This window comes from Mycobacterium sp. PTI7 (assembly GCF_056679845.1).
This window is the reverse complement of sequence record NZ_CM155252.1, coordinates 1,590,871-1,647,992: the sequence shown is the minus strand read 5'-3', so window position 1 is coordinate 1,647,992 and position 57,122 is coordinate 1,590,871. Positions and strand designations below refer to the sequence as shown.

The 57,122-nt window shown below is 69.2% G+C and carries 55 protein-coding genes (2 of these 55 only partly in view); 23 read left to right on the top strand and 32 right to left on the bottom strand.

The features are described from left to right. The 4 genes from lipL to mutA all read right to left on the bottom strand — a co-directional run. Positions 1-444, bottom strand: the 5' end (the start) of a protein-coding gene (gene lipL / locus AC1MEY_RS08050) for an esterase/beta-lactamase LipL (RefSeq protein ID WP_480230150.1). The gene continues 840 nt to the left of window position 1, outside the view; the window shows 444 of its 1,284 coding nt (coding positions 1-444); it begins with the start codon at positions 442-444; the stop codon falls past the left edge of the window. 115 nt (positions 445-559) lie between these two features. Beyond that, entirely contained in the window at positions 560-1,537 is a 978-nt protein-coding gene (gene meaB / locus AC1MEY_RS08045) for a methylmalonyl Co-A mutase-associated GTPase MeaB (RefSeq protein ID WP_480230149.1), read from the bottom strand. Between the two features lie 13 nt (positions 1,538-1,550). After that, the gene (scpA, locus tag AC1MEY_RS08040; protein ID WP_480230148.1) at positions 1,551-3,845 is read right to left on the bottom strand and encodes a methylmalonyl-CoA mutase; all 2,295 of its coding nucleotides are present in this window, start codon (positions 3,843-3,845) and stop codon (positions 1,551-1,553) included. Between the two features lies 1 nt (position 3,846). Beyond that, positions 3,847-5,733 carry a methylmalonyl-CoA mutase small subunit gene (gene mutA, locus AC1MEY_RS08035; protein WP_480230147.1) on the bottom strand — a complete coding sequence of 629 codons (1,887 nt, stop codon included), beginning with the start codon at positions 5,731-5,733 and terminating at the stop codon, positions 3,847-3,849. 148 nt (positions 5,734-5,881) lie between these two features. On the opposite strand from mutA, the gene AC1MEY_RS08030 reads away from it, so the two are divergent. Next, a complete protein-coding gene (locus AC1MEY_RS08030; protein ID WP_480230146.1) occupies positions 5,882-6,619 on the top strand; it encodes a TVP38/TMEM64 family protein in 738 nt (245 codons plus the stop codon). On the opposite strand, the gene AC1MEY_RS08025 is transcribed toward AC1MEY_RS08030, so the two are convergent. The 3 genes from AC1MEY_RS08025 to AC1MEY_RS08015 are packed head-to-tail and all read right to left on the bottom strand — an operon-like array spanning position 6,609 to position 8,607. Next, positions 6,609-6,968: a DoxX family protein gene (locus AC1MEY_RS08025; protein ID WP_480230145.1), complete on the bottom strand. Its 360-nt coding sequence runs from the start codon at positions 6,966-6,968 to the stop codon at positions 6,609-6,611. The genes AC1MEY_RS08030 and AC1MEY_RS08025 overlap by 11 nt on opposite strands. Next, the gene (locus AC1MEY_RS08020; protein ID WP_480230144.1) at positions 6,965-8,158 is read right to left on the bottom strand and encodes an SPFH domain-containing protein; all 1,194 of its coding nucleotides are present in this window, start codon (positions 8,156-8,158) and stop codon (positions 6,965-6,967) included. Before AC1MEY_RS08020 ends, AC1MEY_RS08025 begins: the two co-directional genes overlap by 4 nt. Positions 8,159-8,175: 17 nt before the next feature. Next, the gene (locus AC1MEY_RS08015; RefSeq protein ID WP_480230143.1) at positions 8,176-8,607 is read right to left on the bottom strand and encodes an NfeD family protein; all 432 of its coding nucleotides are present in this window, start codon (positions 8,605-8,607) and stop codon (positions 8,176-8,178) included. 58 nt (positions 8,608-8,665) lie between these two features. Between AC1MEY_RS08015 and AC1MEY_RS08010 the strand changes: the two genes are divergently transcribed. Next, complete coding sequence (locus AC1MEY_RS08010; protein ID WP_480230142.1) at positions 8,666-9,520, top strand: hypothetical protein; 855 nt, start codon at positions 8,666-8,668, stop codon at positions 9,518-9,520. Here AC1MEY_RS08010 and AC1MEY_RS08005 read toward each other — a convergent pair. The 9 genes from AC1MEY_RS08005 to AC1MEY_RS07965 form a co-directional block, all read right to left on the bottom strand. Next, positions 9,486-10,580 carry a ferrochelatase gene (locus tag AC1MEY_RS08005; RefSeq protein WP_480230141.1) on the bottom strand — a complete coding sequence of 365 codons (1,095 nt, stop codon included), beginning with the start codon at positions 10,578-10,580 and terminating at the stop codon, positions 9,486-9,488. The two genes, AC1MEY_RS08010 and AC1MEY_RS08005, sit on opposite strands and share 35 nt — an antisense overlap. Before the next feature lie 17 nt (positions 10,581-10,597). After that, positions 10,598-11,407 (bottom strand): NADH-dependent enoyl-ACP reductase InhA, encoded by an 810-nt coding sequence (gene inhA / locus AC1MEY_RS08000; protein WP_163798740.1) that lies wholly within the window; start codon positions 11,405-11,407, stop codon positions 10,598-10,600. 53 nt (positions 11,408-11,460) lie between these two features. After that, positions 11,461-12,177, bottom strand: coding sequence for a 3-oxoacyl-ACP reductase FabG1 (gene fabG1, locus AC1MEY_RS07995; RefSeq protein WP_480230140.1), 717 nt, complete (start codon positions 12,175-12,177; stop codon positions 11,461-11,463). A gap of 38 nt (positions 12,178-12,215) precedes the next feature. Next, entirely contained in the window at positions 12,216-13,223 is a 1,008-nt protein-coding gene (locus AC1MEY_RS07990; RefSeq protein WP_480230139.1) for a VWA domain-containing protein, read from the bottom strand. Positions 13,224-13,264: 41 nt separating this feature from the next. Continuing rightward, positions 13,265-14,203, bottom strand: coding sequence for a DUF58 domain-containing protein (locus AC1MEY_RS07985; RefSeq protein WP_480230138.1), 939 nt, complete (start codon positions 14,201-14,203; stop codon positions 13,265-13,267). Further along, positions 14,200-15,339, bottom strand: coding sequence for a chaperone MoxR1 (moxR1, locus tag AC1MEY_RS07980; protein ID WP_480230137.1), 1,140 nt, complete (start codon positions 15,337-15,339; stop codon positions 14,200-14,202). The genes AC1MEY_RS07985 and moxR1 overlap by 4 nt, the downstream gene beginning before the upstream one ends. Before the next feature lie 141 nt (positions 15,340-15,480). After that, positions 15,481-16,107, bottom strand: coding sequence for an NlpC/P60 family peptidoglycan endopeptidase RipB (ripB, locus tag AC1MEY_RS07975; RefSeq protein ID WP_480231359.1), 627 nt, complete (start codon positions 16,105-16,107; stop codon positions 15,481-15,483). 87 nt (positions 16,108-16,194) lie between these two features. Further along, on the bottom strand, positions 16,195-17,649 hold the full coding sequence (gene ripA / locus AC1MEY_RS07970) for an NlpC/P60 family peptidoglycan endopeptidase RipA (RefSeq protein WP_480230136.1): 1,455 nt from the start codon (positions 17,647-17,649) through the stop codon (positions 16,195-16,197). 235 nt (positions 17,650-17,884) lie between these two features. Next, positions 17,885-18,457, bottom strand: coding sequence for an Rv1476 family membrane protein (locus AC1MEY_RS07965; protein ID WP_480230135.1), 573 nt, complete (start codon positions 18,455-18,457; stop codon positions 17,885-17,887). A 168-nt stretch (positions 18,458-18,625) separates the two neighbouring features. Between AC1MEY_RS07965 and AC1MEY_RS07960 the strand changes: the two genes are divergently transcribed. Both AC1MEY_RS07960 and AC1MEY_RS07955 read left to right on the top strand, forming a co-directional pair. Then, complete coding sequence (locus tag AC1MEY_RS07960) at positions 18,626-21,433, top strand: aconitate hydratase (RefSeq protein WP_480231358.1); 2,808 nt, start codon at positions 18,626-18,628, stop codon at positions 21,431-21,433. 33 nt (positions 21,434-21,466) lie between these two features. Further along, the gene (locus tag AC1MEY_RS07955; RefSeq protein ID WP_480230134.1) at positions 21,467-22,030 is read left to right on the top strand and encodes a TetR/AcrR family transcriptional regulator; all 564 of its coding nucleotides are present in this window, start codon (positions 21,467-21,469) and stop codon (positions 22,028-22,030) included. Positions 22,031-22,042: 12 nt separating this feature from the next. Here the strand turns inward: AC1MEY_RS07955 and AC1MEY_RS07950 are convergent, their stop codons facing one another. The 5 genes from AC1MEY_RS07950 to AC1MEY_RS07930 form a co-directional block, all read right to left on the bottom strand. After that, positions 22,043-22,231: a helix-turn-helix domain-containing protein gene (locus AC1MEY_RS07950; RefSeq protein WP_480230133.1), complete on the bottom strand. Its 189-nt coding sequence runs from the start codon at positions 22,229-22,231 to the stop codon at positions 22,043-22,045. 110 nt (positions 22,232-22,341) lie between these two features. Next, entirely contained in the window at positions 22,342-23,970 is a 1,629-nt protein-coding gene (locus AC1MEY_RS07945) for an ABC-F family ATP-binding cassette domain-containing protein (protein ID WP_480230132.1), read from the bottom strand. 35 nt (positions 23,971-24,005) lie between these two features. Then, a complete protein-coding gene (locus AC1MEY_RS07940) occupies positions 24,006-24,836 on the bottom strand; it encodes an enoyl-CoA hydratase (protein ID WP_480230131.1) in 831 nt (276 codons plus the stop codon). Between the two features lie 36 nt (positions 24,837-24,872). Next, a complete protein-coding gene (gene trxA, locus AC1MEY_RS07935; protein ID WP_480230130.1) occupies positions 24,873-25,238 on the bottom strand; it encodes a thioredoxin in 366 nt (121 codons plus the stop codon). A gap of 153 nt (positions 25,239-25,391) precedes the next feature. After that, on the bottom strand, positions 25,392-26,048 hold the full coding sequence (locus AC1MEY_RS07930; RefSeq protein WP_480230129.1) for a hypothetical protein: 657 nt from the start codon (positions 26,046-26,048) through the stop codon (positions 25,392-25,394). A 233-nt stretch (positions 26,049-26,281) separates the two neighbouring features. On the opposite strand from AC1MEY_RS07930, the gene AC1MEY_RS07925 reads away from it, so the two are divergent. Next, on the top strand, positions 26,282-27,724 hold the full coding sequence (locus tag AC1MEY_RS07925; protein ID WP_480230128.1) for an HNH endonuclease signature motif containing protein: 1,443 nt from the start codon (positions 26,282-26,284) through the stop codon (positions 27,722-27,724). Between the two features lie 61 nt (positions 27,725-27,785). Here AC1MEY_RS07925 and AC1MEY_RS07920 read toward each other — a convergent pair whose 3' ends face one another. From AC1MEY_RS07920 to AC1MEY_RS07890, 7 genes are read right to left on the bottom strand one after another with little or no spacing between them, the layout of a single operon-like run. Next, positions 27,786-28,160, bottom strand: a complete 375-nt coding sequence (locus tag AC1MEY_RS07920; RefSeq protein ID WP_480230127.1) for a metal-sulfur cluster assembly factor — start codon at positions 28,158-28,160, stop codon at positions 27,786-27,788. Next, a complete protein-coding gene (gene sufU / locus AC1MEY_RS07915) occupies positions 28,157-28,636 on the bottom strand; it encodes a Fe-S cluster assembly sulfur transfer protein SufU (RefSeq protein WP_480230126.1) in 480 nt (159 codons plus the stop codon). Before sufU ends, AC1MEY_RS07920 begins: the two co-directional genes overlap by 4 nt. A 3-nt stretch (positions 28,637-28,639) precedes the next feature. Next, the gene (locus AC1MEY_RS07910; RefSeq protein ID WP_480231357.1) at positions 28,640-29,878 is read right to left on the bottom strand and encodes a cysteine desulfurase; all 1,239 of its coding nucleotides are present in this window, start codon (positions 29,876-29,878) and stop codon (positions 28,640-28,642) included. 25 nt (positions 29,879-29,903) lie between these two features. Then, positions 29,904-30,677: a Fe-S cluster assembly ATPase SufC gene (gene sufC, locus AC1MEY_RS07905; RefSeq protein ID WP_480230125.1), complete on the bottom strand. Its 774-nt coding sequence runs from the start codon at positions 30,675-30,677 to the stop codon at positions 29,904-29,906. Next, positions 30,677-31,879, bottom strand: a complete 1,203-nt coding sequence (sufD, locus tag AC1MEY_RS07900; protein ID WP_480230124.1) for a Fe-S cluster assembly protein SufD — start codon at positions 31,877-31,879, stop codon at positions 30,677-30,679. The genes sufC and sufD overlap by 1 nt, the downstream gene beginning before the upstream one ends. Next, the gene (gene sufB, locus AC1MEY_RS07895) at positions 31,879-33,312 is read right to left on the bottom strand and encodes a Fe-S cluster assembly protein SufB (RefSeq protein WP_480230123.1); all 1,434 of its coding nucleotides are present in this window, start codon (positions 33,310-33,312) and stop codon (positions 31,879-31,881) included. Before sufB ends, sufD begins: the two co-directional genes overlap by 1 nt. Then, positions 33,309-34,106, bottom strand: a complete 798-nt coding sequence (locus tag AC1MEY_RS07890) for a helix-turn-helix transcriptional regulator (protein ID WP_480230122.1) — start codon at positions 34,104-34,106, stop codon at positions 33,309-33,311. The genes sufB and AC1MEY_RS07890 overlap by 4 nt, the downstream gene beginning before the upstream one ends. Positions 34,107-34,216: 110 nt before the next feature. On the opposite strand from AC1MEY_RS07890, the gene mptB reads away from it, so the two are divergent. The 4 genes from mptB to AC1MEY_RS07870 are packed head-to-tail and all read left to right on the top strand — an operon-like array spanning position 34,217 to position 38,647. Continuing rightward, positions 34,217-35,902, top strand: coding sequence for a polyprenol phosphomannose-dependent alpha 1,6 mannosyltransferase MptB (gene mptB, locus AC1MEY_RS07885; RefSeq protein ID WP_480230121.1), 1,686 nt, complete (start codon positions 34,217-34,219; stop codon positions 35,900-35,902). Next, positions 35,899-36,831: an ABC transporter ATP-binding protein gene (locus AC1MEY_RS07880; RefSeq protein ID WP_480230120.1), complete on the top strand. Its 933-nt coding sequence runs from the start codon at positions 35,899-35,901 to the stop codon at positions 36,829-36,831. The genes mptB and AC1MEY_RS07880 overlap by 4 nt, the downstream gene beginning before the upstream one ends. After that, positions 36,828-37,601 (top strand): ABC transporter permease, encoded by a 774-nt coding sequence (locus tag AC1MEY_RS07875; RefSeq protein ID WP_480230119.1) that lies wholly within the window; start codon positions 36,828-36,830, stop codon positions 37,599-37,601. The genes AC1MEY_RS07880 and AC1MEY_RS07875 overlap by 4 nt, the downstream gene beginning before the upstream one ends. A 56-nt stretch (positions 37,602-37,657) precedes the next feature. Further along, on the top strand, positions 37,658-38,647 hold the full coding sequence (locus AC1MEY_RS07870; protein ID WP_480230118.1) for a COX15/CtaA family protein: 990 nt from the start codon (positions 37,658-37,660) through the stop codon (positions 38,645-38,647). On the opposite strand, the gene AC1MEY_RS07865 is transcribed toward AC1MEY_RS07870, so the two are convergent. Then, positions 38,564-39,502: an ATP-grasp domain-containing protein gene (locus AC1MEY_RS07865; protein ID WP_480230117.1), complete on the bottom strand. Its 939-nt coding sequence runs from the start codon at positions 39,500-39,502 to the stop codon at positions 38,564-38,566. The two genes, AC1MEY_RS07870 and AC1MEY_RS07865, sit on opposite strands and share 84 nt — an antisense overlap. 18 nt (positions 39,503-39,520) lie before the next feature. Here AC1MEY_RS07865 and AC1MEY_RS07860 point away from each other — a divergent pair, with 18 nt between their 5' ends. Further along, entirely contained in the window at positions 39,521-40,495 is a 975-nt protein-coding gene (locus AC1MEY_RS07860) for a quinone oxidoreductase family protein (protein WP_480230116.1), read from the top strand. On the opposite strand, the gene AC1MEY_RS07855 is transcribed toward AC1MEY_RS07860, so the two are convergent. Continuing rightward, positions 40,492-41,286 (bottom strand): DUF2510 domain-containing protein, encoded by a 795-nt coding sequence (locus tag AC1MEY_RS07855; RefSeq protein WP_480230115.1) that lies wholly within the window; start codon positions 41,284-41,286, stop codon positions 40,492-40,494. The genes AC1MEY_RS07860 and AC1MEY_RS07855 overlap by 4 nt on opposite strands. A 271-nt stretch (positions 41,287-41,557) precedes the next feature. Between AC1MEY_RS07855 and AC1MEY_RS07850 the strand changes: the two genes are divergently transcribed. From AC1MEY_RS07850 to arfB, 5 genes are all read left to right on the top strand, one after another. Continuing rightward, positions 41,558-42,226 (top strand): vWA domain-containing protein, encoded by a 669-nt coding sequence (locus tag AC1MEY_RS07850; protein WP_480230114.1) that lies wholly within the window; start codon positions 41,558-41,560, stop codon positions 42,224-42,226. Positions 42,227-42,382: 156 nt separating this feature from the next. Next, positions 42,383-43,321, top strand: a complete 939-nt coding sequence (locus AC1MEY_RS07845; RefSeq protein ID WP_480230113.1) for a protein phosphatase 2C domain-containing protein — start codon at positions 42,383-42,385, stop codon at positions 43,319-43,321. Next, a complete protein-coding gene (locus AC1MEY_RS07840; RefSeq protein WP_480230112.1) occupies positions 43,318-44,970 on the top strand; it encodes a hypothetical protein in 1,653 nt (550 codons plus the stop codon). The genes AC1MEY_RS07845 and AC1MEY_RS07840 overlap by 4 nt, the downstream gene beginning before the upstream one ends. Before the next feature lie 243 nt (positions 44,971-45,213). Beyond that, positions 45,214-45,957 carry a serine hydrolase gene (locus tag AC1MEY_RS07835; RefSeq protein WP_480230111.1) on the top strand — a complete coding sequence of 248 codons (744 nt, stop codon included), beginning with the start codon at positions 45,214-45,216 and terminating at the stop codon, positions 45,955-45,957. A 42-nt stretch (positions 45,958-45,999) separates the two neighbouring features. Next, positions 46,000-46,431 carry an alternative ribosome rescue aminoacyl-tRNA hydrolase ArfB gene (arfB, locus tag AC1MEY_RS07830; protein WP_480230110.1) on the top strand — a complete coding sequence of 144 codons (432 nt, stop codon included), beginning with the start codon at positions 46,000-46,002 and terminating at the stop codon, positions 46,429-46,431. Positions 46,432-46,439: 8 nt separating this feature from the next. On the opposite strand, the gene AC1MEY_RS07825 is transcribed toward arfB, so the two are convergent. After that, on the bottom strand, positions 46,440-47,360 hold the full coding sequence (locus AC1MEY_RS07825) for a heme o synthase (RefSeq protein WP_480230109.1): 921 nt from the start codon (positions 47,358-47,360) through the stop codon (positions 46,440-46,442). Between the two features lie 207 nt (positions 47,361-47,567). On the opposite strand from AC1MEY_RS07825, the gene tkt reads away from it, so the two are divergent. The 8 genes from tkt to pip are packed head-to-tail and all read left to right on the top strand — an operon-like array spanning position 47,568 to position 56,609. Beyond that, on the top strand, positions 47,568-49,661 hold the full coding sequence (gene tkt / locus AC1MEY_RS07820; RefSeq protein WP_480230108.1) for a transketolase: 2,094 nt from the start codon (positions 47,568-47,570) through the stop codon (positions 49,659-49,661). A gap of 22 nt (positions 49,662-49,683) precedes the next feature. After that, a complete protein-coding gene (gene tal, locus AC1MEY_RS07815) occupies positions 49,684-50,802 on the top strand; it encodes a transaldolase (RefSeq protein ID WP_480230107.1) in 1,119 nt (372 codons plus the stop codon). Positions 50,803-50,808: 6 nt separating this feature from the next. Then, entirely contained in the window at positions 50,809-52,356 is a 1,548-nt protein-coding gene (zwf, locus tag AC1MEY_RS07810) for a glucose-6-phosphate dehydrogenase (protein WP_480230106.1), read from the top strand. Next, positions 52,353-53,264, top strand: a complete 912-nt coding sequence (opcA, locus tag AC1MEY_RS07805; RefSeq protein WP_480230105.1) for a glucose-6-phosphate dehydrogenase assembly protein OpcA — start codon at positions 52,353-52,355, stop codon at positions 53,262-53,264. The genes zwf and opcA overlap by 4 nt, the downstream gene beginning before the upstream one ends. Further along, positions 53,257-53,997, top strand: coding sequence for a 6-phosphogluconolactonase (gene pgl / locus AC1MEY_RS07800; protein WP_480230104.1), 741 nt, complete (start codon positions 53,257-53,259; stop codon positions 53,995-53,997). Before opcA ends, pgl begins: the two co-directional genes overlap by 8 nt. A 20-nt stretch (positions 53,998-54,017) precedes the next feature. Further along, positions 54,018-54,395, top strand: coding sequence for an ATPase (locus AC1MEY_RS07795; RefSeq protein WP_480230103.1), 378 nt, complete (start codon positions 54,018-54,020; stop codon positions 54,393-54,395). A gap of 14 nt (positions 54,396-54,409) precedes the next feature. Next, positions 54,410-55,666 (top strand): cytochrome P450 family protein, encoded by a 1,257-nt coding sequence (locus tag AC1MEY_RS07790; RefSeq protein ID WP_480230102.1) that lies wholly within the window; start codon positions 54,410-54,412, stop codon positions 55,664-55,666. Positions 55,667-55,670: 4 nt separating this feature from the next. After that, positions 55,671-56,609 carry a prolyl aminopeptidase gene (gene pip, locus AC1MEY_RS07785; RefSeq protein WP_480230101.1) on the top strand — a complete coding sequence of 313 codons (939 nt, stop codon included), beginning with the start codon at positions 55,671-55,673 and terminating at the stop codon, positions 56,607-56,609. On the opposite strand, the gene ppc is transcribed toward pip, so the two are convergent. Further along, positions 56,606-57,122: the final stretch of a phosphoenolpyruvate carboxylase gene (gene ppc / locus AC1MEY_RS07780; protein ID WP_480230100.1), read on the bottom strand. It continues 2,291 nt past the right edge of the window; the window shows 517 of its 2,808 coding nt (coding positions 2,292-2,808); its start codon lies off the right edge, out of view; its stop codon occupies positions 56,606-56,608. The two genes, pip and ppc, sit on opposite strands and share 4 nt — an antisense overlap.

Sequence of the window (57,122 nt, the reverse complement as noted above, 5' to 3'; positions counted from 1 at the left end):
GTCGGCGCTGGTCACGCGGTTGAGGTGGGACAGCCCCGCGCGGTGCCGCATCAGCTCGCGGACCGTGACGCGCCCCTTGCCGTTCGCGCCGAACGCCCGCCAGTGCTCGGCGACGGGAGCGTCGTAGTCGATGAGACCGCGATCGGCCAGCCGGTGGATCACCGTCGAGGCCGCACCCTTGGTCGCGGAGAACACCATCGCGCCGGTGTCCGCGTTCCAGTGCCGCCTGCCGCGCCGGTCCTGCCAGCCGGTCCACACGTCGACCACCGGTTCGCCGTCGAGGTAGATGGCGAGGGCGCCGCCGCCGAGCCGGGGATGCGGGAAGAGCCGCGCGAAGGCGCTCACCGCACGCGCGAAGTTCGGGTCCGCAGCGCCCTGGACGCCGTGCGGAAGGACACCGTGCGAGAGCGCGGCGCTGCGCTCCCCGATTGTTGCCGAGGTCACATCTAGGACCATACCGAGGAACCGCCGGCAAAGGTCCGCCTCGTTACCGATCCGTGAGCGAAAGCGGCTGAATCGACACGGATCCCGTTGCCAGGATCGACCCGTGCGGAGGAAGTCAGGGTGCCGAGGCGTCGAGGATCCGCTGTGCCGCCAGCGCGGGGGTCAGCTCCCCGTCGCGCACCTGCCGCTCCACGTCGGCACGGATCGCCTTCACCTCGGGATGTGACAGCACGCGGTCGAGGACGGTGTCGCGCACCATCGACCACGTCCAGTCGACCTGCTGGGTCCGCCTTTTCCGGTCGAACTCCCCCGCCTCGGTGAGCACCCGGCGGTGCTCGAGGACGGTCTCCCACAGTTCCGCGAGCCCGTCACCGGTGAGCGCGCTCATCGTCAGCACCGGCGGACGCCACAGGCTCTCGCGAGGGTGGATCAGCCGGATGGCGCCCGCGAGTTCCCGTGCCGCGGAACGCGCCTCGATCGCGTGCGGGCCGTCGGCCTTGTTGACCGCGACCACGTCGGCGAGTTCGAGGATGCCCTTCTTGATGCCCTGCAGCTGATCGCCGGTGCGGGCCAGCGTCAGGAACACGAACGTGTCGACCATGTTGGCCACGGTCACCTCGGACTGGCCCACCCCCACCGTCTCGACCAGGATCACGTCGTACCCGGCGGCTTCGAGCAGCACGATGGTCTCGCGGGTGGCCCTCGCGACCCCGCCCAGAGTGCCGGACGTCGGCGACGGACGGATGTAGGCGTCCGGGTGCACCGCGAGACGGGCCATCCGCGTCTTGTCCCCCAGGATCGATCCGCCGGTCCTGGTCGACGACGGGTCGACGGCGACCACGGCGACGCGGTGTCCACGGTCGATCAGGTGCATGCCGAGCGCCTCGATGGTCGTCGACTTGCCCACGCCGGGGACGCCCGTGATGCCGACGTGCTGCGCCGCACCGGCGTCCGGGGTCAGCTCCAGCAGCAGCGCCTGCGCCCGGTCGCGGTGATCCGCCCTCGTCGACTCGACCAGGGTGATCGCACGCGCCAGCGCAGCACGGTCGCCGCCGCGAATGGACCGGGCGAGGTCGCGAACGCCGTCGCTCACGAGGGGGCCTTCGTCACCCGAGGTCGTGACCCAACCGCGTGGCGAGTTCCCGAAGCAGACCGATCGCGGCATCGGCGATCACGGTGCCCGGCGGGAAGATCGCCGCGGCGCCCGCCTCGTACAGGGCGTCGAAGTCGCCCGGCGGGATGACGCCGCCCACCACGACCATGATGTCGGGCCGACCGGCCTGCGCCAGGGCGTCGCGCAGTGCCGGCACCAGCGTCAGGTGACCCGCCGCCAGTGAGGACACCCCGACCACGTGGACGTCGTTGTCGACGGCCTGGCGTGCCACCTCGTCGGGGGTCGAGAACAGCGAGCCGACGTCGACGTCGAAGCCGATGTCGGCGAACGCGGTGGCGATCACCTTCTGCCCGCGGTCGTGCCCGTCCTGACCCATCTTGGCCACCAGGATGCGCGGCCGCCGACCGTCCGCCTCGGCGAACTTCTCGACCAGTTCCGTTGCAGCGCTGACGTTGCTCGCCTTACCCACCTCGTCCCGGTAGACCCCTGCGATGGTGCGGATCTCGGCCTGGTGGCGTCCGTACACCTTCTCGAGCGCGTCGGAGATCTCGCCCACCGTGGCCTTGGCGCGCGCCGCGTCGATCGCCAGCGCAAGCAGGTTGTCCGCCAGACCCTCCGCTCGGGAGGTACCGGAAACCGCTGCAGCCCTGGTCAACTCGGCCAGCGCCGCCTGGGTGGCGGCCTCGTCGCGGTCGGCGCGCAGCTGCTCGAGCTTCGCGATCTGCTCGGCGCGCACCCGGCCGTTCTCCACCTTGAGGACCTCGACCGCCTGATCCTCGTCGACCTGGTACTTGTTGATGCCGATCACGGTCTGCGTGCCGGAGTCGATGCGCGCCTGCGTGCGTGCGGCGGCCTCCTCGATGCGCAGCTTCGGGATGCCCTCGCCGATCGCCTGTGCCATGCCCCCGTGCTCGGCGACCTCCCGGATGTGCGCCCGCGCCTTCTCGGCCAGCTGGTGGGTGAGCGCCTCGACGTAGTACGAGCCGCCCCACGGGTCGATCGGACGGGTGGTGCCGGACTCCTGCTGCAGCAGCAGTTGGGTGTTGCGGGCGATGCGGGCCGAGAAGTCGGTCGGCAGCGCCAGCGCCTCGTCGAGTGCGTTGGTGTGCAGCGACTGCGTGTGCCCCTGCGTGGCGGCCATCGCCTCGATGCACGTGCGGGCGACGTTGTTGAACGGGTCCTGCGCGGTCAGCGACCATCCCGACGTCTGCGAGTGGGTGCGCAGCGACAGCGACTTCTCGCTCTTCGGCGCGAACTGCGCCACCAGCTCACTCCACAGCAGCCGGCCCGCGCGCAGCTTGGCGACCTCCATGAAGAAGTTCATCCCGATGCCCCAGAAGAAGGACAGTCGCGGCGCGAAGGAGTCGATGTCCAGCCCTGCCGCCAGACCCGCCTTGATGTACTCGACGCCGTCGGCGAGGGTGTACCCCAGCTCCAGATCGGCTGTCGCCCCGGCTTCCTGGATGTGGTAGCCGGAGATCGAGATCGAGTTGTACTTGGGCATCTTCACGCTGGTGTATCCGAAGATGTCCGAGATGATCCGCATCGACGCCTCGGGCGGATAGATGTAGGTGTTGCGGACCATGAACTCCTTGAGGATGTCGTTCTGGATGGTCCCCGCCAACTTCTCCGGCGGCACCCCCTGCTCCTCGGCGGCGGCCACGTACAGCGCCAGGATCGGCAGCACCGCACCGTTCATCGTCATCGACACCGACACCGTCGACAGGTCGATGCCGTCGAACAGCTGGCGCATGTCGAGGATCGAGTCGATCGCCACACCCGCCATCCCCACGTCGCCGGCCACCCGCGGATGGTCCGAGTCGTAGCCGCGGTGCGTGGCGAGGTCGAAGGCGACCGAGAGCCCCTTCTGCCCGGCGGCGAGGTTGCGTCGGTAGAACGCGTTGGACTCCGCCGCGGTGGAGAACCCGGCGTATTGCCGGATGGTCCACGGCTGATTCACGTACATGGTCGGGTACGGCCCGCGGACGAACGGCGGTGCGCCCGGGAAGCCGTCCAGCGGGTACCCGGCGTCGACCACGGCGTCGCGGTCGGCCGCGATGTACACCGGCTTGACGTCGATGCCCTCCGGCGTCGCCCAGTCGAGCTGCTCGGCGGCGTAGCCATGGGCCCGGGCCGCCGCGTCGACGTGGTCGCCGACCGCCGCGGGCGTCGCCGGCTCGCCGGTCTTTTCGCCGGCGAGCGGGACGTCGGCGAAGCTGCCGATCGTCGTGCCCGGGTTCGGTTCCAGCGCCGGAGCCGGTCCGCCGGCGACATCGGATGCGGTCATGTCAGGCCCCCAATCGGGTGAGCAGGGTCGACAGCGCCTCGACCGCGTCGATCTTGGCGGTCAGATAGTCGTCCGGCCTGTCCTCGGCGCCGGCGACGGCCTTCTCGGGTCCGGCGAGGTACACGTGCGAGACACCCGCGGCGCGGGCGGCCGCGACGACGGCCGACGCCTCCTCGGCGTAGCGGGCGTCGGTGCCGCAGAGCACGACCGCCGCGGGACCGCTCGCGTCGGCGACCGCCCGGGCCACGCCGTCGGCGGACAGCTGGCCGGGGTTGACGGTCTCGATGCCGCCGGACGCGAGCAGGTTGGCGGCGAACGTGGTGCGGACGTTGTGCTCGGCGAGCGGCCCGACCGGCAGCAGCAGCGCCGCGGGACGTGCGCCGTGGGCGGCGAGGTGCGCGTCGGAACGGTCGCGCAGCGCCTCGAAGTCGGCTCCGTAGCGGGCCACCGGGGATTGGGAATCGGTACGTGCGAGCGGGGCCTCGGCGAGGTTCGGGTACTCGTTGACCCCCGTCACCGCGGTCCGGCGGTGCGCGACGTCGGCGCGGCGGTGCTCGCGGACCTCGGCGATCCGTGCGGTCACGTGGTCGGCGGCCGCGACGAAGCCGCCCTCGGCCTCGATCTCGCGGAAGTGGGTCCACGCCTGCTCGGCGAGGCTGCGGGTCAGATCCTCGACGAACCAGGACCCGCCCGCGGGGTCGAGGACGCGTCCCACGTGCGACTCCTCGAGCAGCAGCAGCTGGGTGTTGCGGGCCATCCGGCGGGAGAACGTGGTCGCCACACCGGGCAGACCGCCCGGGATGGCGCTGTCGAAGGTCAGGACGCCGACGGTGTCGGCTCCCCCGACGCCCGCCGCGAACGCGGCCAGCGTCGTGCGCAGCATGTTCACCCACGGGTCGCGCTGGGTCATCATCGGCATCGACGTCACGGCGTGCAGGGTGGCGGCACCCGCATCGGGTGCGCCGACCACCTCGGCGACCCGGGCCCAGAGTTGGCGTGCCGCACGCAGTTTCGCGATCGTCGTGAACTGGTCGTCGTCCGCGGCGAACCGGAAGCTGATCTGGCGGATCGCGTCCTCGACGGCCATACCGCGCTCGGTGAGCACCCGCAGGTAGGCCACCCCGGCGGCGACCGACGCGGCCAGTTCCCAGGATGCGCTGGCCCCGAGGTCGTGGAACGTGGGTCCGTCGACCGTGATCGCGCGCACCCCGCCGCCGTGGTCGCCGAGCGTGGCGGCCATCGACGCCACGTCGTCGAGCGCGGGCGCGGGCCGTCCGGTCAGCGCGGCGGTCAGGGGGTCGGCACCCAGGTCGATCGACAACCGGGCGCGGCCGTCGTCGTCGAGGTCGGCGACCAGCGCCAGGATGGCCCGGGCGGCGGCGGTGTAATCCTCCGCGGCGTCCAGGATCACCGGCACCAGTTCGAGGAAGACGCCCTCGAGCAGGCGGTCGAGATCGGCGACGGCCACTCCGCTTCCCGTCGCCCCGACCCGCAGCACCAGGGCGCTGACGCCCTCGGTCAGCGCGCTGAGGACCGCACCGTTGCCTTCCGACACGGCCACCTGGCCCGGCAGCGGGAAGGTCTCGGCCACCTTCCACCCGGACTTGACGTCGCGCAGTGCGTCGCCGCCGCGGACGAACGGCCACCTGCCCGGCAGCGGCGGCTCGGGCTGCGAGTCGAGCATCGTGTAGAGCGGCCGGATGGGGAAGCCCTCGTAGGTGGTCGAGTCGAGGAGTGCTTCGGGCTCGGGTCCGAGGTCGGCGGGATCCGTCCGCCTGCTCTTGGCGAGGACGCCGGCGACCGCCGCACGCCACTGGTCGCGGTCGGACTCGGCGATGCCGAGACGCGAACTGGACACCTGTTCGGACACTGTTGACTCCCCTGTCATCGACCTTGATGCAGCGTGTGACTTGACAACTGTCCAACAGGCTAAATGATCGCCGTCACGGCGCGAACCGGCAGGCCCGAGGCTACTGACGGGTAGCTGCGTCGCGTCGTCTCGAGGGACGGCCCGCCGCCCCGTACTCTCGGGAGACGTGAAGGGGATAGTCAGCACGTTGCGTGCGGTGCGGGGCGCAATCGTGGCGTCCGTGGCGCAGGTTCCCCGCCGCAAGCTGGTGGCCATCGTGGCCGCCGTTGTGATTCTCGTCGCAGTCGCCTATCTGGTGCCGTTGCCCACCGCGGTGCAGATGCGCGACTGGGCCACGTCGGCCGGTCCCTGGTTCCCGCTGGTGTTCTTCCTCGCCCACGTGGTGGTCACGATCTTCCCGTTCCCGCGGACCGCGTTCACGCTGTCGGCGGGCCTGCTGTTCGGGCCGCTGCTGGGCGTCTCGCTCGCCGTCGTCGCGTCGACGGTCAGTGCGATCGTCGCGCTGCTCCTGGTCCGCGCCGCGGGCCTGCAGCTCAACCGGCTGGTGTCGCACCCGCGGGTCGAGATGGTCGACGCGCGGCTGCGGCAGCGCGGCTGGCCGACGGTGCTGTCGATGCGGATGATCCCCGCGGTGCCGTTCTCTGTGCTCAACTACGCCGCGGGCGCATCGGCCGTGCGACCCGTGCCGTTCGCGATCGCGTCGTTCGTCGGCCTGCTGCCCGGCACGGCGGCGATCGTCATCCTCGGCGACGCACTCACCGGCAACGTCAGCCCACTGCTCTTCCTGGTGTCCGCGGCCACCGCGAGCCTCGGCGTCGCAGGGCTGGTCTACGAGGTGCGCTCGCACCGCAGGAGCGAGCGTCCGGCGCCGGAAGCGCCGTCGCAGCCCGTCGTCACGCCCTGACCTGGGGACCCTTCGCCGTCATCGCCCCGTAGAGGCCCAGGAAGCCCGCGGCCGCGACGATGCCCGGACTCCAGTCCCTGGCACGGACGTGGAACGCGACCGCCAGCACGAAGTACACGGTCAGCATGAACGTCGTCAGCCGCGCGAGCCGGGGGAACCGGTACACCGACAGGAGCCCGATCGCCGACGCGGTCTTGACGTACGGGATCAGCCGCCGCAGTTCCGGTGCGAGGTTCACCCCGTCGAACGCCTCCTCGATCGGTGCGATCGGTATGGCGCACGCGACGGCGTCACCGGCCTGGACCGCGGCCAGCGCGGCGTAGGTCCGGGTCGACGGCCAGGCGCTCACTGCTCGGACGATCCGTGTCGCGGCGCCTGCGTCTGGGACTGCTGGGACAGCGGCAGGTACTGCGGCGGCGGCTCGACCACGCTCGCGACGGGCCTGCGGGCCTCCTCCTCGGCCTTTGCGACGGCGCGGGCGATCTCGGGGTCGGTCTGCGTGTCGAACCACGCGGCGACCTCGTCGGTGTCGTCTTCGGGCTTCGGCAGGTCGTGCTCGACGGGCGACGGGGTGTAGCGGAAGACGCCGTCCGCGCCGGGCGCGCCGAGCATCTTGGTGAACCCCTCGAGCGCCGAACCGAAGTCACTGGGGACCAGCCACACCTTGTTGGCCTCGCCCTTGGCCATCTCCGGCAGGGTCTGTAGATATTGGTAGGCCAGCATCTCGGGGGTCGGCCGGCCGGCCTTGATCGCGGCGAAGGTCTTCTCGATCGCCTTCGCCTCGCCCTGGGCCTTGAGATACGACGCGGCTCGTTCACCCTGGGCGCGCAGCATCCGGGATTGCCGGTCGGCCTCGGCGGCGAGGATCGCGGCCTGCTTGGCGCCCTCGGCGGACAGGATCTGTGCCTGCTTCTGGCCCTCGGCCTGCTTGATCGAGGCCTCCCGGTTGCCCTCGGCGGTCAGGATCATGGCGCGCTTCTCGCGGTCGGCCCGCATCTGCTTCTCCATGGAGTCCTGGATCGACGGGGGCGGATCGATGCTGCGCAGCTCGACGCGCGCCACCCGCAGTCCCCACCGTCCGGTCGCCTCGTCGAGGACGCCGCGGAGCTGGCCGTTGATCTGGTCGCGCGAGGTCAGCGCCTGCTCGAGCGTCATGCCGCCGACCACGTTGCGCAGCGTGGTGGTGGTGAGCTGTTCGACGCCCACGATGTAGTTGCTGATCGCGTAGACCGCGGCCTGGGGCTCGGTCACCTGGAAGTAGACGACGGTGTCGATGTTGACCGTCAGGTTGTCCTCGGTGATCACCGGCTGCGGCGGGAACGAGACCACCCGCTCGCGGAGGTCGACCCGCGCGCGGATCTTGTCGACGAACGGCAGCAGCAGGGTGAGTTGTCCCGACACCGTCTTGCTGTAGCGGCCGAGCCGTTCGATCACCGCCGCCTCGGCCTGTGGGATCACCTTGACCGACTTGGCCACGACGATGATGGCGAACAGGACGAGCACGGCGACCAGGACGAGCCCGGCGACTGCACCTTCCATTGCGGTTTCCCCTTACCTCAGACGGACTTGAAGACGACTGCGGTCGCGCCGTCGATGCGCACGACGGTCACGTGGTCACCGGGTTCGTAGACGTCGTCGTCGCTCAGTGGGCGCGCGGTCCAGACCTCCCCGTCGAGCTTGACCTGCCCCTCGTGGCGGGCCACCCGATCGAGCACGAGTGCGTTCTTGCCCTCGAGCGCCTTCGCGAAGTCCGGCAGACCCGTGCCCGCCGCGAATCGGCGCCGCAGCACGGGGCGGACGAGGACGAGCAGCAGGACCGACACCAGCAGGAACACGACGCCGTCGACCACGACGTTGTCGACCAGCAGGCTCGACCCGACTGCGGCGAGGGCGCCGCCGCTGAGCATCAGCAGGAACAGGTCGCCGGTGAGCGCCTCGGCACCGGCCAGACCGATGGCGGCGATCAGCCAGATCAACCAGACGGGCATGGTCACAGCCTACGCATGACCGCCGACACACGAGGCGAACTATTACACTGCGTCCATCATGTGGTGTCCCAGTGTCTCCCTCTCCGTGTGGGCCAATGCCTGGCTCGCCGGTGCCGCCGCGCCGGACGACGTGCTGGATGCGTTGTCCCTATGGGCGCCAAGGCATTCCGTGACCGCCTACGATTCCGTCGCCGCCGGCCGCACCGGCCTGCCGTGGCCGGACCTGACGGATGCCGGGGCCGTGTCGATGCTGCAGACGCTGCGCACCGCCGCAGGGCCCGCGACGGGTGAGCCCGCGATGTCCGTCGCGGTGCCGGTGCCGGGCGACGTCCGCGGCCTGCCCGCAGGCACCCAGTTCCAGATCGACGCGATCGACGCCGGTGAGGCGATCCTGGTGTCCCGGATCGGCGGTGACGCGGTCGGCCTGGTGCCCGAGTACGTCTACGCCGACGACCCCGACGTCGACGAGGATCCGGAGTACGCCGAGCCCACGGCACTGTCCTGGACGGTGTACTCGCTGCCGTCGGCACCCATGCCCGACCACCCGGACCTCGGCCACGCCGAACACGATCTGCGCTCGGCGGTGCGCGCCGCCGCCGACGCGCTCACCACGCTGCGTGCGGGGACCAGCATCGACGTCGACGATCCCCGGGGCATGGTCGAGCAGATCCTCGAGGCGGGTCGCCCGCACCGCGCACCCCACCACGCGCCCACCCGGGCGCTGCGGGTCCTCGAGCAGGCCGCGCACGTCGACGCGATCATCACCGTGAGCGCCGGGCTGATGCCGATCGGACTGCAGTCGTCCTCGGAGATGCAGTTGGCCAACGACGCGCTCCGCCCGCTCGGGGGCATCGTGCGGTCGGCGCGACTCGCAGCGGTCAGCGCGATCCTGTACTCGGCGTGGCAGGCCTGACCGCGGGCGTGATGTCCGCGACGCACCGCGGTGAGTCGATGCAGAGCTGACCGTTCAGGCTGAACGCGCAGCCCTGGACGGGATCCGGTCCGACGACCCGCGCGGGCGGAGCACCGGTCTCGACCTCCTCGATGAGGTCGGCGGCCAGCCGGGCGAAGCGGGGATCGGCATTGGGCGTGGTGGCGCGCGCCAGTAAGACGCCCTCGGCGTCGGCCTGCTCGCGCAGTTCGTTGTCGAGATCCCACACCACCTCGATGTGGTCGGCCACGAAGCCGATCGGGCAGACGACGACCGCCCTGACGCCCTGCGTGACGAGCTCCGAGAGATGGTCGCCCACATCGGGTTCCAGCCACGGCACCTGGGGCGGGCCGGACCGGGACTGCCACACCTGGTCGTAGGAGTCGAAGCCGGCGGCCGCGGCGACCAGTGAGGCGGCGTAGGTCACCTCGCGGCTGTAGAGGCGTGGTCCGTGCCGGTCGTCGGCGGCGGTCGGCACCGAGTGCGCGGTGAAGATCAGGCGTGCCCCGTCCCGCAGGTCGTCGGGCAGGCCTGCGGCGGCGGCGCGGACGCCGTCGGCGAACATCTCCACGAACAGCGGGTGGTCGAAGTAGTGCCGCATCTTGACCAGTTCGGGGGCGTCGTCCCCCACCGCTGCCCTGGCGCGGGCGATGTCCTCGTTGTACTGCGTGCAGCTCGAGTACCCGCCCCAGGCGGACGTCGCGAAGACCGCCGCGCGCCGGACGCCGTCGTCGCGCATGCGGGCGACGGTGTCCTCGACGTAGGGCTCCCAGTTGCGGTTGCCGAAGTAGATCGGCAGATCCCGTCCGCGAGCGTCGAGTTCGATCCGCAGCTGGTCGATGACCTCGCGGTTGATCCGGTTGATCGGCGAGACGCCGCCGAAGTGCAGGTAGTGCTCGGCGACGCCGTCGAGCCGCTCCGGCGGGATGTTCCGGCCGCGCGTGACGTTCTCGAGGAACGGCCTGACCTGCTCGGGGCCCTCGGGGCCGCCGAACGACAGCAGCAGCACGGCGTCGAACGGGCCCCGCGGGTCCTGGCCCACGCTCGGATCGTCCACCGCTAGAGCAGCTGCGTGTGGGCGCCGCCGTCGGCGTAGACGACGGTTCCCGTGGTGGCGGGCAGCCAGTCCGACATCAGCGCGCAGACGGTCCGGGCGACGGGCGTCGGATCCTTCATGTCCCAGCCGACGGGGGCACGCTGATCCCAGCCCTCCTCGAGCAGACGCATCTGGTCACCGGCCTCGGCGCCCAGTGCACCGCCGACGATCGCGCTCATCGCGAGGGTCCGGATCGGTCCTGCCGCAACGAGATTGGATCGCACGCCGTGGGGTCCCGCCTCACGCGCGACGAACCGGTTGACCGATTCGAGCGCACTCTTGGCGACGGTCATCCAGTTGTAGGCCGGCATGGCGCGGGTCGGGTCGAAGTCCATGCCGACGATGCTGCCGCCGCGGTTGAGCACGGGCAGCGTGGCCTTGGCCAGTGACGCGTACGAGTAGGCGGAGATGTGGATGCCCTTCGCGACGTCCTCGTAGGGCGCGTCGAAGAACGGGTTGACGCCCATCCCGGTCTGCGGCATGAAGCCGATCGAGTGCACCACGCCGTCGAGCTTGTTGCCCTCGCCGATCACCTCGGTGATGCGGCCCGCCAGCGAGTCGAGGTGCTCGGGGTTCTGCACGTCGAGTTCGAGCAGCGGCGCCGGATTCGGCAGCCGGTCGGCGATGCGCTGGATCAGCCGCAGCCGGTCGAAGCCGGTGAGCACGAGTTCGGCGCCGGCCTCCTGCGCGACCTTGGCGATGTGGAATGCGATCGAGGCGTCGGTGATGATGCCCGTGACGAGGATCCGCTTGCCCTCGAGTAGCCCTGCCATGTCTGTTCTCTCCTGTTGCCGTGAGTTGCCCGGGATTGCCTGTGAGCAGACGCTCAGTGACCCATGCCCATGCCGCCGTCGACCGGGATGACCGCACCGGCGATGTACCCGGCGTCCTCGGACGCCAGGAAGCTGACCGCCCCCGCGACGTCCTCGGCGGTGCCGACCCGCTTGGCGGGGATGAACTGCAGGGCACCCTCCTGGATCCGCTCGTCCAGCGAGCGGGTCATCTCGGTGTCGATGTAGCCGGGGGCCACCACGTTCGCGGTGACGCCCGCCTTGGACAGCTCGCGCGAGATCGAACGGGCCATGCCGATCAGACCGGCCTTGGCGGCCGCGTAGTTCGCCTGGTTGCCGATGCCCCACGTACCGGACACCGAGCCGATGAAGATGATCCTGCCGAAGCGCTTCTTCTGCATGCTGCGCGACGCGCGCTGCGCCACCCGGAACGCGCCGGTGAGGTTGGCGTCGATGACCTTCTCGAACCGCTCCTCGGTCATCCGGATCAGGAAGGCGTCCGCCGAGATGCCGGCGTTGGACACCACGACCTCGACGGGACCCTGGTGTTCCTCGACCTCGGTGAAGGCACGGTCGACGGCTGCGGAGTCGGTGACGTCGCACTCGACGCCGAACAGGCCCTCGGGGGCCCCGGAGCCGCGGTGCGTGACCGCGACCTTGTGTCCGTCGGCGGCCAGTCGCTGGGCGATGGCGAGCCCGATACCACGGTTGCCACCGGTGACGAGGACCGAGCGGGATACGAATTCCGGCATGCGGCTCAACCTATCGCCTCCGCCGCGTGCGCCCGAAATCAACCCGGCAGTCTGCGGTTGAGCAGCAGCGCGCCGAGTGCCGCCAGCGCCAGCACGAACGCCCCGAGGCGCAACCAGCCGACACTCGCGTCGCCCTTGATGGTCTCGTAGCCGATCTGCTCCTGCAGCGTGGTGAAGACTCCCTTGAGCTGCTCGAGGCTGGACGCGGTGTAGGCGCTGCCACCAGACAGTTCGGCGATCTTCTTGAGCATCGCGTCGTCGACCGGGACGGGCTGCTTCTGGTCGTTGATGTCGACGGTGCCGTACGGCGTGCCGAACGACACCGTGGAGACCGGCACGCCCTGGTCCTTGGCCGTCCGGGCGGCGGTGTACGCGCCCTTGGGGTTGTCGGGGTTCGACGGCACGGTCTCCTTGCCGTCCGACATCAGCACGATCCGCGCCGGGGGCGCCTCGTCGCCGCCGCCGATCACGGCGCCGACGGTCGCAATGGCTTGCAGCGCAGTGAAGATGCCCTCACCGGTCGCGGTGCGGTCGGCGAGCTGCAGCTTGTCGATCGCGGCCTTCGACGACTCGCGGTTGGTGGTCGGCGCCACCAGCACCGTCGCGGTGCCGGCGTAGGCGATGAGCCCGAGATTGATTCCAGGCGTGAGTTGATCGGCGAACTGCTTGGCCGCCTCCTGCGCGGCGATCAGGCGGCTCGGGGCGACGTCGGTGGCGCGCATCGACTGCGAGACGTCGATCACCAGCATCACGACCGCGCGGTTGCGCGGGATCCGCACGTCGTGGGTGGGCCCGGCCATCGCGACGGTGAACAGCACCATCGACGTCACCAGCAGGATCGCGGGCAGGTGCCGCCACCGCGTCGAGCGCTTGGGCGCGATGCTCTCGAGCAGCTCCATGTTGGCGAAGCGCAGCATCCGCTTCTGGCGCGCCAGCTGCACCACGACGTACAGCCCGATCACGGCGAGCACCACCAGCAGGAACAGCAGGTACCACGCGTGTTCGAAGCCCGACAGGCTCATCGGTCCGAGCAACGGCAAAGTCATGTACGGCTTGTCATTTCAGTCTCGTCGCGCGCTGATTCGATCTACCTGAACGCCAGTCGCCGGTTCGCGACGAACCGGACGACGTCGGCGATCCAGTCCCGGTCGGTCCGCAGTGTCAGCAGCGGCGCGTCGCACCGTCGCAGCGTGCGGGCCACCTCGGTCCGCTGCGCCTGCGCCGCCTTCGCGAAGTCCTCGCGCAGTTGGGCGTCGATGGTGAACTCGCGGGTGACGCCGGATTCGGTGTCCTGCAAGATCACCTCGCCCACATCGGGGAGTTCGACGTCGCGGGGGTCGATGACCTCGATGCCGAGCACCTCGTGGCGCCCGGCGATCGCGCGCAGCGGCTTCATCCAGTTGATCGGACCCAGGAAGTCACTGATGATCACCGCCATCCCGCGGCGGCGCTCCGGCCTGCGGAGCGCGTCGATCGCGGTGGCGAGGTCGCCGCGGACGCCCGGGGGCGCCTTCGGCATCGTCGCGATCGCGGCCAGCAGTTCGTGCTCGTGCATCCGCCCCGAGAGCGCCGGGACCCGTTTGGTGGTGTCGCCGTTGGTGATCACCGCGCCCAGACGGTTGCCGCCCCCGCTGTTGAGGAACGCGACGGCGGCCGCCGCGGCCACCGCGAGGTCGCGCTTCTCGCACCCGGCGGTGCCGAAGTCGAGGCTTGCCGAGACGTCGACCACCAGCCAGGTCTCCAGCTCGCGGTCGGCGATCATCTGGCGCACGTGCGGCGTGGTCGTGCGGGCGGTCACCGACCAGTCCATCCGGCGGACGTCGTCGCCGGGCTGGTAGACCCGCGACTCCCCCGGCTCCGAGCCGGGGCCCGGGATCAGGCCCTGGTAGTCACCGTGCAGCACGCCGTCGAGCTTGCGGCGCACCTGCATTTCGAGCTTGCGCAGCGCGGCCGACAATTCGGGGTCACGGATCTGACCGCGTTGCAGCGACGGTAGATCGACCGACCGGCTCTTGGGACGGGTCACCGACCGCTGGCCGCTGCCGCTGCGGCGGGTACGGCGGGCGGAACCGAACTCCCCTGCTGCGGAATGGCGTTCACCTGCGGGAGCGCGACCGTCTGCAGGATGCGGTTGACCACCGTCTCCGCGGACACCTCGTCGGCGAGCGCGTCGTAGGTGAGGACGAGGCGGTGCCGCAGCACGTCCGGGATGATCTCGACGACGTCGTTGGGGATGACGTAGTCACGGCCGCGGATCAGGGCCAGCGCGCGCGATGCGGCGATGATGCCGAGCGATGCGCGCGGCGACGCGCCGTAGGCGATCCACGCCTTCGCGTCGGGCATGCCGAACTTCTCCGGCTCGCGGGTGGCGGTGACGATGCGGACCACGTAGTCGACCAGCGCGTGGTGGACGAAGACACCCGACGCGACGCCCTGCAGGCGGAGCAGGTCGTCGGGGTTGAGGATCTGCTTCGGCGTGGGCGGGGTGACGCCCATCCGGTAGATGATCTCGCGCTCTTCCTCGGGCGACGGGTAGTCGATGTTCAGCTTGAACAGGAAGCGGTCGCGCTGCGCCTCGGGGAGCGCGTACACGCCCTCCTGCTCGATCGGGTTCTGGGTGGCCATCACCAGGAAGGGGTTGGGCAGCGGGAACGTCTTGCCGCCGATCGACACCTTGCGCTCGGCCATGACCTCGAGGAGCGCGGACTGCACCTTGGCGGGTGCGCGGTTGATCTCGTCGGCGAGCAGGAAGTTCACCATGACCGGGCCGATCTCGGTGTCGAACTCCTCCTTGCCCACGCGGTAGATCCGGGTGCCGACGATGTCGGTGGGCACCAGGTCGGGCGTGAACTGGATGCGCGCGAAGCTGCCGCCGACGACCTTCGCGAACGTCTCCACGGCGAGGGTCTTTGCGACGCCGGGGACGCCCTCGAGCAGGACGTGTCCCTTGGCGAGCAGGCCGACCAGCATGCGCTCGAGCAGCTGATCCTGGCCGACGATGATGCGCTTGACCTCGAAGATGGCCCGCTCCAGCGTGTGCACCTCGGCCTGCAGGCCCGAACTCGCGGGCGGCGTCTGCTGCGGACCGCCGGGGTAACCCTGCGCCTGGCCGGGGCCGGGAAAGCCTCCGGCGCCCTGGGGCGGCCCACTCGGTGACGTCATCAAGCATCCTCCAACGTAGTTCGCGCCGGACCCATGGGTCCGACCTCGCCCGGCCTGGCGGCGGGCGCTCTCGTCAACTATTCCAGGCACTTCGGAATCCGTCGACGTCGCCGGTCGCGGCGCGTCCCGCCCGGGGGCGGCTCAGGACTCGATGATGCGGGCCAGGTACGGCTGCAGTCCGGCGGTGCGCAGGGGGCTGACCTTGACCTGTTCGCCGCTGCCGGACGCCTCGAGCATCTTGCCGCCGCCGAGGTAGATGGCGACGTGCTGGCTGCCGCCGGGACCCCAGAACAACAGGTCGCCGCGCTTGGCCTGCGACTGCGGCACCTTGCGCCCGGTGTTGTACTGGTCGCCGGAGTACTTGGGGATCTGGACGCCGACGCCGGCGAAGGCGTAGCGGGTGAAGCCCGAGCAGTCGTAGCCGATCTTCCCGGCGTCGTAGTCGACGCCGGCGCTGGGTCCGTTCAACGCGCCGCCGCCCCACGAGTAGGGCACGCCGATCTGCGAGCCGCCGCGCCGGATCACGTACTCGATGGCCGCCGGCCCGCGGACCCGTGCGCCGGGCGAGACGCCTGCGGAGGGTTTCGGGGCGAGGCCGATGGTCTGCAGGAACTGCGACCCCAGACTCTGGGTGGTCTGCAGTGCGATCGAGCTGACCTCGAACGCAGCGTTGGCGGCAGCCACCGGGTCGCCGGGTGCGCCCGAGCTGACCGTCTTCGGCAGCGTGGGGTCCCACTGGCCGTCGTCGGGGGCGGCCGACGCGGGCATCGCGGTGCCGAGCGTCAGCGCGAGTGCGCCGAGCAACAGTACGACGGCGTTGGCGACGCGGACGGGGAACCTATTCGGCAAGACGGGTCACCATTCGATCAGTCGGGTTGCGTAGGGCGTCATGCCGCTGGTGCGGACGGGCGAGATCTTGACCGTCGAACCGGTGTACGGCGCCTCGAGCATCTGGCCGTCGCCGAGGTACATGGCGACGTGCTGGCTGGCGTTGGGTCCCCAGAACAGCATGTCGCCGCGACGCATCTGCGATGACGGGACCTTGCGTCCCGCGTTGTACTGGGAGCCGGAGTAGTGGTCGAGCTTGATGCCGACGCCGGCGAACATGTAGAGCATCAGGCCGGAGCAGTCGAAGCCGACCGTGCCTGCGCCCGAGTCGATTCCGCGGCTGGCGCCGGCGGCGTTGCCGCCACCCCAGGAGTAGGGCGTGCCCATCGCGGCCATGCCGCGCTTGATCACGTACTCGGTGGCCTGGCGGCCGTAGACGCGCGGGATGGCGCCGTTGGTCAAGCCGGTCGGGGTGGGCAGGATGCCGAGCTTCTGCAGGAAGCTGCGGCCCATCTGCTGGGTGGCCTGCACGGAGGTCTGCGCGATCCCGAGGATGGCGTTGATGATCGCGACGGGGTCACCGCTGACGAACGCGCTGGGGATGGCCGGCAGCGCGGGATCCCAACCGCCGACCCACTTCTCGCCCGTCGGCCCTTGACCGGCCGCGGCGCCGGGCGCCCGGTCCCAGTCGGCCGCGGGGGCCCCGCCGGGGGCGGCCGCGGCCTGCGGGCGTGCCGCCGCGGCGGGTCCCGCGTTGCCCGCCGGTGCCGCCCATTCCTTGGCGGCGGCGAGTTTGGCTTGCGCCGCGGCCCTTTCGGCAGCCAGTTGGTCGAGCTGGGTCTGCTGGTCCTTGAAGGTCTGCTGCGCCTGGGTCAGCGCGGTGACCGCGTTCGTCTGGCTGTTCTGGGCGTCGACGACGGCCTGATCGGCCTTCTGCTTGGCCATCCGCGCCGCCGACTCGCGGTTGATCTGCTCGGTCCTGGCCCGCTGCAGATCGCCCATCACCTTCTGCGCCGACATCGACAGGGTCTGTCCGGTCGCGGCGGTGGTCAGCATGTCCGCGGGGTCCGACGCGGTCACCAGTGCGGCCGAGGGTCCGTTGACGTAGGTCGAGGCGGCGAAGGTGTCGAAGCGCTGCTGTGCGGCGCCGATCGCGGCATTGGCGTCCTTGACGCCCACCTGGCTGACGTCGACGTCACGCTGGGCGTTGGTGGCGGTGTCGCGGGCGGTCTGCACGCCGACGAGAGCCTGGTTGACGCTCTCCTGCTGCGCCTGGATCGCGGCGCCGAGGTCCTGCAGCTTCTGGTTGGCGTCGGCGACGGCGGCGACGAGGGGGGCGATCCCGTCGGGGCCGCCCGGGTCAGCCACGGCCATCCCCGGGCCGTGGCTGAACACCGTGGCGACGAGCATGCCGACGGCGAGTGAACTCGCGCCGAGGCGGCCGCACAGGCGGTACGCAGAGGCGCTGGTGATGCGTCTCATGGGACTCCGGTCTTCTCGGGCTCGGCGCGAACGCACCGAGGCGTCCGTCGGGTCCTTGGTCACACCGTCACATCCAGCACAATTGCAACACTGAGCACTACTGCAACTCCAAGCACCTTCTGCACCGTACGTCACAAAAAGCGCCAAAGAAACGCTCGTGGAGAACTACAAAGTTGTAATTGAAACCGTTGTTACCGAACGGTTATCAAGAATTCGAATGGACCCCGGATCGGGCCTACTCGACGGGCGTCGACACGCCTTCGGACTCGACCGGCGTGCCGACCGCGCGGCGGGCGCGGACCTGCAGGGCACGCGTACCGGCGACCGCGGCGGCGACCGCGATCAGGAGCGCGATCGTGAACGCGGTCCACGGGAAGTGCGCGGCGGTCACCTCGCCGACGAAGTTTTGTGACGACAGCACGGGATTGCCGCTCTTGGCGACGTCCTGGCCGGCCTCGAGCGTGGCCCGATCGAATTGCGTGCTGTACGTCCCGGCGTACGACGGGCTGAGCGTCAGCACCGTCGAGCCGGGGTGGGCCTCCCCCACCTCGGTGGCGATGTCGCGCAGCGGAGTGTCGATCGGCGGGTTGTTCTGGATGACCACGATCTTGAGGTCGATGCCCTTGGACTGCGCGTCGGCGACCACCTGCTTGAGGGCCGGCACGTCGGCGGCGGGAGCACTCACCCCGTCGGCACCGACCGCCGCGTTGACCGCGACCATGTCCACGTCCGGCGGAATGTAGGCAGGCAGGGACGGGGTGACGTGGGGTCCGGTCACTGGCAGTCCCGCGTCGCTCCACTCGCCCATGACGGGGAGATTACGTGATCGGCCGTCGATCGACTGGCAACACGCGCTGTCGGGGACGAGACTGGACCCTGCCCTTGGAAGCTTAAAAGGACAAGCGTACTGTAGGAAATCGAAGCGCCGCCGACACAGCCCCGTCGCGGCGACGACTACACGGGAGTTACGGTGGCCTTGAACAATTCAGTTAATTCATTCTCCGCGCACGACACCTTGACGGTGGGCGGCGAGAGCTACGAGATCTACCGACTGGATGCGGTACCCGGTACCGAGAAGCTTCCGTACAGCCTCAAGGTGCTGGCCGAGAACCTGCTCCGCACCGAAGACGGCGCGAACATCACCAAGGAACACATCGAGGCCATCGCCGGCTGGGATCCCTCCGCCGACCCGAGCGTCGAGATCCAGTTCACCCCCGCGCGCGTGATCATGCAGGACTTCACCGGCGTGCCCTGCATCGTCGACCTCGCCACCATGCGCGAGGCCGTCGGCGACCTGGGCGGCGACCGACAGAAGGTCAACCCGCTGGCGCCTGCCGACCTGGTGATCGACCACTCCGTGATCGCCGACCTGTTCGGCACCGCCAACGCCTTCGAGCGCAACGTCGAGATCGAGTACGAGCGCAACGGCGAGCGCTACCAGTTCCTGCGCTGGGGACAGGGCGCCTTCGACGACTTCAAGGTCGTGCCCCCAGGCACCGGCATCGTCCACCAGGTCAACATCGAGTACCTGGCGAGCGTCGTGATGACCCGCGACGGCGTGGCGTACCCGGACACCTGCGTGGGCACCGACTCCCACACCACGATGGAGAACGGTCTCGGCGTACTCGGCTGGGGCGTCGGCGGCATCGAGGCCGAGGCCGCCATGCTGGGCCAGCCCGTGTCGATGCTGATCCCCCGCGTCGTCGGCTTCAAGCTCAGCGGCGAGCGTCGTCCCGGCGTCACCGCCACCGACGTCGTCCTCACCGTGACCGAGATGCTGCGCAAGCACGGCGTCGTCGGCAAGTTCGTCGAGTTCTACGGCGAAGGCGTCTCCGAGGTGCCGCTGGCCAACCGCGCCACCCTGGGCAACATGAGCCCCGAATTCGGTTCCACCGCAGCGACCTTCCCGATCGACGAGGTCACCATCGACTACCTGCGCATGACCGGGCGTGACGAGCAGCAGCTCGCGCTGGTCGAGGCGTACGCGAAGGCGCAGGGCATGTGGCACGACCCGAGCCGCGAGCCGGTGTTCTCCGAGTACCTCGAGCTGGACCTGTCCGACGTCGTGCCGTCGATCGCCGGACCCAAGCGTCCGCAGGACCGCATCGCGCTCGACGACGCCAAGTCGGCCTTCCGCAAGGACATCCACAACTACGTCACCAACGGCAACCCCGCGCCGGAGACCAAGCTCGACGAGGCCGTCGAGGAGACGTTCCCCGCCAGCGACCCCGCGACGCTGAGCTTCGCCGACGAGGGTTCGGTGCCGCTGCACTCAGCGGCGATCAACGCCGAGGGCCGGCCCACCAAGCCGGTCACGGTGCGCTCCGACGAGCGCGGCGAGTTCGTGCTCGATCACGGCGCCGTGGCGATCGCGGCGATCACGTCGTGCACCAACACCTCGAACCCCGAGGTGATGATGGGCGCGGCGCTGCTGGCCAAGAAGGCCGTCGAGAAGGGCCTCACCTCGAAGCCGTGGGTGAAGACCACGATGGCGCCGGGCTCGCAGGTGGTGACCGACTACTACGACAAGGCCGGCGTGTGGCCGTACCTGGAGAAGCTGGGCTTCTACCTGGTCGGTTACGGCTGCACCACGTGCATCGGCAACAGCGGGCCGCTCTCCGACGAGATCTCGGCCGCGATCAACGAGAACGATTTGTCGGTCACCGCGGTGCTGTCCGGCAACCGCAACTTCGAGGGCCGCATCAACCCGGACGTCAAGATGAACTACCTGGCGTCCCCGCCGCTCGTCATCGCCTACGCGCTGGCCGGCACGATGGACTTCGACTTCGAGAGCGACGCGCTGGGCACCGACGAGCAGGGCAACGAGGTGTTCCTCAAGGACATCTGGCCCACGCAGCAGGAGATCACCGACACGATCGCGGCGTCGATCAACCAGGAGATGTTCCGCAAGAACTACGCGGACGTGTTCAAGGGCGACGACCGCTGGCGCAACCTGCCCACCCCGAGTGGCGACACGTTCGAGTGGGATCCCAAGTCGACCTACGTGCGCAAGCCCCCGTACTTCGACGGGATGCCGGCCGAACCGCAGCCGGTCACCGACATCAGCGGCGCTCGCGTGCTGGCGCTGCTCGGCGACTCGGTCACCACCGACCACATCTCGCCGGCGGGCAACATCAAGGCGGGCACCCCGGCCGCGCAGTACCTCGACGGCCACGGTGTCGACAAGGCGGACTACAACTCCTACGGGTCGCGGCGTGGCAACCACGAGGTGATGATCCGCGGCACGTTCGCGAACATCCGGCTCAAGAACCAGCTGCTCGACGACGTGTCCGGGGGCTACACGCGCGACTTCACCAAGGACGACGCCCCGCAGGCGTTCATCTACGACGCGGCGCAGAGCTACGCCGCCCAGGGCACTCCCCTGGTCGTGCTGGGCGGCAAGGAGTACGGCTCGGGCTCGTCGCGTGACTGGGCGGCCAAGGGCACGTCGCTCCTCGGCGTCCGCGCGGTCATCACCGAGTCGTTCGAGCGCATCCACCGGTCGAACCTGATCGGCATGGGCGTCATCCCGCTGCAGTTCCCCGCGGGCGAGTCGGCGGCGTCGCTGAAGCTCGACGGGACCGAGACGTTCGACATCTCGGGCATCGAGAAGCTCAACGAGGGCACGACCCCCAAGACGGTGCACGTCACCGCGACCAAGACCGGTGGCGACACGGTCGAGTTCGACGCGGTCGTGCGCATCGACACCCCCGGCGAGGCGGACTACTACCGCAACGGCGGCATCCTGCAGTACGTGCTGCGGAACATGCTGAAGGCGAAGTAACGACGGAATCGGAAGAGTAGACAAGGCAATTCATTGCCCCGGGTGACCGACGACCATCTCGCGGCACGTCGCCGTCAGATTCTCGACGGTGCCAGGACGTGCTTCGCGGAGTACGGCTACGACAAGGCGACCGTGCGGCGGCTCGAACAGACGATCGGGCTGTCGCGCGGCGCCATCTTCCACCACTTCAAGGACAAGGACACCTTGTTCTTCGAGTTGGCGCACGAGGACGCCGAGCGGATGGCCGACGTGGCCGCCCGCGAGGGTCTGGTGCAGGTGATGCGCGACATGCTCGCCGCGCCAGAGCAATTCGACTGGCTGGCCACGCGCCTGGAGATTGCGCGCAAACTGCGCAACGATCCGGTGTTCAACCAGGGATGGGCCGAGCGGTCGGCGGAGTTGTCGGCGGCCACCGCCGAGCGGTTGGCCATGCAGAAGGAGGCCGGGCGACTACGCGACGACGTGCCGAGCGAGGTGCTACAGACCTACCTGGATCTGGTGCTCGACGGGCTAGTGGCGCGTCTGGCCTCGGGCGATGACACGGCACGCCTCGGCGCGGTGCTGGACCTCGTCGAGGCGTCCGTCCGTCAGCGCTGACGCACGCGCGGACTAGCCGCGGGTGCGGTGATTCGGGCCGCCACGGCTGCGCATGGTCGTGCCCGACTCGCGGAGCATGGCGTGGATGGAGCCGTAGGACCTGCCGGTGCTGGCCACCAGGGAACGGATGCTCGCACCCTTCTCGTACTCGCTGCGGAGTTCGCCGAGCAGTTGATCGCGCGGCTTGCTTCCATCTCTCATCGTTACCTCCAAGGCGCTCATTGCCTCATAGGTACCCGGGGGCATGGGGCCTCAATCCCCCGTCGGCGAAACGAAGTTTGCGGGAAATCGTCGACCCGCACCCGCTCCGATCAGGCCAATTCGATGAGTTCGCGGTACTCGTCGGACCAGAAGTCCTCCGTGCCGTCGGGCAACAGCACCACGCGCTGGGGCTCGAGCGCCTGCGCCGCGCCCGGGTCGTGCGTCACGAGGACGACGGCGCCGACGTAGCTGCGAAGTGCGTCGAGGACCTGCTCGCGGGACGCCGGGTCCAGGTTGTTGGTGGGCTCGTCGAGCAGCAGCACGTTGGCGGTCGACGCCACCAGGCCGGCCAGCGCCAGACGGGTCTTCTCGCCGCCGGACAGCGTGCCGGCCGGCTGCTCGAGCTGCGGTCCGCTGAACATGAACGCACCGAGCAGGCTCCGCAGCTCCAGCTCGCCGGTGTCGGGCGCGGCGTGGCGGATGTTCTCCCACACCGACGCCAACCCGTCGATCGTGTCGTGCTCCTGCGCGAAGTAGCCGAGCTTGAGGCCGTGGCCGGGCTCGATGACACCGCCGTCGGCCTTCTCGGCGCCCGCGAGGATGCGGAGCAGCGTGGTCTTGCCCGCGCCGTTCAACCCCAGCACGACGACGCGGGAGCCCTTGTCGATCGCCAGGTCCACGCCGGTGAAGATCTCCAGCGAGCCGTAGGTCTTGGTCAGGCCCTTCGCCACCAACGGCGTGCGACCGCACACCGCGGGGGTGGGGAACCTGATCTTCGCGACCCGGTCGGCCACCCGCTCGTCGTCGAGTTCGGCGATCATGCGCTCCGCGCGGCGCAGCATGTTCTGTGCGGCAACGGCTTTGGTGGCCTTGGCGCCCATCTTGGCGGCCTGGGTACGCAGCGCACCCGCCTTCTTCTCGGCGTTGGCACGTTCGCGGCGCCGGCGCTGCTCGTCGGTCGCGCGGGCGTCGAGGTACTTCTGCCACCCCATGTTGTAGACGTCCGCCTCGCCGCGCACCGCGTCCAGGAACCACACGCGGTTCACGACGTCGGCGAGCAGGTCCACGTCGTGGCTGATCACCACGAGGCCGCCGGTGTGGCTCTGCAGGAAGGTCCGCAGCCACCCGATCGAGTCGGCGTCGAGGTGGTTGGTGGGCTCGTCGAGCAGCAGCGTGGTGTCCGATCCCGACCCGGTGTCCGACGCCGCGAACAGGATCCGCGACAGTTCGACGCGGCGTCGCTGCCCGCCGGACAGGGTGCGCAGCGGCTGGGTCAGGATGCGCTCGGGCAGTCCGAGGCTCGCGCAGATGCGACCGGCTTCGCTCTCCGCGGCGTACCCGCCGAGGGATGCGAAGCGCTCCTCGAGTTCGCCGTACCGGCGGACGGCCTTGTCGCGAGCGGCGTCGTCGGCGACCTCGGCCATGATCGTCTGCTGCTTCTCGAGGTCCGACAGCAGCGTGTCCAGGCCGCGCGCGGACAGCACGCGATCGCGCGCCAGCATGTCGAGGTCGCCCTCGCGGGGATCCTGCGGCAGGTAGCCGATCTCACCGGTGCGGTCGATCTTGCCGGCGTAGGGTTCGCCCTCGCCCGCGAGGATGCGCATGGTGGTGGTCTTGCCTGCGCCGTTGCGGCCGACGAGGCCGATGCGGTCGCCGGGTTGGATGCGCAGTGCCGGGCCCTCGATGGACAGCAGCGTGCGCGCGCCGGCGCGGACCTCCAGGTCCGTTGCGGTGATCACGCTGCTCGTCCTGCCCTTCTGTTGCGTACGTTCGGTTACTTGTCGTCGGTGAAGACGGCGGGTCGTTTCTCGGCGCGCGCAGCGACCGCTTCCTCGAAGTTGGCGGTGAGTAGGCGCACGTAGAGTTGACCCAGGCCTTCGGCCTGCATGTGACCTTCCAGGCTACCGGCGTCCAGTCCACTCCAGAGCGTCCGCTTGGTCAACTCGATCCCCGGTCGCGAGAACGCCGCGACGCGGTCGGCGACGTCGTAACAAGCCGTCAGCAGGTCCTCGTCGGCCACGGTCCGGGACACCAGTCCGATGCGTTCCGCCTCGTCGGAGTCGACGTCCCGGCCGGTCAGCATCACCTCGAACGCCCGGGAGGTGCCGATCGCGCGTGGTAGCAGGTAGGACAGGCCGAGTTCACTGGCCGTGAGGCCGTTGTTGATGCCCGCCGCGCGGAAGTACGCCGCCCGTCCGGCGATGCGGATGTCGCACGCCAGGGCGAGGCACAGCCCTCCCCCGATGGCGGCGCCGTTGACCGCCGCGATCACCGGCTGGTGCAGCCTGCGTATGGCGAGGATCACGTCGTCGAGCAACTCCATGGAGCGCAACGCGAACGTCGGGCGGGTCAGTCCGTCGACGTGCGGCACCGCGCCGGCCGACTTGTGGTCGGCGCCCGAGGAGAAGCCGCGTCCCGCGCCGGTCAGTACCACCGCACGCACGGAGTTGTCGTGCGTGACCTCGTCGAGCGCCGCCTTGAGCGGGAGCATGACGTCGAACGCCATGGAGTTCATCCGCTCGGGACGGTTCAGCGTGATCACCGCGACGTGCGGTCGCGGACGGTCGAGCAGGACCAACGGCGGCGTGTCACTCACAGGCTGCACGCTATCGCGTGCGGCGCCGCCAACCGGCGACGTCGATCAGGACGGTTCGGAGGCCGAGTCCGCGGCGACGGCCGCCTCGACGTCGAACTCCTTGATCTTGGCGATCACGTTGTCGAGTTCCTTGGCGGGCAGCATGCCCGAGTGCCGGAACACCATGTGGCCCTTCTTGAAGGCCATCAGGGTCGGGATCGCCTGGATCTCGGCGGCCTGGGCGAGCCCCGGCTCGGCCTCGGTGTCGACCTTGGCGTGGACCACGTCGGGATGCTTGTCCGACGACGCGGTGAACGTGGGTGCGAAGGCCTTGCACGGCCCGCACCACTCCGCCCAGAAGTCGACCAACACGATCTCGTTGTCGGTGATGGTCTCGTTGAACTTGGCTGCGGTGATGTCTTGCGTGCTCACACTGTTCCTAACGTCGTCGTCAACTGCGTTGTTCCTGGCCGTCGCCTGATGAAGGGCCTACGAGCCCCATACCCACTGCGCGGCTCGTCCCCACCTCAACGCGGCGCCGGTGTCCCCGATTCCGTGTCGCTCATCGGGATCGTCGGGGTCGGGTCAGAGCCCCGTGAGTCGTGACGCGCCGTGGGCGAGGAACGCCGCGACGTCGGCCGCCAGCTCGTCGACGCCGTGCCCGAGGTCGAGCGGACGGGCGGCGCCGAACGGGGCGTTCCAGAACCCACCCGGGTCGCTCGCGGTCGACGGGTTCGATGGCGCGACGTAGGCGTACGGCATGGGATGGAAGTCGTCGCCCGCGCAGACGCCGTAGGTGGCCTCGTCCGTGCTGCACGCGACGTCGAAGTGCTCGGGCCACAGCACCGGGTGACCGTCGGGCAGCACCTGCGTGAGCGCGAAGCCGCCCGCGTACAGGCTGCGATGGAGTACCTCGGCGGCGGCGGGATCGATCGACAGCACGGTGTCGATCGGCATCGGGTCCACGACGTCGTAGAGGCCGACCGGTGGGCCGTAGTCGACGCCGGCGGCCGCGGCGATGGCCTCGACGGGGCCGGTGAGGGCAGCGCTGCCGTCCTGCCAGGCGAAGTCGGCGCCGTGCACCGCCAGGGTCAGCGCCGTGCCCGCGAAGCCGTCGGGACGCACGGCCAGCCGGATGGTTCCCGCGGCGCGGTGCTGCGGCCCCGCGATGAGACTCTCGGCGATGCCGCGCAACTGGCGGCGGGTCGAGACGTACGCGGCGACCTGGTCGGCGTCCGGCATGGCGGGATCCCTTTCGTCGGCGGAGGTGGCTCCCGGGTGACGCACTCGACGCTACGGGGTGCGGATCTCGGCCGGCTGTGGTGTGGGCGTCGGGCTTGGTGGCCTACCACCGAGGTCTGACATCTCGCGTTGTGAATCGTGTTGTGCGGACGGGTTGTCCACAGTCAGCGGTTCATCCCCAGATCAGGCTGTGCGGGCCCCGGTGGGCTGTCGTGGCGGGCAGAATAGAACACGTGTTCGATGAATGGAACGGTATGGGCGACGCCGCACTGCTGGCCGCCATGACCGCAGACCTGCGCGCCGAGAGGATGGCATCAGCGCGGCGGATGATCGCCGCGGGCACCCTCGGGTTGCGCCGCGACCCCGGCCCCGACGCCACCACCGCCCTGTGGACCGTCGACGACCTCGACGTCACCATCGCCGAAGTCTCCGCCGCCCTCGGCATCAGCCGCCACCGCGCCCGCACCGACATGACCCTCGGCACCTGCCTCATCCAACGGTTGCCGGGTTTGGCGGCGGTGTTCCTCGCCGGCGACGTCGACCGCCGCGTCATCGCCACCATCGACGACCGCACCCTCCTCATCCAAGACCCGAAGGTGCTCGCCGCGATCGACGCCCGCATCGCCGCCGCCGCACCCCACTGGAACCACCTCTCGGAGCAGAAGCTCACCGAAATCCTCGACTGGCTCGTCACCGACCTCGACGCCGACGCCCAACGCCTCACCCGCCAGCGTCGCGACGACCACCACGTCACCATCCACCCCGACCAACACGGCACCTCAGATCTCACCGGGCGGGTTTCCGCCGAGATCGGCACCTACTTCGACCAACGCCTCACCGCCGTCGCCACCACCGTCTGTCCGGCCGATCCCCGCAGCCTCGACCGCCGCCGCACCGACGCCATCACCGCCCTCTGCGACGGCCTCACCCACCTCGACTGCCAGTGCGGCACCGACACCTGCACCGCCACCGGCCCGGGAGGCGATGGTGTCGGGAACGGGCGCGGGAATGGTGGGCATCAGATCGTCATCCACGTCCTCGCCAACCAGGCCACCCTCGACGGGACCACCGACACCCCCGCCTACCTCCCCGGCCACGGACCCCTGCCCGCCGACCACACCCGCGACCTCGCCACCTCCCCCCACACCAAGGTGCGTCCCGTCCCGACGTCCGACGACCTCGTCGTCGAACCCGGTTACCGGCCCTCCCGCGGGCTGGCCGACTTCCTGCTCTGCCGCGACCTCACCTGCCGCTGGCCCGGCTGCTCCCACCCCGCTGAACGTTGCGACGACGACCACACCATCCCCTGGCCCTACGGGCCGACCCACCCGTCGAACAACAAGAAGTTCTGCCGCCACCACCACCTGATGAAGACCTTCTGGGTCGGCCCCGGCGGGTGGAGCGACACTCAACACCCCGACGGCACGATCACGTTCACCAGCCCCACCGGACTGATCTACACCACCACCCCACTCGGCGCGACACTCTTCCCCCATCTCGCCGCCTCCACCGGCACCCCACCGATCACCACCCCGCCACCGGAGAACCCCCGCGACCTCAAGGGCCTGCGCATGCCCAAACGCCCCCGCACCCGAGCGCAAGAACACCAACGCCGCATCACCACCGAACGCGACGCCAACATCGCCCACCGACTCGCCAACCCACCACCCTTCTAACCCTCCACAACGCGACATACCGCGCAACGAAACTCGTTGCGCGGTATGTGGCGTGCGAAAGCTAGACGGTGAAGCCGAGGGCGCGCAGCTGCTCGCGACCGTCCTCGGTGATCTTGTCCGGGCCCCACGGCGGGTTCCACACCCAGTTGATCTTGATGTCCTTGACGAGGCCGGTGCCGACGAGCGCGGTCCGCGACTGGTCCTCGATGACGTCGGTCAGGGGACACGCGGCCGAGGTCAGCGTCATGTCGATGAGCGCCACCTTGCCGGCGTCGGCCTGCTCGACGTTCAGGCCGTAGACCAGCCCGAGGTCGACGACGTTAATGCCGAGTTCGGGGTCGACGACATCGCGCATCGCCTCCTCGAGGTCTGCCATGAACTCGTCGTCGGGTGCGGCCGAACCCGTGTCCGGGCCTGCCTGCGTGGTGTCGCTCATCGTCGTTCCTCCGAATCGTCGGTCATTTCGTCGCCGAACGGCTTGGCCTCCGCCAGCGCAGCCTTGAACGCCATCCACCCCAGCAGCGCGCACTTCACCCGCGCCGGGTACTTGGCCACGCCTGCGAAGGCGATGCCGTCGCCGATCACGTCCTCGTCACCCTCGACGTTGCCACGCGAGGAGATCATCTCGGTGAACGCGTCGACGGTCTTCAGCGCCGCGCCGACGCTCTGCCCGATCACCTGGTCGGTGAGGACCGACGTGGACGCCTGGCTGATCGAGCAGCCCTGTCCGTCGTAGGACACGTCGGTAACCGTCTCGCCGTCGTCGGACAGCGCGACGCGCAGCGTCACCTCGTCGCCGCAGGTCGGGTTGACGTGCTGCACCTCGGCGCCGAACGGCTCGCGCAGCCCGCGATGGTGCGGGTGCTTGTAGTGGTCCAGGATCACTTCCTGGTACATCTGCTCGAGGCGCATGGGTCAGTCCCTGCCGAAGAACTCGATGGACCGCCGGACCCCGGCGACCAGCCGGTCGACCTCGTCCAACGTGTTGTACACCGCGAACGATGCCCGCGCGGTCGCGGCGACGCCGAACCTACGATGTAGCGGCCACGCGCAGTGATGTCCGACCCGGACGGCGACGCCGTCGTCGTCGAGCACCTGGCCCACGTCGTGGGCGTGCACGCCGTCCACCACGAAGCTGACGGGCGACCCGCGCAGCTCGGTGGTCAGCGGGCCGACGATCCGCACGCCGTCGACGTCCGACAGCCCCGCGAGCGCCGCGGCCACCAGGTCGCGCTCGTGCTCGTGGACGGCCGCCATGCCGATGCGCTCCAGATAGCGTGCGGCAGCCCCCAATCCGACCACCTGCGACGTCATGGGGGTGCCGGCCTCGAAGCGCTGCGGTGCGGGCGCATAGGTGGTGGCCTCCATGGTCACCGTCTCGATCATCGACCCGCCCGTCAGGAACGGCGGCAGCGCGTTCAGCAGTGCACGCCGCCCGTAGAGGACGCCGATGCCGGTGGGCCCCAGCATCTTGTGGCCGGAGAACGCGGCGAAGTCGACGTCGAGGGCGTGGAAGTCCACGGCCTGGTGCGGCACCGACTGGCAGGCGTCCAGGACCGTCAGCGCACCGACGGCCTTGGCGCGCAAGACGATCTCGGCGACCGGCGCGATCGCACCCGTGACGTTCGAGTGGTGGCTGAACGCCACGACCTTCACGTTCTCGTCGAGATCGAGCGAGTCCAGGTCGATGCGGCCGTCGTCAGTGACGCCGTACCAGCGCAGCGTGGCGCCGGTCCGTCGCGCCAGCTCCTGCCAGGGCACCAGGTTGGCGTGATGCTCGAGTTCGGTGACCACGATGACGTCACCGGGTCCGACGGCACCGTCGAACCGCTTGTCCCCCAGCGCATACGACACCAGGTTGATGGCCTCGGTGGCGTTCTTGGTGAACACCAGCTCGTCGGAGTCGGCACCCACGAACCGGGCGATGTCCTCGCGCCCCTGCTCGTAGGCGTCGGTCGACTCCTCCATCAGCTGGTGCGCACCGCGGTGCACCGCGCCGTTGGAGGTGGTCAGGAACTCCCGCTCGGCGTCCAGCACCGCGAGCGGCTTCTGCGACGTGGCACCGGAATCCAGGTAGGCCAGCTGATGGCCGCCCCGCATGACGCGCTGCAGAATCGGAAAGTCCGCTCGGATACCGGCCAGGTCGAGGCCCAGATCCGAGGTCCGTGCGGCCGTCACGTCAGGCTCCCGAGGCCGCAGCCTGGGTGAAGCGCTCGTAGCCGTTCTCCTCGAGTTCGTCGGCCAGCTCGGGTCCACCCGAAGTGACGATGCGGCCGTCGAAGAACACGTGCACGAACTGCGGACGGATGTAGCGCAGGATCCGGGTGTAGTGCGTGATCAGCAGGACGCCGGCGTTCTCGGACTCGGCGTAGCGGTTCACACCCTCGCTGACGATGCGCAGGGCGTCGACGTCGAGGCCCGAGTCGGTCTCGTCGAGGATCGCGATCTTCGGCTTGAGCAGGCCCAGCTGCAGGATCTCGTGGCGCTTCTTCTCGCCGCCGGAGAATCCCTCGTTGACGCTGCGCTCGCTGAACGCCGGGTCGATGTCGAGGTCGCTCATCGCACCCTTGACCTCCTTGACCCAGTGCCGCAGCTTCGGCGCCTCGCCGCGGACCGCCGTGGCGGCCGTGCGCAGGAAGTTCGACATCGACACGCCGGGCACCTCGACGGGGTACTGCATCGCGAGGAACAGGCCGGCGCGGGCCCGCTCGTCGATGCTCATGGCGAGGACGTCCTCACCGTCGAGCGTGATGGAACCGGAGGTGACGGTGTACTTGGGATGGCCGGCGATCGCGTAGGACAGCGTCGACTTGCCGGATCCGTTGGGCCCCATGACCGCGTGGGTCTCCCCCGACTTCACGGTGAGGTCGACACCCTTGAGGATCTCGATGTCGTCGCCACCCTCGGCGGAGACGACGGAGGCGTGCAGGTCCTTGACTTCGAGTGTGGTCATCAGCTGTTTCTCGCTTCGGTGATCGCTAGTTCTCGTTCGATGGCTTCGGTCAGGCGCTCGCGCACCGCGGGCACGGCGATCTTGGCGATGATCTCGCCGAAGAAGCCGCGCACCACCAGACGACGCGCCTGGGCCTCGGGGATGCCCCGGGCCCGGAGGTAGAACAGTTGCTCGTCGTCGAAACGCCCCGTGGCACTGGCGTGTCCGGCGCCGACGATCTCGCCGGTCTCGATCTCGAGGTTGGGCACCGAGTCGGCGCGCGCCCCGTCGGTGAGGACCAGGTTGCGGTTGGCCTCGTAGGTGTCGGTGCCCGTCGCCTCGGCGCGGATGAGCACGTCGCCCACCCACACGGTGTGGGCGTCGGGGAGATCGGAGTCCGGATCGCCCTGCAGCGCACCCTTGTAGAGCACGTCGGACTTGCAGTTCGGCTGCGAGTGGTCGACCAGCAGCCGCGACTCGAAGTGCTGGCCGTCGTCGGCGAAGTACGTGCCGAGCAGCTTGGCGTCGCCGCCGGGCCCGGTGTACCGCACGGTCGCCGACGTGCGCACGACGTTGCCGCCGAGGGTCACGTTGACGTGGCCCAGGACCGCGTCCCGGCCGAGCTTGGCGTGGTGCGCGCTGACGTGCACCGCGTCGTCGGCCCAGTCGGCGATCCAGATGACGCCGAGGCCGGCCGCGTCGCCGACGATGATCTCGACGTTGTCGGCGTAGGTGCCGCTGCCGCGGAGGTCGACGACGACGATCGCGCGGGCCATCTCCTCGAGGCGGATCTGCAGGTGGCCGTACGCCACCTCGCCCGCACCCGGACCGTTGACGACGATCTCGATGGGCTCGGCGACCTCGACCTCGCGTCCGACGGTCACGATGGTGGCCGCCTCGAACGACGAGAACGCCTGCGCCGCAACGCGGTCGGCGGGAACGCCGCCCTGGCCGAGGCGTTCGTCGCCGCGGCGGACCGACTCGATGGTGACGCCGGGCCGCTCGGTGACCTCGATGAGTGCCGAGCCCGTCGCGGGTGCGGACCCGTCGTGCAGGCCGCGGAGCCGCTTGAGCGGCGTGAAGCGCCACAGTTCGTCGCGGCCGCCGGGCACCTCGAACGCGTCGACGTCGAACGACGAGAACGCGTCGCCCTTGTTGGCGCCGGCCAGTGCGGAGCCGGGCTTGGCGGTCCCCTCGACCGCCGCTGTCAGATCCTGGGTCACTATCCGACGGCCCCTTCCATCTGCAGCTCGATGAGCCGGTTCAGCTCGAGCGCGTACTCCATCGGGAGTTCCTTGGCGATGGGCTCGACGAAGCCGCGCACCACCATGGCCATGGCCTCGTCCTCGGTCATGCCGCGGCTCATCAGGTAGAAGAGCTGGTCCGCGCTGACCTTGGAGACCGTGGCCTCGTGACCCATCGTCACGTCGTCCTCGCGGATGTCGACGTAGGGGTAGGTGTCACTGCGGCTGATCGAATCGACCAGCAGCGCATCGCACTTCACGCTCGACTTGGAGCCGTACGCGCCCTTGTTGACCTGGACCAGGCCGCGGTAGGAGGCCCGGCCGCCGCCGCGCGCGACGGACTTGGACACGATGTTGCTCGACGTGTTGGGTGCCAGGTGCAGCATCTTGGCGCCGGTGTCCTGGTGCTGGCCCTCGCCGGCGAACGCCACCGAGAGCACCTCGCCCTTGGCGTGCTCGCCGGTCATCCACACGGCCGGGTACTTCATGGTGACCTTGGAGCCGATGTTGCCGTCGACCCACTCCATGGTGGCGCCGGCCTCGGCGCGCGCCCGCTTGGTCACCAGGTTGTAGACGTTGTTCGACCAGTTCTGGATGGTCGTGTAGCGGCAGCGGCCGCCCGGCTTGACGATGATCTCGACGACCGCGGAGTGCAGCGAGTCGCTCTTGTAGATCGGCGCGGTGCAGCCCTCGACGTAGTGCACGTAGGCGTCCTCGTCGACGATGATCAGCGTGCGCTCGAACTGGCCCATGTTCTCGGTGTTGATCCGGAAGTAGGCCTGCAGCGGGATGTCGACGTGCACGCCCTTGGGGACGTAGATGAACGAGCCGCCCGACCACACCGCGGTGTTCAGCGCGGAGAACTTGTTGTCGCCGGCCGGGATCACCGTGCCGAAGTACTCCCTGAACAGCTCGGGGTGCTGCTTCAGCGCGGAGTCGGTGTCCAGGAAGATGACGCCCTGGGCCTCGAGGTCCTCGCGGATCGAGTGGTAGACCACCTCGGACTCGTACTGGGCGGCGACGCCCGACACCAGACGCTGCTTCTCCGCCTCGGGGATGCCGAGCCGGTCATAGGTGTTCTTGATGTCGGCGGGCAGGTCGTCCCACGTGGCGGCCTGCTTCTCACTGGAGCGCACGAAGTACTTGATGTTGTCGAAGAAGATGCCGTCGAGGTCGGAACCCCAGTTGGGCATCGGCTTCTTGCCGAAGGTGCGCAGCGCCTTGAGGCGCATGTCGAGCATCCACTCGGGCTCGCTCTTCTTGGCCGAGATGTCGCGGACGACGGCCTCGGACAGGCCGCGCTGTGCGCTGGCGCCGGCGACGTCGGAGTCCGACCAGCCGTAGCCGTAGGTGCCCAGCGACGCGATGGCCTCGTCCTGGGTCAGCTGTGGTGCCTCGGGGGTGGTCGTCATGTCGACGCTCCTTGCTGATTAGTGGCTGCTTGTCGATCGGATACTGCTTGTCGATCGGTTTTCGGGTCGTGCGGGTGCTGCTCGTTCGGGGCCACGGGGACGTGGGTGGTGCACGCGCAGTCGCCGTTGACGATGGTCGCGAGCCTCTGGACGTGCGTGCCCAGAATCTCGGCGAAGGCCTCGCGCTCGGCGTTGCACAGTTCCGGGAACTCCTCGGCGACGTGCGACACCGGGCAGTGGTGCTGGCAGATCTGCACCCCGCCGATCGGGCCGGGGACCGGCGCGGTGGTGGTGGCGTACCCGGCGTTGGTCAGTGCCGTGGCCACGCGGTCGGCGGCGTGGGCGACGTCCTCGCCCGCGGCCTCGTCGATCTCGCCGACGCCCGCCAGGATGGTGTCGATGCGTCGCCGGGCGAAGGTGCGGACGGCGTCGTCGCCGCCGATCTCGCGCAGCTGCCGCATCGCGGCCGCGGCCAGGTCGTCGTAGGTGTGGTCGAGCTTGTTGCGGCCCGCGGCGGTCAGGCGGAAGCGCTTGGCGGGCCGGCCCCGGCCGGTGTGCTGCCAGCTGGCGGCAGCGGTCGACTCGGCGTCGCCCGCATCGATCAGCGCGTCGAGGTGGCGACGGACGCCGGCGGCCGAGATGCCGAGGCGGGCCCCGATCTGGACGGCCGTCGTGGGACCCTCGAGGAGCAGCTGGACGATCGCGCTGCGGGTGTGGCCGTCTCCCGAGGGCAGCGTCGCGGGCGCGACGGCGACGCCGCCGTCCACGCTCGCACCCTTGGTTCCGAATTCCACAACACCATTGTGTCGGAATTCGAACAGGCGGTCTAGCAAGGTCAGCCTTAGTGCCCCGTCTGAACAATCACACCGGCCGGCGGGAATAACCCGCCCGTTATTGTGCTCTGATGGCCGCCCGCCTGCAGCAGCTCAGTTCGGCCGTCGCCAGGTGGCACGCCGACGAGGTGACGGTCGGGTCCCCGCTCATCGCCTCCGAGGTCGCATCGATGCGGCGCACCCGGGTGTTCGGCGCGACGGGCACGGTCCTGATGGCGATCGGCGCCCTCGGTGCGGGCGCGCGCCCGGTGGTGCAGGACCCGACGTTCGGGGTGCGGCTGCTGAACCTGCCGTCGCGGATCGCCACGGTCTCGCTGACCATGACCACCACCGGTGCGGTGATCATGGCCCTGGCCTGGCTGATGCTGGGCCGATTCGCCCTCGGCCCGCGCCGGATGTCACGCGCCCAGCTGGACCGGACGGTCATCCTGTGGGCGCTCCCGCTGCTGATCGCCCCGCCGATGTACAGCAAGGACGTCTACTCCTACCTCGCGCAGAGCCAGATCGCCCGCAACGGGCTCGACCCGTACGTCGTGGGCCCTGCGCCGGGCCTCGGCCTGGATCACGTCTTCACCCTGTCGGTGCCCAGCCTGTGGCGCGATACGCCAGCGCCCTACGGACCCCTCTTCCTCTGGATCGGGCGCGGCATCTCCGAGATCACGGGCGACAACATCGTGGAGGCCGTGCTGCTGCACCGGCTGGTGGTGCTGGTCGGCGTCGGCCTCATCGTGTGGGCGACGCCACGTCTGGCACTGCGCTGCGGCGTCGCCGAGGTCAGCGCGCTCTGGCTCGGGCCGTGCAACCCGCTGCTGTTCATGCACCTCGTCGCAGGCATCCACAACGAGGCCCTGATGCTCGGCCTGATGCTCGCGGGCACGGAGTTCGCGCTGCGCGGGATCGACGCCGCCAAGCCCCTGCTGCCGAAGCCGCTGCACCTGCCACGGAGCCGCCGCGAGTGGGTGCGCTGGACGCCGATGGCCATGCTGCTGCTCGGCACCATCCTGATCGCGCTGTCCTCGCAGGTGAAGCTGCCGTCGCTGCTGGCCGTCGGGTTCGTCGCGATGGCGCTCGCGTGCCGGTGGGGTGGCACCGTCAAGGCCTTCTTCGTCGCCGGCTTCTCGCTGGCGGCGGTGTCGGTGGCCGTCATGGCGCTGGTCGGGTGGGCCAGCGGACTCGGCTTCGGCTGGCTGTTCACCCTCGGCACCGCCAACGTCGTGCGGTCCTGGATGTCGCCGCCCACCCTCATCGCGCTGGGCACCGGCCAGGTCGGGATCCTGCTCGGCCTGGGCGACCACACCACCGCCGTCCTGGGCCTCACCCGCGCGATCGGTGTGATCATCATCGCAATACTGGTGACGTGGCTGCTGTTCGCCGTCCTGCGCGGCCGGTTGAATCCGGTCGGCGGCCTCGGCGTCGCGCTCGGCGCCACCGTCCTGCTCTTCCCCGTGGTGCAGCCGTGGTACCTGCTGTGGGCGATCATCCCGCTCGCGACGTGGGCCACGCGGCCCGGATTCCGCGGCACCACGATCGTGCTGTCGCTGGTCGTGGGCATTTTCGGGCCGACGGCCAACGGCGACCGATTCGCGCTGTTCCAGATCATCGACGCGACGCTGGCGAGCGCGCTCATCGTGGCGCTGCTGATCGTCCTCACCTACCGGCGGCTGCCGTGGCGTCCCGCTCCCGAGGCGGCCGCCGCGGCCCACGAACCTCCCCCACCACCGGTCACGCGACCGGACGCCTACGCTGAATCTCCGTGACCTCCGGTTCCGCTGCCCCCGTGCTGCTGCGCGGCGTGACGAAGCGGTACGGCTCGACCCTCGCGGTCGACGGACTCGACCTCGACGTGCAGCAGTCCGAGGTGTTCGCCCTGCTCGGCCCCAACGGCGCCGGCAAGACCACCACCATCGAGATGTGCGAGGGCTTCCTCAAGCCCGACTCCGGCAGCATCGCGATCCTCGGCCTCGACCCCGTCGCCGACAACGCGAAGCTCCGTGAGCGCATGGGCGTCATGCTGCAGGGCGGCGGCGGCTATCCGGCAGCGCGCGCGGGCGAGATGCTGCGCCTGGTCGCCGCGTACTCGGCGAACCCGCTCGACCCGGACTGGCTGATGGACGTGCTGGGGCTCACCGAGGCGGCGCGCACCACCTACCGCCGGCTGTCGGGTGGACAGCAGCAGCGGCTGGCGCTGGCCTGCGCCGTCGTCGGCAGGCCCGAGCTGGTGTTCCTGGACGAGCCGACCGCGGGCATGGACGCGCACGCCCGGATCGTCGTGTGGGACCTCATCGACGGCCTGCGCCGCGACGGCGTCACGATCGTGCTGACCACCCATCAGCTGACCGAGGCCGAACAGCTCGCGGACCGGCTGATGATCATCGATCACGGTGTCCCGGTCGCCATCGGGACACCGTCGGAACTCATGCAGCGCGGCGCCGAGAACCAGCTCCGGTTCTCCGCACCGCCGAAACTCGACCTGGCGCTGTTGATCACGGCGCTGCCGGAGAACTACCGCGCCGTCGAGGTGACGCCCGGCGAATACCTCGTCGAGGGCCACGTCGACCCGCAGGTCCTGGCCACGGTGACCGGCTGGTGCGCGCGTCTCGACGTGCTCGCGACCGGCATGCGGGTGGAGCAGCGCAGCCTGGAGGACGTGTTCCTCGAGTTGACCGGACGGGAGCTGCGGCCGTGACGAACCGATTCGAGCCCGGCACGTTCGCGCCCGACCCGCGGCCCGCGACGGTCCCGGCGATGCTGACCGCCCAGTACGGGCTCGAGCTGAAGCTCCTGCTGCGCAACGGCGAGCAGCTGCTGCTGACGATGTTCATCCCGATCACGCTGCTGATCGGCCTGACACTGCTGCCGTTCGGCGACTTCGGACCCGACCGCGCGGCGACGTTCGTACCGGCGATCATGGCCCTGGCCGTCATCTCCACCGCATTCACCGGGCAGGCCATCGCGGTGGCCTTCGACCGGCGCTACGGCGCCCTCAAGCGGCTCGGCGCCACCGCGCTGCCGGTGTGGGGGATCATCGCGGGCAAGTCGCTCGCCGTAGTGACGGTGGTGTTCCTGCAGTCGATGCTGTTGGGCGCCATCGGCGTTGCGCTCGGCTGGCGGCCGGCGCTGGCCGGGCTGGCTCTGGGCGGGGTGATCATCGCGCTGGGCACCGCCGCGTTCACCGCGCTGGGCCTGCTGCTCGGTGGCACGCTGCGGGCCGAGATCGTGCTGGCCCTGGCGAACCTGCTGTGGTTCGTCTTCGCCGGGCTGGGCGCCCTCACGCTCGAGGGCGGCATCGTGTCGGGCTGGTTGAGCTGGGTCGCGCGGCTCACGCCGTCGGGTGCGCTCACCGAGGCCTTGAGCCAGGCGCTCGCGCAGTCCGTGTCGGCGGTGGACGTCCTGGTGCTGGTGGTGTGGGGCGTGGTCGCGGCACTGTGCGCGCTGCGCTGGTTCCGCTTCACCTGACCGGCCGGGACCGCCCCTACTACGGCCTGTAGTTACATCTGCTCTACGATCGGAGCGTGCTCGTCGGACGCGTGTTCAGAAGGTGCGTCGACGTGCTGCCACTACCCAGCCTGCGGGTGCAGCGCCTGATCGCCCTGGCGGTCGTGATCACCCAGGGCGGCATCGCCGTCACCGGCTCGATCGTCCGCGTCACCGCCTCCGGACTCGGCTGCCCTACCTGGCCGCAGTGCTTCCCGGGCAGCTTCGTCCCGGTGCCGCACGCCGAGGTGCCGGGCATCCACCAGGCCGTCGAGTTCGGCAACCGCCTGCTGACGTTCCTGGTGGTGCTGACCGCGGCCCTGGCGGTGCTCGCGGTCGTCCGCGCGCGCCGTCGCCGCGAGGTGCTCGTCTACGCCTGGCTGATGCCGGCGTCGACGGTCCTGCAGGCCGTCATCGGCGGCATCACCGTCCTGACCGGTCTGCTGTGGTGGACGGTCGCCATCCACCTGCTGGTGTCCATGCTGATGGTGTGGCTCGCGGTGGTGCTCTACGCCAAGATCGGCGAACCCGACGACGGCGTCCCCCAGCGTCTGGTCCCGAAGCCGCTGCGGCAGTTGACCATGCTGAGCGGTATGGCGCTGTCGGTGGTGCTGGTGACGGGCACGATGGTGACCGGCGCCGGGCCGCACGCGGGCGACAAGAGCATCGAGTCGCCCGTCCCGCGACTGGGCCTCGACATCGTCACGCTGGTGTACCGGCACTCGGCGCTCGTCACCGCGTACCTGTGCCTGCTGATCGGTCTGGGCTTCGCGCTGCTGGCGGTGAAGGCGCCTCGCCCGGTCACGATCCGGCTCGTCGTGCTGGTGGTCCTGGTCTGCATGCAGGGCATGGTCGGGACGGTGCAGTTCTTCACCGGCGTGCCGGCGGTCCTGGTCGCCGTCCACGTGGCCGGCGCCGCGATCTGCACCGCCGCGACGGCAGCGCTATGGGCGTCGATGCGACAGCGGACCGAGGCCGAACCGGTCGAGAGCCGACTCGACGGCGAGCGCGAACTCTCGCTGCCGTAGCCCACGGCTCTCGTCGTCGAGCTGCCGCCACCCCAGCGACGGCTCGACGAGTTCCAGCTCCAGCAGGTGCGGATCCACCGCGTCGCCGATCACGTCGACCCGCGCGTACAGGAAGTCCGACGGCGAGCAGCCCAGCCGGTCGGCCGCCGCACGCAGGGCCGCGTGGCCGACGTCCCACAGTTCGAAGTCCGGGTCCGCGGGCCGCAGCTGCTCCTCGGCGTAGGTTCCCGACTCGTCCATCGCCGCGCTGCTGCCGGGCGCGGGTAGCAGCGGGCCCTTGGTGAAGGCGTGGGACTGCGCGCCACCGAGGAACACCAGGGCCGTCTCGCCGGCCTCGATGCGGGGATCGTAGGGCTGCATGAGCACCGTGCGGCCCGCGTCGTGCAGTGCGGCGGCGTGCGCGCGTGCCGAGGCGGCGTCGGTGAACCGTTGCGCGCCGACCGATCCCGCACCGACGGCTGGCTTGACCACGACCTCGCCGGACGGCACCGCGACGGCGTCGCCCGGTGCGAAGAATTCGCTGGGCACCGTGGGCACGCCCGCCGCGGCGAGGTCGTCGAGGTAGCGCTTGTCGCTGTTCCACGCCACCACGTCCGGCGCGTTGAGGAGGTGGGGCACCCGTCGGGTCCAGTCGAGGAACTCGCCGAGCCGCTCGGTGTAGTCCCACGTGGCCCGGAGGATCACCAGGTCCGCCCGCTCGGTCTCGGGGTCGTCCCAGGCGAGCCACCGGGCGTGCATCCCGCGCGCCCGGAGCGCGCCGACGAGGCCGGCGTCGTCACCGTCGCCCTCCACGAGAGCGCTGCAACCTGCCAGAACGACGGAGGGGTGGCGAACGTCGGGCCGAGCGAGTTTCACGCCTGCATGATAGGTGGCATGTACGCCATCGAAGTCGCCGAAACCGGCGGGCCCGAAGTTCTCACCTACGTCGAGAGGGCCACGCCCTCCCCCGGGCCGGGCCAGGTCCTGATCAAGGCCGACGCCATCGGCGTCAACTTCATCGACACCTACTTCCGGTCCGGCCAGTATCCGCGGGAACTCCCGTTCGTCGTGGGCACCGAGGTGTGCGGCACGGTCGCCGAGGTCGGCGAGGACGTTGCGGCCCTGTCCGTGGGCGACCGCGTCGTCACCGCTCAGGCCGTCGGCGCCTACGCCGAGTACTGCCTGGCCGCCGCCGACTTCGTCGCCTACGTGCCCGACGCGGTCCCCGCGGAGGTCGCCGCGTCGTCACTGCTGAAGGGCATGACGGCGCACTACCTGATCAAGTCCGTCTACCCCGTGCAGCAGGGCGACGTCGTCCTGGTGCACGCCGGCGCGGGCGGTGTCGGGCTGATCCTCACCCAGTGGGCCACCAGCATGGCGGTGAAGGTCATCACGACCGTGTCGACGCCGGCCAAGGCGGAGCTGTCGCGGCAGGCCGGCGCCATCGAGGTGCTGGACTACCCGGAGGATCCCTCGGACTTCGGCGCGAAGGTGCGCGACCTCACCGGCGGCGTGGGCGTCGCGGCGGTGTACGACGGCGTCGGCGCCTCGACGTTCGAGGCCAGTCTCGCCAGCCTGGCGATCCGCGGCACGCTCGCGCTGTTCGGCGCGGCCAGCGGCCCGGTCCCGCCGTTCGACCCGCAGCGCCTCAACGCCGCGGGATCGATCTTCCTGACCCGGCCCACCCTGGCGCACTACACCTACACGGCCGACGAATTCTCCTGGCGGGCGGGCGAACTGCTCGACGCGATCGCGACCGGCACGCTCGACGTGACGGTCAGCGAGCAGTACCCGCTCGCGGAGGCCGCACGGGCGCACGCCGACCTGCAGGGCCGCAAGACCGTCGGCTCCGTGGTGCTGGTGCCTTAAGGCCGGCGTTGCTCGTAGATGAAAGCCGCGACGCCCGTCACCAGCACTAGGACCGACAGCGCAATCGAGGCAATCAGGCCGAGCCCCTGAGCAAAGTCAATCCCAGGAAACACCGGCGGGTCGCCGAACGCGCCTCGCAGGTCTGTTGCATAACTTATGCAAACGATCACGACGATCCCGCTCAGAGCGGCCGCAACTACGTCCGAGAGTTTCCGGTTCAATGCGAAGTAGTGACTCGCTCCAAGCGCAATCAGAACTACACCCAGGACCAAACCGATCCAACCCGGGCTGTTCGTCTTGTGCTGGGCCAGCTCCGTTAAATCCATCGCCACGTCTGAGGTCCGACCTGTGAACGAAGGCGATCCAATACCGGGATACTCAAGCGAGAAAGAAAAGACGCTGTCAGCGTCGCTGACGCGGGCCCAGACGGCGAATGCGGAAGCCACCAGACCAAGCCCACTCAAAGCGAAGATCAGTGCAACGACTTCGTCAACCCCAAACGTGGAGCGGCGGCCAATCACCTGCTGCGGCGCGTCAGGTGGGATTTGGGAACCAGCAATCGGGCCGCCAGCGGAATACGCCGGGTACGTGGCAGCCGATGGCCCTGGATACGGCAGAGGGTCGGGAGGCGCGACCGGAAAATAGGTTGCTGGCGGCGGTTCTGGCGCCTGTGACGAGAACGTCGATTGCTTCCGCCGCCGGTTAGGAGACCATGCCTGGCCATCCCACCAGCGCTCGGCCCTCTGGTCGTCGGGATCGTCGTACCACCCAGGTCCGATTGGCGTCGACATGGCCACCCCTCCCCCGCTTCATACTAACTAGATGCGCACACATTAACCCGACCGCCGGGACCAGAATGCGGTTAACGAGTGTTCACAGCAACGTCGGATCGACGCGTATCGCGGAGATTGATGATCAATCGTCCTCGCAACGGCGCTAGTTCGCGATGCGAGGGTTCAGACAGCAATCTCGACCATGGGTGCTACGGTTGCGGTAGATCCGGACGCAACATCGATTCCGAACAGATTCGGCGTTCTCCGCGAGCAGGGGTGGGGGGTATTCATGGTGGAACCGCAGGGGAAAGTCCTGTTGATCTACTTCGTGGCGGACGAGTCCGGTTCGATGGCTCGCAACATCGGCGAACTCAACGACGGTCTTATTTCGCTTCATGACGCGCTGCAAAGAGAGTCGTTTGCCGCCGCGAAGGTCAGGTTGTCCGTCATAGGCTTCTCAAACGACGCATTCACGTATCTGGATGCGGCTGACTTGCGCCAACTGCCGTCGATGCCGGTGTTATCTGCACAGGGTCTCACTTCCTACCGGTCGGCATTCGACGAGTTGTACGTCAGAATTTCGACAGACGTACCAACCCTCAAAGCGCAGGGCTTCAGCGTTCTGCGTCCCGCCGTCTTCTTTCTGACGGACGGGTTACCGAACGAACGGGAGGACTGGCGCGCAGCGCAGGCTCGTCTCCGTTCGCACCCGACCGCTCCGAACATTCTTGCCTTCGGCATCGGTGAGGCCGATCCGGCCGTGGTCAACGAACTCGCCACGAAGCCTGAGTTCGCGCTGGTCGCGGCGCACGGCAGAGACACGGCGGCCGCCGTATCCGACTTCATCATCTCGCTCACTCAGTCCGTCATCAGCTCCGGTCGGAACGTAGCCGCGGGCACGGCGGAATTGCAGTTCGAGAGACCCGCGGGCTTCTCGCTCGCGGTCGACATGATTTAAGGCACCCCACTCTTGGCCAAATTTTGGCGCGCGAAGAATGAGGCCGAAGAGGCCGCGCGCGAACCCGGCGTCCATCTTGACAAGACTCCGGCTAGGGCATTTCAGCCGGCAGGACCAGTCTTCGACACCACCGACTCCTCGGCTTGGAGGTCACCCGTGGAGACTTCAACCATCGCCGAGGTTTCCGGATCGACGGCCGTGCCGCCCTTGGCGGTGGGCCGACCGTCGCCCGTATACGAACCGTCGGTGATCAGTGCGTCGTTCAAACCGATGCCTTATCGCGCGGACACCATCGTCGACGGGTGGACCGTTGATGGCGTCACGGTCAGGGGCGCCTCCCTGCGCGGCCATCAGCATCGTTTCAACGGTGCACCGCGAGAGGATGATTTCGCCGTCCACCGACTTCGTGACGGACGGATCATCGTTCTCGTGGCAGATGGCGTTTCGGAAGCTCATCAATCACACATCGGCTCCGCAGCGGCGGTCCGTAGTGCGGCGGAATGGCTTCACACGTCACTAGCATCTGAGACCGAAGCCACTGACTGGCAACACTGCTTCGCCAGCGTCGCCTGGGCACTCAATGAACAAGCCCAAAGAATTCTTGGGCTCGCTCAACCCGACCCCGTCGCGACCGAAGCCAACTTGGCTACCACGTTGGTCTGCGCGGTGCTCGAGGCCAAGGCCCCGGGACTGTTGCGTGCGCACATCGTTTCGGTCGGTGATTCGAGCGCATGGACTCTCATCGGCGGCAGGTTCACCGATCTCCTGGCAACGCCTGGGGACGGGCCAGACGGGCTGTCTTCGTCCGAAGTGACAGGCTTGCCCCGAGTCCCGGTTGGGCTGAGGCCGACGATTGTTGATCTAAGCCCGGGTGAACTGCTTCTAGTGGGAACAGATGGTTTCGGCGACCCGCTTGGCGGCGGCGATGGTGGCGTCGGCAATTTGTTCCGAGATGTGTTGAGCCGGCCGTCACCGCCAACCTTGATCGAATTCGCGCATGCGCTCGACTTCAGCCGTGAATCCTTCGACGACGATCGAACGCTTGTCGCCGTCGGGCTGAGCGGTCCAGCCGATCCTCGAGGAGACACCTGGTGACCCGGTACGGAATCCCGCGCAACAAGCTCGGGTCCTTGAAGCGAATCGGTCAGGGCGGCCAGGGCATCGTCTACGACGCGCCTGGCTTCAAGACGAAGTTCACGGACTCAATGGTCTTCAAGGAGTACAAGCCAGAAGCGCTGTCCGAAATGGACTTCGATGCCTTGAGCGCCATGCCGGCTCTGGTCGAGGACACTATGTCCTACGCAGACGCCGAGCGTCTGGTGGCCATCGCAGCGTGGCCATGCGGGATTGTCGAGCAAAACGGCAGCGCGATCGGGCAGGTGATGCCCGCCATCCCGGACCGTTTCACGATGCCGATCACGACGGCGAAGGGCACTTCTCAGATCAACGCCGAGATTCAGCACCTTCTGAATCACAAGTCCGTGCTGACTGCGCGCGGGATTGAACTGACTGATGTGCAGCGCTTCTCGTTGCTGCGAGAGATTGCAGGCGAGCTGGCATTTCTCCATCGAAATGGAATCTGCGTCGGTGACATCTCACCGAAGAATCTGCTCTTCGCCCTATTGCCCAGCGAGGCAACGTATTTCATCGATTGCGACACCATGAGCGTCAATGGCGTTTCGGCACTTCCTCAAGTGGAGACGCCCGGCTGGGAAGTGCCAGAGGGCGAGGAACTCGCGACGATTTATTCAGACTCGTACAAGCTTGGGCTGTTGGCACTGCGCCTTCTGGTCGGCGACCAGGACACACGGGATCCGAAGCGGCTCCCGGCCAAGACGCCGTCAATGCTAAAGAAGCTGATTGGCGATTCGCTGACGAGCAAGGCCGAAAGGCGACCCCTTCCTACGGCGTGGACCTACATCCTGGGCCACGCAATCGAGGAAGCGCAGCAACGGGAGCTTGACTTCGGAGGCGAAGACGATGCCGAAGACAGTCCGACGCCGCCGGTCCCAATCGTGCGCTCAAGGCCGCAAGCCAAACCCAAGGGCGCCGTCTCCCCTCCGAAGCCGGCCCCAACGCCGCCGCCGCCCCCACCCCCCGTTGACAGTCAGGTCGCGTCGACCACACCGGCCAACGACCTACGCCGTCGCAATCAGCTGATCGGCGCCGCGATAGCGGTTGCGGCGGTCTTCGCGGTTATTCTCGTGTCGGTGCTGGCAGTCAACTCCTCAGACGGGAATTCGACGAACAGGACTGCGCGTTCGACTTCGTCGAACTCCTACGACGAGCCGACTTACGGAACTACCCGGCCGAGCACTTCGAGTTCGAGGACCGCCACGAACTCTGGAGTGGACGGTTCGAGGTCTACAACTGCGAGGCAATCTGAGCCTCAGCCTCCGGCTTTCGCGCCCCCTCCCGCTAGCCTCGTTCAAACCGGACCGGACCCGAGCGACGCATACTGCTCGAGCGCAATAGCGTTAGGGGCCACTCAATTCCGTGCAGCGCGCGGTTCTAATGTCACATCTTGCTACTTCGCCGAAAGTGTCGGTAACGCGTACATCGGATCGAATCCGGACCCTTCGTCCATCGTCGATATCAGCGCGCCGGGAGCGGTCGACTGCCGAAACGTGGAGGGGCCGCCGAGATGCAGTGGATCAAATTTCGTCATGGAGTGCGGTATGCGCAGCGGCGATCGATGGGTGACCTGCATCGGTGGCAGGCGAGCAATTGTCTACATCTACTAGCCCATGACTGACAATCGCCGTCCGCCTCCGGGACGTCATCACAGCGGAGGCCATTCGACTGGGACCAAACGGTCTCGGACGACGCGTCTGCTCCTATCTGTGTTGGTTGGCTGCCTCATCGCGTCGATAGGCTTGTTCTTCGTCATCAATAACCCTGATGAGTCGAGTACACCGTCTGTTGCCGCGACGGAGCGGTCATCGAGTTCACCGCTTCAGCCGCCGCCAGCGCCGCAGCCGGCACCCATGACGGCGCCTGTGTCGCCGTCACCGCCGCCTGCAGACAGCTTGCGCGCGTCCTTCGACGAACTGGCAGCCAGTCTCGATGGCGAAGTCGGCTTGGCCCTGGCACCCGTGGGTGGCGGCCCGGGTGAAACGTTCGGCACGTGGACCACTGGGCCCGCGTGGTCGACGTCGAAGGTTCCCGTCGTCATGGCTGCTCTGCGTGAACAGGGCTCGATCTCATCGGACATGAACGCGGCGATCACCGAATCGGACAATGCGGCCGCAGAAGCTGTGTGGGCCTCGCTGGGGGATCCGGGCACTGCAAAGGCCAAGGTGGAACAGGTTCTGACCGACGCGGGCGACCCCACGTCCGTGCAGTCGGCCCGTATACGTCCCGAGTACACCGCGTTCGGTCAGACCACGTGGTCTCTCGCCAATCAGGCGACATTCCTTGCGAAGGCATCGTGTGATGGGCGCGCCGATCCGGTGCTCGGCCTCATGGGACAGGTCGAACCCGGCCAGTCCTGGGGCCTCGGACGACTCTCTGGTGCGCGGTTCAAGGGCGGCTGGGGTCCGTCCGAGTCGGGCGCCTATCTCGTCCGTCAGTTCGGTGTGATCCCAACAGATCGTGGTTCCGTCGCGATCGCGATAGCCACGGAACCGGATTCCGGGTCATTCGGCGACGGCACCGGAGAACTCGACACGATCGCCGACTGGATCTCTGACCACATCGCCGAGCTTCCAGCCGGCACCTGTCAGGGCTAGGTATGAGCGAGCGTTATCCGCATCAACGCTTAATCTGACCCCGTGCCCGCCGACCTGATCGTCACCCGGACGCTGGCCGTGCCGGCGTCGGAGCTGCACGAACGGTTCTCCCGCTCCTCGGGGCCCGGCGGGCAGGGCGTCAACACCGCCGACAGCCGCGTGGAGTTGTCGTTCGACGTGGCCAACTCGCCGTCGGTCCCGCACCACCTGCGGCACCGCATGCTGTGCGCGCTGCGCAACCGGCTCACCGGCGGCGTCCTGACGGTGACGGCGAGCGAGCACCGGGCGCAGCTGCAGAACCGGTCCGCCGCCCGCGAGCGGATGGCCCGGCTGCTGCGCGACGCCGCGGCCGCACCTCCGCCGACGCGGCGTCCGACGCGGCCGACGCGCGGCTCGAAGGAACGGCGGATCGCGGAGAAGAAGCGCCGCGGACAGACCAAGCAGGGCCGGCGCGCGGGGTGGGACGGGAGCTAGCGCGAAGGCTAGAGGTGCAGCAGCGTCGGCAGTGCGAGGGCCGAGTCGACGGCGAGCGCGCAGAACACCACGGCGAGGTAGTTGTTCGACTGCAGGAACAGCCGCAGCGGCTTCACGGGCTCGCCGCGCTTGACGCCGCTGTACAGCTGGTGGGCCATGACCAGGAACCAGACGCCCGCCAGCAGCGCCACGGCCGCGTACAGCCAGCCGGTGGCCAGGGCCAGCCCCAGCGTCGCGAACACCGTCAACCAGGTGTAGATCAGGATCTGCTTGGTCACCTGGAGTTCGGTCGCCACGGTCGGCAGCATCGGCACGCCGGCGGCCTTGTAGTCGTCCTTGTAGCGCATGGCCAGCGCCCACGTGTGCGGCGGCGTCCAGAAGAAGATGATCGCGAACATCACCAGCGCGGGCCACTGCACGGTCCCGGTGACGGCCGACCAGCCGATCATCACGGGCATGCAGCCTGCGGCGCCGCCCCAGACGACGTTCTGCGAGGTGCGCCGCTTGAGCAGCAGCGTGTAGACGAAGACGTAGAACAGGATCGTCACGATCGCCAGCACGCCGGACAGCAGGTTGGTGGTGGTCCAGAGCCAGAAGAACGAGCCCACCGACAGCACCAGGCCGAAGATCAGGGCGTTGCGCGTCGGCACCGTGGCGCGGGCCAGCGGGCGGAGCGCGGTGCGTTTCATCACCTTGTCGATGTCGGCGTCGGCCACGCAGTTCAGCGTGTTGGCGCCCGCGGCGGCCAGCATGCCGCCCACCAGGGTGTTGATGATCAGCAGCGGGTTCACGGTGCCGCGCTCGGCGAGCAGCATGGCGGGGATCGCGGTGACGAGCAGCAGCTCGATGACCCGTGGCTTCGTCAGTCCGACGTATGCCAACAGGATGGTGCGGATCCGGCTGGGCGCAACGCGCTCGCGAATGCTCACGCAGTTGACTCCTCATTCTTCGTGGCAGCGGCGCGCAGCTTCTACTACAGACGATGGTAGACCGCGTCGGTGCCGGGACGGCAATCCAGGGTCCGTTCACCCGCCTCGACTCGCTCACAGCCGCGGATGTCCCACGCGGACTGCGACGCGCGACCTCCGCGCACTAGGGTGGTGGGGACTGGCTTGCCTACCTTTAGGAGTGAGTTCGTGACCACCGTGGAAGAAATTTCCGCACTCACCCAACCCCATCATCCCGACGACTGGACGGACCTGGACTCCGTCGCCGTCGACACCGTGCGGGTTCTCGCCGCGGACGCCGTGCAGAAGGTCGGCAACGGCCATCCCGGCACCGCGATGAGCCTGGCGCCGCTGGCGTACACGCTGTTCCAGCGACAGCTGCGCCACGACCCCAGTGACGTGCACTGGCTGGGCCGTGACCGGTTCATCCTGTCGTGCGGCCACAGCAGCCTGACGCTGTACATCCAGCTGTACCTGGGTGGCTTCGGACTGGAACTCGAGGACATCGAGTCGCTGCGCACCTACAAGTCGAAGACGCCGGGCCACCCGGAGTTCCGGCACACCAAGGGCGTCGAGATCACCACCGGTCCCCTGGGCCAGGGTCTCGCGTCGGCGGTCGGCATGGCGATGGCGGCGCGCTTCGAGCGCGGGCTGTTCGACCCCGACGCCGCGCCGGGCACCAGCCCGTTCGACCACTTCATCTACGTCATCGCCTCCGACGGCGACATCGAAGAGGGCATCACCAGCGAGGCGTCGTCGCTCGCCGGCACGCAGGAGCTCGGCAACCTGATCGTGTTCTACGACAAGAACCAGATCTCGATCGAGCACGACACCGACATCGCGCTGTCCGAGGACGTCCCGGCCCGCTACCGCGCGTACGGCTGGCACGTCCAGGAGGTCGAGGGCGGCGAGAACGTCGCGGGCATCGAGGCCGCCATCGAGGAGGCCAAGAAGGTCGCCGACAAGCCGTCGTTCATCGCGCTGCGCACGATCATCGGTTATCCGGCGCCCACCAAGATGAACACCGGTGGCGTGCACGGTTCCGCGCTCGGCGACGACGAGGTGGCCGCCACCAAGAAGGTGCTCGGCTTCGATCCCGAGAAGACCTTCGAGGTGCGCGACGAGGTCATCGAGCACACCCGCAAGCTGGTCGACCGTGGCCGCGAGGCGCACGAGAAGTGGCAGCCCGAGTTCGACGCGTGGGCCGAGCGCGAGCCGGAGCGCAAGAAGCTGCTCGACCGCCTGACCGCCGAAGAACTCCCCGACGGCTGGGACGCCGACGTCACCTACTGGGAGCCCGGCTCCAAGGCCGTGGCGACCCGCGCGGCGTTCGGCCAGGTGCTCAACGACGTGGCGCCCAAGCTGCCCGAACTGTGGGGCGGCTCGGCCGATCTCGCGGGCAGCAACAACACGACCATCAAGGACGTCAAGTCGTTCGGTCCCCCGTCGATCTCGACGGAGGACTTCACCGCCGACTGGTACGGCCGGGTGCTGCACTTCGGCATCCGCGAGCACGCCATGGGCGCGATCCTGTCGGGCATCGTGCTGCACGGCCCGACCCGCGCGTTCGGTGGCACGTTCCTGCAGTTCTCGGACTACATGCGGCCCGCCGTGCGACTCGCGTCGCTGATGGACATCGACACCATCTACATCTGGACGCACGACTCCGTCGGCCTCGGCGAGGACGGTCCCACCCACCAGCCGGTCGAGCACCTGGCCGCGCTGCGGGCGATCCCGAACCTGTCGGTGGTCCGCCCGGGTGATCCGAACGAGACCGCCTACGCGTGGCGCAGCATCATCGCGCGCGGCAACGGCAGCGGCCCGGTCGGCTTCATCCTGACCCGGCAGGGCGTCCCGGTGCTCGAGGGCACCGACTTCGACGGCGTCTCCAAGGGCGGCTACGTCCTGGGCGGAGGCAACCCGGCCGACGATGCGGACGTCATCATCATCGCCACGGGTTCCGAGCTGCAGCTCGCCGTGGAGGCGCGAAAGCAGCTGGCGGAGAAGGACATCGTCGCCTACGTGGTGTCGATGCCGTGCGTGGAGTGGTTCGAGAGTCAGCCCAAGGAGTACCGCGACAGCGTGCTCCCGCCCGAGGTGTCGGCGCGCGTCGCCGTCGAGGCTGCGGTGGCGCAGAGCTGGTACAAGCTCGTCGGCGACACCGGCGAGATCGTCTCGCTCGAGCACTTCGGCGAGTCCGCCGACGACAAGACGCTGTTCCGCGAGTTCGGTTTCACCCCTGAAGCAGTGGTGGCCGCGGCGGAACGATCCATCGACAACTAACCACTGGATTGAGGCAACACACATGACTCAGAACCCGAACCTCGCGGCGCTGAGTGCCGCAGGAGTGTCCGTATGGCTCGACGACCTGTCGCGTGAGCGACTGGAGTCCGGCAACCTCCAGGAACTCGTCGACACCCGCAGCGTCGTCGGCGTGACCACCAACCCGTCGATCTTCCAGGCCGCCCTGTCCAAGGGCGACGCCTACGACGCGCAGATCGCCGAACTGGCCGAGCGGGGCGCCGACGTCGACGCCACCATCCGCACCGTCACCACCGACGACGTGCGCAACGCGTGCGACGTCTTCGCCAAGACCTTCGAGGCCTCCGGCGGCGTCGACGGCCGGGTGTCCATCGAGGTGGATCCGCGTCTGGCCCGTGACGCGGACAAGACGATCGCCCAAGCGATCGAGCTGTGGAAGATCGTCGACCGGCCCAACCTGCTGATCAAGATCCCCGCGATGAAGGAGGGCCTGCCGGCCATCACCGCGGTGATCGCCGAGGGCATCTCGGTCAACGTGACGCTGATCTTCTCCGTCGAGCGCCACGAGGCGGTCATGGATGCCTACCTCGCGGGCCTGGAGAAGGCCAAGGAAGCCGGCCACGACCTGTCCAAGATCCATTCCGTCGCATCGTTCTTCGTGTCCCGCGTGGACAGCGAGATCGACAAGCGGCTCGACGCGATCGGCTCCGACGAGGCGCTGGCGCTGCGCGGCAAGGCCGGCGTCGCGAACTCACGGCTGGCCTACGCCGCCTACCAGAAGGTGTTCGAGAGCGGTCAGCGCTTCGGCGTGCTCAAGGCCGAGGGTGCCCGCGTGCAGCGGGTGCTGTGGGCCTCCACCGGCGTCAAGAACGAGGACTACTCCGACACCCTCTACGTCACCGAGCTGGTCGCACCCGACACCGTGAACACGATGCCGGAGAAGACGCTCGAGGCCGTCGCCGACCACGGTGAGATCAAGGGCGACACCGTCTCCGGTACCGCCGACGAGGCGCAGCAGGTGTTCGACGGCCTGGAGTCCGTGGGCATCGACCTCACCGACGTGTTCCTCGCGCTCGAGAACGAGGGCGTCGAGAAGTTCGAGAAGTCGTGGAGCGAACTGATGGAAGCCACTCAGCAGCAGCTCGACGAGAAGAAGTCCTAGCTCTCCATGGGCGATTGCGCGAGCCGTCCGGCCGACTGGGTCAACCCGCTACGCGACAAGCGCGACAAGCGGATGCCGAGGATCGCGGGGCCCTGCGCCGTCGTGATCTTCGGCGTGACGGGTGACCTGGCCCGCAAGAAGCTGATGCCGGCCATCTACGACCTGGCCAACCGTGGGCTGCTGCCACCGTCGTTCGCGTTGATCGGGTTCGCGCGCCGGGACTGGGCCGACGAGGATTTCGGCAAGGTCGTGTACGACGCGGTGAAGCAGCACGCGCGGACGCCGTTCCGCCAGGAGGTCTGGGACCGGCTCGCCGAGGGCATCCGCTTCGTGCAGGGCACGTTCGACGACGAGTCGTCGTTCGAGCGGCTCAAGGCCACGCTGGACACGCTCGACGAGGAACGCGGGACGGGCGGCAACCACGCCTTCTACCTGTCGATCCCGCCGAACGCGTTCCCCGTGGTGTGCGAGCAGCTGTCGAAGTCCGGGCTGGCCGACAAGCCGGAGGGCTGCTGGTCGCGGGTCGTCATCGAGAAGCCGTTCGGCCACGACCTGAAGAGCGCCGAGGCGCTCAACGGCGTGGTCAACAGCGTGTTCCCCGAGGCGTCGGTGTTCCGCATCGACCACTACCTCGGCAAGGAGACGGTGCAGAACATCCTGGCGCTCCGCTTCGCCAACGAGTTGTTCGAGCCGGTCTGGAACTCGCACTACGTCGACAGCGTGCAGATCACCATGGCCGAGGACATCGGCCTCGGCGGTCGCGGCGGGTACTACGACGGGGTCGGCGCCGCACGCGACGTCATCCAGAACCACCTGCTGCAGCTGCTGGCGCTCACCGCGATGGAGGAGCCCGTCAGCTTCTCCCCCAGTGAACTGCAGGCCGAGAAGATCAAGGTGCTCTCGGCCAGCACGCTGGCGGAACCGCTGGACGAGACCACGTCCCGCGGCCAGTACACCGCGGGCTGGCAGGGCGGTGAGCGGGTGGTCGGACTGCTCGAGGAGGAGGGGTTCGCCACCACCTCCACCACCGAGACGTTCGCCGCGATCACCGTCGACGTCGACACCCGCCGGTGGGCCGGCGTCCCGTTCTACCTGCGCACCGGAAAGCGCCTGGGCCGCAGGGTCACCGAGATCGCGCTGATCTTCAAGCGCGCACCGCACCTGCCCTTCGACGCGACGATGACCGAGGAACTCGGCCAGAACGCGCTCGTCATCCGCGTGCAACCCGACGAGGGCATCACGCTGCGCTTCGGCTCCAAGGTGCCGGGCAACGCGATGGAGGTCCGCGACGTCAGCATGGACTTCTCCTACGGGTCGGCGTTCGCCGAGGAGTCGCCCGAGGCCTACGAGCGGCTTATCCTCGACGTGCTGCTCGGCGAGCCCTCGCTGTTCCCCGTCAACGCCGAGGTCGAGTTGGCCTGGAAGATCCTCGATCCCGCGCTGGAGTACTGGGAGTCGCACGGCAAGCCCGACCCCTACGAGTCAGGCGGCTGGGGTCCGGACTCGGCATTCGAGATGATGAACCGGACCGGTCGGTCCTGGAGGAGACCGTGATAGTCGACCTGCCGGACACCAATACCGGCGCGATCAACAAGAAGATCCAGGCGCTGCGCGAAGAGGGCGGCGCCATCACCCTGGGCCGCGTGCTGACCCTCGTCATCGCCCCGGACACCGAGGCGGTGCTCGAGGAGTCGATCGAGGCGGCCAACGCCGCCAGCCGCGAACATCCGTGCCGCGTGATCGTGGTGAGCCCGGGTGACCGGCTCGCCACCGACGCCCGCCTCGACGCCCAACTGCGCGTGGGCAGCGACGCCGGCGCCAACGAGGTCGTGGTGCTGCGTCTGTCGGGCCCGCTGGCCAACCACGCCAGCAGCGTCGTCATGCCGTTCCTGCTGCCCGACACGCCCGTCGTGACGTGGTGGCCGGACGTCTCACCCGCGGTGCCCGCGCAGGATCCGCTGGGGCAGTTGGCGTTGCGGCGCATCACCGACGCCACCAACGACGAGGATCCGCTGGCCGCCATCAAGGGCCGCCTGGCCGGCTACACGCCGGGCGACACTGACCTTGCCTGGAGCCGCATCACGTACTGGCGTGCCCTGCTGACCTCCACGCTCGACCAGGGACCGTTCGAGAAGGTCGAGTCGGCACACGTGTCCGGCCTGAAGGACGAACCCGCGCTTGACATCCTGGCCGGCTGGCTGGCGAGCAACATCGACGGGCCCGTGACGCGCGCCGTCGGCGACCTCAAGGTCGAGCTGGTGCGCGCCGGCGAGACCATCACGCTGAGCCGGCCCCAGGAGGGCGTGACCGCCTCGCTGACCCGGACCGGCAAGCCCGACGCCCTGGTTCCGTTGGCGCGCAGGGAGACCCGCGAGTGCCTCGCGGAGGACATGCGACGCCTGGACGCCGACGAGATCTATCAGGCCGCCCTGCGCGGCATCGACGAGGTGACCTATGTCTGACACCGTGATCGAGAAGTACGCCGACACCGACGCACTCGTCGCCGCCGCAGGTGACCGCCTGGTGGACGCCATCGCCGCAGCGATCGGCGCGCGCGGCGTCGCCCACGTCTCCCTCACCGGCGGCGGCACCGGCGTGAAGCTGCTCAAGCGGGTCGCCGAGCGGGCGGCCGAGGTCGAGTGGGCGAAGGTCCACGTCTACTGGGGCGACGAGCGGTTCGTCCCGGCCGACGACGACGAGCGCAACGAGAAGCAGGCCCGCGAGGCGCTGCTCGACGCCGTCGACGTCCCGGCGGCCAACGTGCACCCGATGGCGCCGAGCGACGGCGAGTACGGCGACGACATCTACGCCGCCGCGTTCGCCTACGAACAGATGCTGAAGGGCCAGGCCGACGACGGGCTCGCCGCACCGCGGTTCGACGTCCACCTGCTGGGCATGGGCGGTGAGGGGCACGTCAACTCGCTGTTCCCGCACACCGAGGCCACCCGGGAGGCCGAGCGCTTCGTGGTCGGCGTGACCGACTCCCCCAAGCCACCGCCGCGGCGCATCACGATGACCTTCCCCGCGGTCACGCTGTCCCGCGAGGTGTGGCTGGTGGTGTCGGGCGAGGAGAAGGCAGACGCCGTCGCCGCGGCCATCGGCGGCGCGAAGCCCGAGGACGTCCCCGCCGCGGGTGCGGTCGGCCACGACGCCACCGTGTGGCTCCTCGACGAAGCCGCCGCCTCGGCACTCTGACACGTCGCATACTGAGCGGCATGGCAGACAAGGGTGACGGCCGCAGCCGCGCGGTCAGCGGCCGGCAGCGCATCAAGACGCTGACCCAGGCCGCGCTCAACGCGGACGCCACCGTCGAGCAGGTCGACACGCTGCTCACCGATCTCGGCGACACCCTGACGGGCCTCGACAAGACCACCAGCGGTCTCGACGAGACGCTCGCCCGGTTCAACGACACCATCACCCGCATCGACGAACTGGCGCCGCGCCTGATCGCCGTCGTCGAACGCCTCGAGCACATCGTCGACCGGGTCGAGCGCATCGTTGGACTCGGCGAATCGGTGGTCGCGCCCTGGGCCGCGACGGAGAACGCCGTGCGGGGCGCACTGGGCGCGGTGCGGCGGTCCACCGGTCTGTGAACGACCGGGTTCCGGTGGCCGAGGGCGTCGGCCTGCCGTGGGACGTCGCGGTCACCGACGGCGTCGCCGCCATCGCCGCGGCGCGGGACCGGTACGGCGACACCTTCGTCGTCGACAGCGGCGGGCATCGCCACCTGTTCACGTTCTCTCCCACCGGCGTCGAGTCGTTCTACGCGCTGCCCGAGGAGACCGCCAGCAAGGGCGTCGCCGACTACCTGATGCTGCGCCGCAAGCTGCCCGACGAGATCTTCACGGGCCGCCGCACGCTGCCCGGCTCGCTGTTCCGCCGCGACGACGTGACGTCGTACCTCGCCAACCTCGACGCCGCGCTCGACGCCACGTGCGCCGAACTCGGCGACGCGGGGACGGTGGACGTGTTCGCACTGACCCGTCGCCTCGGGCACCGGATGGGGCTGGCGTCGTGGGCGGGCCCGGCCGCGGCGGACGACCACGGGTTCGAGCGGCTCGTGGTGGCGTTCGACGCGCTCGACGGGTCGGATGCGTTCGTACACCCCGACGCCATGGCCGCGATCGCCGACTCCGGCCAGGCCGCCGAGCGTGCCGCGCTCGAGGACGTCGTCGCCGTCGTCGGACACGCCCTGCGCGAACGGCATTCGACCGTCGCGGGCGATTCGCTGTTCGGGCGCATCCTGGCCGCCTGGGCCGACGAGCCGCAGGACGTCCGGCACCGCGGCGTGGCACTGGACGTCGCACTGATCCACGTCGCGTCGATGTCGAATCTGATGGCCGCACTGGGCTGGGCGCTGGTCGACCTCGTCGAGCATCCCGGGCACGCCGCCCGCGTCGCGGCCGGCGACGTCGAGTGGGCCCGGGGCTGCGCGCTGGAGAGCACCCGGATGGCGCAGCGGTCGATCATGTCGCGGGTGGTTCTCGAACCGGTGAGGTTCGACGCCGGCGACGTGGTGGTCGACGTGCCCGCCGGCTGGTCGATCTCGACGCTGCTGCCCCTGCTGAACACCTCCGTCGCGCCCGGCCTGGACCGGTGGGAGCCCTCCCGATGGCATCGCCACCGCCTCGCCGATGCCGACGCGCTCTCCTCGCCCATGCTGGTCACCGCGTTCGGCCACGGCAGGCACTCCTGCCCGGCCCAGCCGTTCTCGCTGTCCGCGATGACCGCCGCGATGACGCGACTGCTCGGCCGGTACGACCTGACGGCGGGATGGGCCGCGCACCCCGTACCGGTGCCCGCCCAGATCGGCGGGGTGGCGCGGGCCGCCGATCCCTGCCCGGTGGCGTACGCCGTACGGTGAGCGGATGGCGATGCTCGACGTCGGCGACGGTCAGCACGTCTGGTACGGCGTGGCGGGCGATCCCGGCGGCATCCCGGTGGTGTGCCTGCACGGCGGCCCGGGCGGCGGCGGATCCCGAAGCGGCTGGAAGACGTTCGACGCGAAGCGGTTCCGGACCGTGCTGTTCGACCAGCGCGGCTGCGGGGAGAGCCTGCCCAACGTCGCCGACCCGGCGGTGTCGCTCGACGCGAACACCACCTCGCACCTGATCGGCGACGTCGAACGCCTCCGCGAGCACCTCGGCATCGACCGGTGGCTGGTGTACGGCGCGTCGTGGGGATCGACGCTGGCGCTGGCGTACGCGCAACGCCACCCCCAACGCGTCACCGGGCTGCTGCTCGTCGCGGTGACCACCACGACGCCCGACGAGGTCGACTGGCTCTACCGCGGCGCCGGCCGGCTGGCACCCGACGCGTGGGACGAGTTCCGGGCCGGCGCGGGACCGGGCCTCGGCACCGACTCGACGGTCGACCTGATCGCGGCGTACGCCCGGCTGATCGCCGACCCCGACCCCGCGGTCCGGGAGCGCGCCGCCGGCGACTGGTGCACCTGGGAGGACGCCCTGATCGCCCACGAGTCGACGGGGACACCCGGAAGCTACAGTCGCCGAACGGGTTCCGATCGCATCGCGTTCGTCCGGCTGGCCGCGCACTACTTCGGCCACCACGCATGGCTGCGCGACGGCGAACTCCTGGCGGGCGTCGACGCGATCGCGCACCTCCCCGGCCGCCTGGTGCACGGCAGACGCGACCTGGGCTGTCCCGCCCAGACCGCCTGGGAGCTGGCAAAGCGTTGGCCCGCAGCGGAACTCGCGCTGATCGACGACGCCGGGCACACCGGCAGCGCCGCGTTCGGCGCAGCCGTCCGCGCCGCCGTCGACGACCTGGCCCGGCTGGTGGGCTAGCCGCTGTTGCGCAGTGCCGTCGCCAGCCCGCTCATCGTGAGCAGGATGCCGCGCTGCACGAGTTCGTCGGAGTCGCCGGCGCGGAACCGGCGGAGCAGTTCTACCTGCAGGTGGTTGAGCGGCTCCAGGTACGGGAACCGGTTGAACACCGACCGCGCGAGCGCGGGGTTGTCGGCCAGCAGGTCGTCGTGGCCGGTGATCAGCTCGTACACGCGGATCGTGCGGTCGTACTCCGCGACGATCTTGTCGAACACCCTGCGCCGCAACGCCTCGTCCTCGACCAGTTCGGAGTAGCGCGCCGCCAGACCCATGTCGGCCTTCGCCATGACCTGCGCCATGTTGGACAGCACGGTCCGGAAGAACGGCCAGCGCCGGTAGAGATCGCGCAGCACCTCCACCTTCTCGTCCCGCGTCTCGGGGCCGGCGTCGAGCCAGTCCTCGACCGCGGCACCCGTGCCGTACCAGCCCGGCAGCATCACCCGGGACTGGCTCCAGGCCAGCACCCATGGGATC

What these genes read in the sequence shown, in the direction of transcription:
- scpA (WP_480230148.1), bottom strand. Translation starts at nt 3,845, where the DNA reads ATGACCGCATCCGATGTCGCCGGCGGACCGGCTCCGGCGCTGGAACCG.
- mutA (WP_480230147.1), bottom strand. Translation starts at nt 5,733, where the DNA reads ATGACAGGGGAGTCAACAGTGTCCGAACAGGTGTCCAGTTCGCGTCTC.
- AC1MEY_RS08020 (WP_480230144.1), bottom strand. Translation starts at nt 8,158, where the DNA reads ATGGAAGGTGCAGTCGCCGGGCTCGTCCTGGTCGCCGTGCTCGTCCTG.
- AC1MEY_RS08015 (WP_480230143.1), bottom strand. Translation starts at nt 8,607, where the DNA reads ATGCCCGTCTGGTTGATCTGGCTGATCGCCGCCATCGGTCTGGCCGGT.
- AC1MEY_RS08010 (WP_480230142.1), top strand. Translation starts at nt 8,666, where the DNA reads ATGTGGTGTCCCAGTGTCTCCCTCTCCGTGTGGGCCAATGCCTGGCTC.
- inhA (WP_163798740.1), bottom strand. Translation starts at nt 11,407, where the DNA reads ATGGCAGGGCTACTCGAGGGCAAGCGGATCCTCGTCACGGGCATCATC.
- fabG1 (WP_480230140.1), bottom strand. Translation starts at nt 12,177, where the DNA reads ATGCCGGAATTCGTATCCCGCTCGGTCCTCGTCACCGGTGGCAACCGT.
- AC1MEY_RS07990 (WP_480230139.1), bottom strand. Translation starts at nt 13,223, where the DNA reads ATGACTTTGCCGTTGCTCGGACCGATGAGCCTGTCGGGCTTCGAACAC.
- moxR1 (WP_480230137.1), bottom strand. Translation starts at nt 15,339, where the DNA reads ATGACGTCACCGAGTGGGCCGCCCCAGGGCGCCGGAGGCTTTCCCGGC.
- ripB (WP_480231359.1), bottom strand. Translation starts at nt 16,107, where the DNA reads ATGCCCGCGTCGGCCGCCCCCGACGACGGCCAGTGGGACCCCACGCTG.
- ripA (WP_480230136.1), bottom strand. Translation starts at nt 17,649, where the DNA reads ATGAGACGCATCACCAGCGCCTCTGCGTACCGCCTGTGCGGCCGCCTC.
- AC1MEY_RS07965 (WP_480230135.1), bottom strand. Translation starts at nt 18,457, where the DNA reads ATGGGCGAGTGGAGCGACGCGGGACTGCCAGTGACCGGACCCCACGTC.
- AC1MEY_RS07950 (WP_480230133.1), bottom strand. Translation starts at nt 22,231, where the DNA reads ATGAGAGATGGAAGCAAGCCGCGCGATCAACTGCTCGGCGAACTCCGC.
- AC1MEY_RS07930 (WP_480230129.1), bottom strand. Translation starts at nt 26,048, where the DNA reads ATGCCGGACGCCGACCAGGTCGCCGCGTACGTCTCGACCCGCCGCCAG.
- AC1MEY_RS07920 (WP_480230127.1), bottom strand. Translation starts at nt 28,160, where the DNA reads ATGAGCGACACCACGCAGGCAGGCCCGGACACGGGTTCGGCCGCACCC.
- sufU (WP_480230126.1), bottom strand. Translation starts at nt 28,636, where the DNA reads ATGCGCCTCGAGCAGATGTACCAGGAAGTGATCCTGGACCACTACAAG.
- sufC (WP_480230125.1), bottom strand. Translation starts at nt 30,677, where the DNA reads ATGACCACACTCGAAGTCAAGGACCTGCACGCCTCCGTCGTCTCCGCC.
- sufB (WP_480230123.1), bottom strand. Translation starts at nt 33,312, where the DNA reads ATGACGACCACCCCCGAGGCACCACAGCTGACCCAGGACGAGGCCATC.
- mptB (WP_480230121.1), top strand. Translation starts at nt 34,217, where the DNA reads ATGGCCGCCCGCCTGCAGCAGCTCAGTTCGGCCGTCGCCAGGTGGCAC.
- AC1MEY_RS07860 (WP_480230116.1), top strand. Translation starts at nt 39,521, where the DNA reads ATGTACGCCATCGAAGTCGCCGAAACCGGCGGGCCCGAAGTTCTCACC.
- AC1MEY_RS07855 (WP_480230115.1), bottom strand. Translation starts at nt 41,286, where the DNA reads ATGTCGACGCCAATCGGACCTGGGTGGTACGACGATCCCGACGACCAG.
- AC1MEY_RS07850 (WP_480230114.1), top strand. Translation starts at nt 41,558, where the DNA reads ATGGTGGAACCGCAGGGGAAAGTCCTGTTGATCTACTTCGTGGCGGAC.
- AC1MEY_RS07835 (WP_480230111.1), top strand. Translation starts at nt 45,214, where the DNA reads ATGACGGCGCCTGTGTCGCCGTCACCGCCGCCTGCAGACAGCTTGCGC.
- tal (WP_480230107.1), top strand. Translation starts at nt 49,684, where the DNA reads ATGACTCAGAACCCGAACCTCGCGGCGCTGAGTGCCGCAGGAGTGTCC.
- zwf (WP_480230106.1), top strand. Translation starts at nt 50,809, where the DNA reads ATGGGCGATTGCGCGAGCCGTCCGGCCGACTGGGTCAACCCGCTACGC.
- pgl (WP_480230104.1), top strand. Translation starts at nt 53,257, where the DNA reads ATGTCTGACACCGTGATCGAGAAGTACGCCGACACCGACGCACTCGTC.
- AC1MEY_RS07795 (WP_480230103.1), top strand. Translation starts at nt 54,018, where the DNA reads ATGGCAGACAAGGGTGACGGCCGCAGCCGCGCGGTCAGCGGCCGGCAG.
- pip (WP_480230101.1), top strand. Translation starts at nt 55,671, where the DNA reads ATGGCGATGCTCGACGTCGGCGACGGTCAGCACGTCTGGTACGGCGTG.